Annotated in this window: 43 protein-coding genes (1 of these 43 cut by a window edge); 28 read left to right on the forward strand and 15 right to left on the reverse strand. The window is 73.7% G+C overall.

Translation table 11 applies throughout. From position 1 onward, the window contains the following. A protein-coding gene (locus tag Voc01_RS10540) for an AfsR/SARP family transcriptional regulator (protein ID WP_203927144.1) crosses the window boundary here: on the reverse strand, positions 1 to 2,630 show its 5' portion. The gene continues 289 nt to the left of window position 1, outside the view; 2,630 of the gene's 2,919 nt are visible here — the first part of the coding sequence; its start codon is at positions 2,628 to 2,630; its stop codon lies beyond the left edge, outside the window. 157 nt (positions 2,631 to 2,787) lie between these two features. Between Voc01_RS10540 and Voc01_RS10545 the strand changes: the two genes are divergently transcribed. After that, positions 2,788 to 3,621: a hypothetical protein gene (locus Voc01_RS10545; protein ID WP_203927145.1), complete on the forward strand. Its 834-nt coding sequence runs from the start codon at positions 2,788 to 2,790 to the stop codon at positions 3,619 to 3,621. After that, complete coding sequence (locus tag Voc01_RS10550; RefSeq protein WP_203927146.1) at positions 3,516 to 4,475, forward strand: tetratricopeptide repeat protein; 960 nt, start codon at positions 3,516 to 3,518, stop codon at positions 4,473 to 4,475. Before Voc01_RS10545 ends, Voc01_RS10550 begins: the two co-directional genes overlap by 106 nt. Here the strand turns inward: Voc01_RS10550 and Voc01_RS10555 are convergent. Next, complete coding sequence (locus tag Voc01_RS10555; protein WP_203927147.1) at positions 4,439 to 5,485, reverse strand: helix-turn-helix domain-containing protein; 1,047 nt, start codon at positions 5,483 to 5,485, stop codon at positions 4,439 to 4,441. The genes Voc01_RS10550 and Voc01_RS10555 overlap by 37 nt on opposite strands. 6 nt (positions 5,486 to 5,491) lie before the next feature. Continuing rightward, positions 5,492 to 8,548 carry a BTAD domain-containing putative transcriptional regulator gene (locus Voc01_RS10560; RefSeq protein WP_203927148.1) on the reverse strand — a complete coding sequence of 1,019 codons (3,057 nt, stop codon included), beginning with the start codon at positions 8,546 to 8,548 and terminating at the stop codon, positions 5,492 to 5,494. 180 nt (positions 8,549 to 8,728) lie between these two features. Here Voc01_RS10560 and Voc01_RS10565 point away from each other — a divergent pair, with 180 nt between their 5' ends. Next, complete coding sequence (locus Voc01_RS10565) at positions 8,729 to 9,466, forward strand: ThuA domain-containing protein (protein WP_203927149.1); 738 nt, start codon at positions 8,729 to 8,731, stop codon at positions 9,464 to 9,466. Then, positions 9,463 to 10,515, forward strand: a complete 1,053-nt coding sequence (locus Voc01_RS10570) for a Gfo/Idh/MocA family protein (RefSeq protein ID WP_203927150.1) — start codon at positions 9,463 to 9,465, stop codon at positions 10,513 to 10,515. The genes Voc01_RS10565 and Voc01_RS10570 overlap by 4 nt, the downstream gene beginning before the upstream one ends. Here the strand turns inward: Voc01_RS10570 and Voc01_RS10575 are convergent. Next, positions 10,456 to 10,965, reverse strand: a complete 510-nt coding sequence (locus Voc01_RS10575) for a MarR family winged helix-turn-helix transcriptional regulator (RefSeq protein WP_203927151.1) — start codon at positions 10,963 to 10,965, stop codon at positions 10,456 to 10,458. The two genes, Voc01_RS10570 and Voc01_RS10575, sit on opposite strands and share 60 nt — an antisense overlap. A gap of 72 nt (positions 10,966 to 11,037) precedes the next feature. On the opposite strand from Voc01_RS10575, the gene Voc01_RS10580 reads away from it, so the two are divergent. Continuing rightward, positions 11,038 to 11,454 carry an ester cyclase gene (locus Voc01_RS10580; protein WP_203927152.1) on the forward strand — a complete coding sequence of 139 codons (417 nt, stop codon included), beginning with the start codon at positions 11,038 to 11,040 and terminating at the stop codon, positions 11,452 to 11,454. Positions 11,455 to 11,467: 13 nt separating this feature from the next. Here the strand turns inward: Voc01_RS10580 and crcB are convergent, their stop codons facing one another. Next, positions 11,468 to 11,818, reverse strand: coding sequence for a fluoride efflux transporter CrcB (crcB, locus tag Voc01_RS10585; protein WP_203927153.1), 351 nt, complete (start codon positions 11,816 to 11,818; stop codon positions 11,468 to 11,470). Further along, the gene (locus Voc01_RS10590) at positions 11,815 to 12,150 is read right to left on the reverse strand and encodes a fluoride efflux transporter FluC (protein WP_239160099.1); all 336 of its coding nucleotides are present in this window, start codon (positions 12,148 to 12,150) and stop codon (positions 11,815 to 11,817) included. The genes crcB and Voc01_RS10590 overlap by 4 nt, the downstream gene beginning before the upstream one ends. An 87-nt stretch (positions 12,151 to 12,237) precedes the next feature. Between Voc01_RS10590 and Voc01_RS10595 the strand changes: the two genes are divergently transcribed. The 6 genes from Voc01_RS10595 (at position 12,238) to Voc01_RS10620 (ending at position 17,711) form a co-directional block, all read left to right on the forward strand. Continuing rightward, a complete protein-coding gene (locus tag Voc01_RS10595) occupies positions 12,238 to 13,122 on the forward strand; it encodes a hypothetical protein (RefSeq protein WP_203927155.1) in 885 nt (294 codons plus the stop codon). Further along, positions 13,115 to 14,284, forward strand: coding sequence for a sensor histidine kinase (locus Voc01_RS10600; RefSeq protein ID WP_239160100.1), 1,170 nt, complete (start codon positions 13,115 to 13,117; stop codon positions 14,282 to 14,284). The genes Voc01_RS10595 and Voc01_RS10600 overlap by 8 nt, the downstream gene beginning before the upstream one ends. Continuing rightward, the gene (locus Voc01_RS10605) at positions 14,281 to 14,916 is read left to right on the forward strand and encodes a response regulator (protein WP_203927156.1); all 636 of its coding nucleotides are present in this window, start codon (positions 14,281 to 14,283) and stop codon (positions 14,914 to 14,916) included. Before Voc01_RS10600 ends, Voc01_RS10605 begins: the two co-directional genes overlap by 4 nt. Positions 14,917 to 14,986: 70 nt before the next feature. Next, positions 14,987 to 16,180 carry a tryptophan synthase subunit beta gene (gene trpB / locus Voc01_RS10610; RefSeq protein WP_203927157.1) on the forward strand — a complete coding sequence of 398 codons (1,194 nt, stop codon included), beginning with the start codon at positions 14,987 to 14,989 and terminating at the stop codon, positions 16,178 to 16,180. Beyond that, the gene (trpA, locus tag Voc01_RS10615) at positions 16,177 to 16,938 is read left to right on the forward strand and encodes a tryptophan synthase subunit alpha (protein WP_203927158.1); all 762 of its coding nucleotides are present in this window, start codon (positions 16,177 to 16,179) and stop codon (positions 16,936 to 16,938) included. Before trpB ends, trpA begins: the two co-directional genes overlap by 4 nt. Then, positions 16,935 to 17,711: a GntR family transcriptional regulator gene (locus Voc01_RS10620; protein WP_239160101.1), complete on the forward strand. Its 777-nt coding sequence runs from the start codon at positions 16,935 to 16,937 to the stop codon at positions 17,709 to 17,711. Before trpA ends, Voc01_RS10620 begins: the two co-directional genes overlap by 4 nt. Before the next feature lie 3 nt (positions 17,712 to 17,714). Here the strand turns inward: Voc01_RS10620 and Voc01_RS10625 are convergent, their stop codons facing one another. Further along, positions 17,715 to 18,212 (reverse strand): DUF1707 SHOCT-like domain-containing protein, encoded by a 498-nt coding sequence (locus tag Voc01_RS10625; RefSeq protein ID WP_203927159.1) that lies wholly within the window; start codon positions 18,210 to 18,212, stop codon positions 17,715 to 17,717. 43 nt (positions 18,213 to 18,255) lie between these two features. After that, positions 18,256 to 18,930, reverse strand: coding sequence for a response regulator transcription factor (locus tag Voc01_RS10630; RefSeq protein WP_203927160.1), 675 nt, complete (start codon positions 18,928 to 18,930; stop codon positions 18,256 to 18,258). 60 nt (positions 18,931 to 18,990) lie between these two features. On the opposite strand from Voc01_RS10630, the gene Voc01_RS10635 reads away from it, so the two are divergent. Beyond that, on the forward strand, positions 18,991 to 20,349 hold the full coding sequence (locus tag Voc01_RS10635) for a sensor histidine kinase (protein WP_203927161.1): 1,359 nt from the start codon (positions 18,991 to 18,993) through the stop codon (positions 20,347 to 20,349). A 64-nt stretch (positions 20,350 to 20,413) separates the two neighbouring features. Further along, complete coding sequence (locus tag Voc01_RS10640; protein WP_203927162.1) at positions 20,414 to 21,598, forward strand: acyl-CoA dehydrogenase family protein; 1,185 nt, start codon at positions 20,414 to 20,416, stop codon at positions 21,596 to 21,598. Here Voc01_RS10640 and Voc01_RS10645 read toward each other — a convergent pair. Beyond that, positions 21,595 to 22,605: a LacI family DNA-binding transcriptional regulator gene (locus Voc01_RS10645; protein ID WP_203927163.1), complete on the reverse strand. Its 1,011-nt coding sequence runs from the start codon at positions 22,603 to 22,605 to the stop codon at positions 21,595 to 21,597. The two genes, Voc01_RS10640 and Voc01_RS10645, sit on opposite strands and share 4 nt — an antisense overlap. Before the next feature lie 112 nt (positions 22,606 to 22,717). Here Voc01_RS10645 and arfA point away from each other — a divergent pair, with 112 nt between their 5' ends. From arfA to Voc01_RS10675, 6 genes are all read left to right on the forward strand, one after another. Next, positions 22,718 to 24,214 carry an arabinosylfuranosidase ArfA gene (gene arfA / locus Voc01_RS10650; RefSeq protein WP_203927164.1) on the forward strand — a complete coding sequence of 499 codons (1,497 nt, stop codon included), beginning with the start codon at positions 22,718 to 22,720 and terminating at the stop codon, positions 24,212 to 24,214. A 42-nt stretch (positions 24,215 to 24,256) separates the two neighbouring features. Further along, positions 24,257 to 25,546: an ABC transporter substrate-binding protein gene (locus tag Voc01_RS10655; protein ID WP_239160102.1), complete on the forward strand. Its 1,290-nt coding sequence runs from the start codon at positions 24,257 to 24,259 to the stop codon at positions 25,544 to 25,546. A gap of 6 nt (positions 25,547 to 25,552) precedes the next feature. Then, entirely contained in the window at positions 25,553 to 26,521 is a 969-nt protein-coding gene (locus Voc01_RS10660) for a carbohydrate ABC transporter permease (RefSeq protein ID WP_203927166.1), read from the forward strand. Then, positions 26,521 to 27,339, forward strand: coding sequence for a carbohydrate ABC transporter permease (locus Voc01_RS10665; RefSeq protein ID WP_203927167.1), 819 nt, complete (start codon positions 26,521 to 26,523; stop codon positions 27,337 to 27,339). The genes Voc01_RS10660 and Voc01_RS10665 overlap by 1 nt, the downstream gene beginning before the upstream one ends. Positions 27,340 to 27,425: 86 nt before the next feature. Beyond that, a complete protein-coding gene (locus tag Voc01_RS10670) occupies positions 27,426 to 28,346 on the forward strand; it encodes a glycoside hydrolase family 43 protein (protein ID WP_239160103.1) in 921 nt (306 codons plus the stop codon). Further along, positions 28,343 to 30,013, forward strand: a complete 1,671-nt coding sequence (locus tag Voc01_RS10675) for a family 43 glycosylhydrolase (RefSeq protein WP_203927169.1) — start codon at positions 28,343 to 28,345, stop codon at positions 30,011 to 30,013. Before Voc01_RS10670 ends, Voc01_RS10675 begins: the two co-directional genes overlap by 4 nt. Here Voc01_RS10675 and Voc01_RS10680 read toward each other — a convergent pair. Next, positions 30,010 to 30,852: a Rieske (2Fe-2S) protein gene (locus Voc01_RS10680; RefSeq protein ID WP_203927170.1), complete on the reverse strand. Its 843-nt coding sequence runs from the start codon at positions 30,850 to 30,852 to the stop codon at positions 30,010 to 30,012. The two genes, Voc01_RS10675 and Voc01_RS10680, sit on opposite strands and share 4 nt — an antisense overlap. An 83-nt stretch (positions 30,853 to 30,935) precedes the next feature. On the opposite strand from Voc01_RS10680, the gene Voc01_RS10685 reads away from it, so the two are divergent. Genes Voc01_RS10685 through Voc01_RS10695 form a run of 3 tightly spaced genes read left to right on the forward strand, consistent with a single transcriptional unit; the run spans position 30,936 to position 33,147 of the window. After that, positions 30,936 to 31,322 carry a GntR family transcriptional regulator gene (locus tag Voc01_RS10685; protein WP_203927171.1) on the forward strand — a complete coding sequence of 129 codons (387 nt, stop codon included), beginning with the start codon at positions 30,936 to 30,938 and terminating at the stop codon, positions 31,320 to 31,322. Then, positions 31,319 to 32,167: an ABC transporter ATP-binding protein gene (locus tag Voc01_RS10690; protein ID WP_203927172.1), complete on the forward strand. Its 849-nt coding sequence runs from the start codon at positions 31,319 to 31,321 to the stop codon at positions 32,165 to 32,167. Before Voc01_RS10685 ends, Voc01_RS10690 begins: the two co-directional genes overlap by 4 nt. Further along, positions 32,167 to 33,147: an ABC-2 membrane transporter-related protein gene (locus tag Voc01_RS10695; protein ID WP_203927173.1), complete on the forward strand. Its 981-nt coding sequence runs from the start codon at positions 32,167 to 32,169 to the stop codon at positions 33,145 to 33,147. The genes Voc01_RS10690 and Voc01_RS10695 overlap by 1 nt, the downstream gene beginning before the upstream one ends. 4 nt (positions 33,148 to 33,151) lie before the next feature. Here Voc01_RS10695 and Voc01_RS10700 read toward each other — a convergent pair whose 3' ends face one another. Together Voc01_RS10700 and Voc01_RS10705 are read right to left on the reverse strand one after the other, a co-directional pair. Next, on the reverse strand, positions 33,152 to 33,826 hold the full coding sequence (locus Voc01_RS10700) for a response regulator (RefSeq protein ID WP_203927174.1): 675 nt from the start codon (positions 33,824 to 33,826) through the stop codon (positions 33,152 to 33,154). Next, positions 33,819 to 34,967 carry a sensor histidine kinase gene (locus Voc01_RS10705; protein WP_203927175.1) on the reverse strand — a complete coding sequence of 383 codons (1,149 nt, stop codon included), beginning with the start codon at positions 34,965 to 34,967 and terminating at the stop codon, positions 33,819 to 33,821. The genes Voc01_RS10700 and Voc01_RS10705 overlap by 8 nt, the downstream gene beginning before the upstream one ends. Before the next feature lie 112 nt (positions 34,968 to 35,079). On the opposite strand from Voc01_RS10705, the gene Voc01_RS10710 reads away from it, so the two are divergent. After that, on the forward strand, positions 35,080 to 35,583 hold the full coding sequence (locus Voc01_RS10710; protein ID WP_203927176.1) for a hypothetical protein: 504 nt from the start codon (positions 35,080 to 35,082) through the stop codon (positions 35,581 to 35,583). Here Voc01_RS10710 and Voc01_RS10715 read toward each other — a convergent pair. From Voc01_RS10715 to Voc01_RS10725, 3 genes are read right to left on the reverse strand one after another with little or no spacing between them, the layout of a single operon-like run. Next, positions 35,569 to 37,050: an Hsp70 family protein gene (locus Voc01_RS10715; RefSeq protein ID WP_203927177.1), complete on the reverse strand. Its 1,482-nt coding sequence runs from the start codon at positions 37,048 to 37,050 to the stop codon at positions 35,569 to 35,571. The genes Voc01_RS10710 and Voc01_RS10715 overlap by 15 nt on opposite strands. Then, on the reverse strand, positions 37,047 to 37,439 hold the full coding sequence (locus Voc01_RS10720) for a hypothetical protein (protein ID WP_203927178.1): 393 nt from the start codon (positions 37,437 to 37,439) through the stop codon (positions 37,047 to 37,049). The genes Voc01_RS10715 and Voc01_RS10720 overlap by 4 nt, the downstream gene beginning before the upstream one ends. A 2-nt stretch (positions 37,440 to 37,441) precedes the next feature. Then, positions 37,442 to 40,315, reverse strand: a complete 2,874-nt coding sequence (locus Voc01_RS10725) for a hypothetical protein (RefSeq protein WP_203927179.1) — start codon at positions 40,313 to 40,315, stop codon at positions 37,442 to 37,444. 149 nt (positions 40,316 to 40,464) lie between these two features. On the opposite strand from Voc01_RS10725, the gene Voc01_RS10730 reads away from it, so the two are divergent. The 5 genes from Voc01_RS10730 (at position 40,465) to Voc01_RS10750 (ending at position 44,637) form a co-directional block, all read left to right on the forward strand. Next, positions 40,465 to 40,785: a PadR family transcriptional regulator gene (locus tag Voc01_RS10730; protein WP_203927180.1), complete on the forward strand. Its 321-nt coding sequence runs from the start codon at positions 40,465 to 40,467 to the stop codon at positions 40,783 to 40,785. Beyond that, positions 40,782 to 41,810 (forward strand): hypothetical protein, encoded by a 1,029-nt coding sequence (locus Voc01_RS10735; RefSeq protein ID WP_203927181.1) that lies wholly within the window; start codon positions 40,782 to 40,784, stop codon positions 41,808 to 41,810. The genes Voc01_RS10730 and Voc01_RS10735 overlap by 4 nt, the downstream gene beginning before the upstream one ends. A 142-nt stretch (positions 41,811 to 41,952) precedes the next feature. Further along, positions 41,953 to 42,384, forward strand: coding sequence for a hypothetical protein (locus Voc01_RS10740; protein WP_203927182.1), 432 nt, complete (start codon positions 41,953 to 41,955; stop codon positions 42,382 to 42,384). A gap of 106 nt (positions 42,385 to 42,490) precedes the next feature. Then, positions 42,491 to 43,420, forward strand: coding sequence for a hypothetical protein (locus Voc01_RS10745; RefSeq protein WP_203927183.1), 930 nt, complete (start codon positions 42,491 to 42,493; stop codon positions 43,418 to 43,420). Further along, positions 43,420 to 44,637, forward strand: coding sequence for a hypothetical protein (locus Voc01_RS10750; RefSeq protein ID WP_203927184.1), 1,218 nt, complete (start codon positions 43,420 to 43,422; stop codon positions 44,635 to 44,637). The genes Voc01_RS10745 and Voc01_RS10750 overlap by 1 nt, the downstream gene beginning before the upstream one ends. The last annotated feature ends 37 nt before the right edge of the window (positions 44,638 to 44,674 follow it).

Genomic DNA, 44,674 nt, shown 5'->3' on the forward strand with positions numbered 1-44,674 from the left:
TCGGCGTCGTCGACCAGGGCCAGCACCGACCGGAAGTTGTCCTTGGCGGCGGCCGGGTCGGCGGTCTCCAGGTGGGCCCGGCCCAGCCAGTACGCGGTCTGGGCCTGGGGCAGCGGGCGGCCGATGCCGCGGGCGGCCGCCTCGGCCTCGCGGAGCAGGCTCACCGCCCGGTCGGCGCGGCCGAGGTCGAGATGCAGCTGGCCGATGTAGCGCAGCGCCTGCCAGCGACCGACCGCGTCACCGACCGCGGTGTAGCCCTTCAGCGCGACCTGGAACGCGTCGAGGGCCTCGTCGAACCGGCCGGCGTGGCGCAGCGCGTTGCCCAGGGTCCGCTGGGCGATCGCCTCGCCGTGCACGTCGTCGGCCTGGCGGAACAGGCGGGCGGCCCGGTGGAGGTCGTCGATGCCCGACACGCCGGGGCGACGGCCGGTGACCAGCGCCGGCTGGCCCAGCACGGCGAGCAGCGCCGCCTCTCCGCGCACGTTGCCCGCGTCGCGGCAGGCGGCCAGCGCGACCTGGTGGGTGGCGGCCCAGTCGTCGAGGTAGCCGCGGCGGTTGTAGAACTCGTGGCTCGACACGGCCAGGTCCCAGGCGATCTCGGTCAGCCCGAGCTCGCAGCAGTGCTTCACCGCCGCGCGGATGTTCAGCCGCTCGGTCTCGTACCAGGTCATCGGTGAGCGCGTGATGGGTTCGAGGTGGCGGGAGGGCAGGTCGACCAGCGGCGTGGTGCCGTGCACGACCTCGTAGTCACCGCCGTAGATCGCGTGGTGGGCGTGGCGTACCAGGGTCAGCAGCGTCCGGTAGACCCGCTCGACGACGGCGTTGCGCCACGACGCGGCGGCGGAGTCGTCGCGGGCGTACAGGCCGGCCAGTTCGCGGTGCAGGTCGTGGAACCGGTAGCGGCCGCCCTCCCCCGCCGGGTGCAGCAGGTACCGCGCCGCCAGCCGGCGCAGCGGCTCGTACGGGTCGGCGTCGAGCACGGCCGCGGCCGTCCAGGGCGCGATGTCGGGCAGCGGCAGCAGGCCCAGCCCGAGGAACAGCGTGCGGGCCGACCCGTCGAGGCGGTCGATGCCCGCGCCGATCGTGCGGGCCACGCTGCGGTCGCGGAACACCAGCGACGCCAACGGCTGGTCGGCCAGCCGCGCCGCCAGCTCCGGCGCCGACGGGCCGCCGTCCTCGGCCCGCAGCGCCGCGGCCACCCACACCGCCAGCGGCAGGCCCGCGCACAGCTCCACGATCCGGGCCGCGGCCAACCGCTCGGCACCGCCACGCGCGGCCGGCGTCCGCACCCCGGCGTCGCGGACCACCCGCTGGTACAGGTCCAGCGACTCCTCCCGGTCCAGGGGCAGAAGCGCGGGGACGTGGTGCGCGCCGGCCAGCATCGGCTGGCGCTGCCGCGCGGTCACCAGCACGGCGCAGCCCGGGCTGCCCGGGATGAGGTCCTGCACCTGGGCCTCGTCGTGCGCGTCGTCGAGGATCAGCAGCGCCCGCTTGTCGGACAGGACGCTGCGCAGCAGCGCCGCCCGCTCCTCCCGCGACTCGGGGATCCGGGTCAACCCGAACGCGCGCAGCACCTGCGCCAGCACCTCCGCCGTCGGCACCGCCTCCGCGCGGGTGCCGCCCAGCTCCACCACCAGCTGCCCGTCGGGGTAGTTGTCGCGGACCCGGTGCGCCACGTGCACCGCCAGCGCCGTCTTGCCGATGCCACCGGGACCGGTGAGCACCACCACCCGCGGCCCCGACCCGGTACGGGAGAGCAGCCACTGCACCTCCTGCACCACCTCACCGCGTCCCACGAAGTTCGCCGGCGCCGGAGGCAGCTGCCGCGGCGTCACCAGCGGATCGACCGGACGCGGCGCGCGACGCGGCGCGACTCCCCCGCCCCGCGCGGCAACGGCCTCGTCGTCGCCGCGGGCGATCGCGTAGTAGAGGTCGCGCAGCCCCGGGTCGGGGTTGGTGCCGACGGTGCGGTCGAGCGTCTCCACGTGCGCGTCGTAGACCTCCAGCGCCTCCGTGGTGTGCCCGTTGTGGTGCAGCGCCAGCATCAGCTGCTCGGTGAGCCGCTTGTCGGTCGGGTGGTAGCCGACCATCAGCCGCAGGTCGTCGAGCACCTCGGCGTGCCGGCCCCGGGCGAACTCCAGGTCGCACAGCCGCACCAGCGCCCGCTTGCGGCGCGAGATCAGCTCGGCGCCGAGGGTCACCCCCATCGCGCCCGGCACCCCCTCCAGCGGGTGCCGGCCCCGCCACAGCCGCAGCGCCTGGCGCAGCAGCGACGCCTCCAGGTCGCCGGCCTCACCGGCCGCGCGCCCGGCGTCACGGATCAGCCGCTCGAAGGTGAGCATGTCGTGCTCGGACTCCGCCACCCGCAGCTCGTAGCCGAAGCCCTTGTACGTGACCAGGGAGTGCTTGCCCGGCAGGCCGGCCAGGAACGAGCGGACGTAGGACGCCTGCTTGTCCAGCTGGGTCGGGCGCACCTCCGCGGCGCCCCACGCCCAGCGCATCAGTTCCGCCCGCGACACGCGGCGGTTCGGGTTGACCAGCAGCACGGCGAGCACGGTCAGCTGGTGACCCGTCGGCAGGGCCACCCGACCGTCGCCGACGGCGAGCTGACCCAGGACGCGGAAGATCATCGGCACGTCTCCATCCCGTCTCCCCGTGCCGGTGCCTGTTCACACTCGCCCTGACGGACGACGGTACGTGCGACCGTGGCGGTGCCGCTACCCACAGCGTGCCCGGCATCACCCATGCGGAAGGTCCGCGGAAGCTGGACCTGCATCAATGACCCGCATGACCGAACCTCCGGTCCGGTACCTGCCGGGTCGGCCCGCCGTGGGTCTGGCGGCGACCACGGTGGTCACGGCGGGTCTGGTCGCGCTGCTGGCGCTCGGCGCCACCCTCCTCAGCGTCCGCGACCTCGACCCGCTCGGCCTGCTCGCGGTCGCCGTCCTGGGCGGCAGCGCACAGACCGCACGGCGCGCCTGGGTGCGGCTGCGCACCGCGCGGAGGGTGCGTGACCAGGTGCCGGCGCGGCTGCTGCGCCAGCGCTGGCACGGCGACCCCACCGCCGCCGGCGCCGACGAGTACCGCGCCCTGCGCCCGATCGGCATGGCCCGCTCCGACGTCGTGCGGCGCACCGAGGACCTGCTGCGCCCGTTGACCGACATCCCCAGCGTCCGGATCTTCCGCGGCGTCCAGGTCGGCGGCGCCACGCGGCCGGCCGGCGCGGGCGACGGCGCCGGGCGGCCGCGGATCCTCGCCGCCTTCGCGGTGACCGCCGGGCGGCTGGTGCTCGTCGTCGAACCGGTCGCCTGGCCGCCCGGCCGGTACCTGATGGACGCGACCGGCCAGCTCCGCTGCGACGGCCGGTTCATCGGGCAGAGCGCCGGCCCGCTCGTCTCGGGGGTGGCCGCACTGCGTGACCGGCTTCCGCGCACCCACCGCGTGCGGGCGCTCGTCGTCGTCCACCCCATCGCCGACGGCGCCGTCAGCCTTCCCGTCCCCACGAAGGAAGTGGCATGGACCCTCGCTCGCGATCTACCTACCACGATGCGTACCGAACTGGCCCGCCACCCGCGAACCGTCAGCCGGCACACCGTCGCCACGCTCGCCGTCGACGGCTGATCGGCGGCGACGGGCTCGTCGACCGCGCGGCCCCGCTGGGCCACCGGCGCGGCGCCGCCCGACCGCCGCACCGCGACCGCGTCGAGGTCGCGGACCCGGAGGACAGCCTCGACCCGGTCGCGGCGGCCCGCCGGGCGGTGCTGCTCGCCCCCGACCGGGCGGAGTGCCACGTGCGGCTGGCCGACGCGTTCGACGACCTGGGCAACTGGCGGGAGGCGCTGCGCTGGTACCGCACCGCGCGCCGGCTCGAGCCGGGCTGGGCGGTGCCGCAGCTCGGCGCCGCGGCCGTGCACCTGCGGCTCGGTGCGTCCGGCGCCGCCCTGGAGATCCTGGAGCAGCTCTACCGGCGCACCGACGGCGCCGAGCCGGTCGGCGACCACTGGGCCGCCGCGCTCGCCGCGGTCGCCGAGCAGGTGCCGGTCGTCCGCGAGGACGACGTGTACTTCATCACCCGGCGGGCGGAGATCCGCGGGATGCTGCCGCCGCTGGCCCGGGCCCTCGCCGTCGCCACCGACCCCGACCTGGTCGACCGGCTCACCCGCATCCGCCGCTACGTGCGCCGGTGCCGGCGCCGCGAGCTCACCGTGCACTGGCTGCGCCACCCCGGCAACCCGTGGCCGGCCCGCGCGCTCGCCGGTCTGTGCGGCGGCGCGCTGCTCGCCGCCGCGTACCTGACGACGGGCACCCGGTCGCTGCTGGTGCTCGCGGGCGCGCTGGGCGCGCTGGGCGCCTACGCCGCGGCCCGGTCGGTGCTGATCCCGCGGTGGCGGCTCAACGGGTGGGCCTACGAGCGGCAGGCCGAGGGGCGCGCCGTCGCTCAACCGGCCAGCGTTCCGGACGGCTCGGTGGCGTAGGCGCGCAGCAGCGCCGGCAGCGCCGACCCCGACCGCAGCTCGGCGGCCAGCCGGGACAGCGGCTGGTCGGGCCGTGCCGCCGCGTACGTGGCCACCACCGCGAGCGCGATCGGCAGGCCGCGACAGTGGTCGGCGAGGTCACGCACGGCCCGCGGCTCGGCGGCGGCCCGCGCCGCGCCGGTCCGGGCCGTCAGGAGGGCGCGCGCGTCGCGTGGCGGCAGGGGCTCCACCGGGACCGGCACAGCGACGGCCGACACCACGAGCCCGACCAGCGCGGACCGGCTCGTCACCAGACCCAGGCAACCGGACGCGGTCGGCAGCAGCGGCCGCACCTGTGCCGCGTCGCGCGCGTCGTCGAGCAGCACGATCAGGCGCCGGTCGGCGAGCAGGCTGCGGTACAGGCCGGTCCGCGCGTCGGTGCCGGGTGGGATGCGGTCGGCGCGGACCCCGAGCGCGCACAGCAGGTCGTGGAGCACCTCCGCCGGCCGCGCCGGCACGGCCGCCGACCCGCGCAGGTCGGCGTACAGCTGCCCACCGGGGAACCGCGCGGCGACCCGGTGCGCGAAGCGCACGGCGAGCGCGGTCTTGCCGACCCCGGGCACCCCGGTGAGCGCGGCGACCGCGGCCCGGCGGCGGTGCAGCAGGTCGTCCAGGGTCGCGAGGTGCGCCGTGCGCCCGGTGAACCCGGCGACGTCGGCGGGCAGCTGGGCCGGCACCGGCCAGTCGACCGGCGGGGGCGGGCCGGCGGCCCCGTCCGGGTCGACCTCGGCGACGTCGACGCCGAGCCCGGCGGCGATGAGCCGGATCGTGGCCGGCCGGGGCCGCAGCGTCCGGCCGCTCTCGATGTAGCGGATGGTCCGCGCGCTCAGCCCGGACCGCACCGCAAGCTCCTCCTGGGAGATCCCGGACCGCCGCCGGTACCTCCGAATCCGCTCCCTCAGCACGGGACCGATCGTGTCAACCGCCGATGTCCGCCGGCTTGCCGGGACGGGCGGGGCGTCGTCGGGCATGTTTCCTCACGTTGTCCGGGTGCGGGCGCCGTCGACGGGTGCGGCGGGCGCGCCGTTGTCTGCCGCTTTCTGCCGCCCCGCCGGCCCGCCCGGCGTGCGGGTCAGCTTGCCGCGGACGACCGTCGCGTCGTCGTGGCACAGCTCGTCGAGCAGGTCCAGGGCCGCCGACCACGCCGCCCGGGCCGCGTCGACGTCGCCGGCGGCCCGGTGGGCGTCGCCGAGCCAGTGGTAGGCGTCGGCCTCGGAGTACCGGTCGCCGATCTCCCGGTGCAGGGCGGCGGCGCGGGTGAAGTGCCCGGCGGCGGTGCGTGGCCCGCCCCGGCGCAGGTGGGCGCGGCCGAGCTGGTCGAGCGTGTCGGCGCGGCCGTACGGGTCGACGAGGTCCTGGTGCAGGTCCCACGCCCGGCCGAGGACGTCGAGCGCGTGCCCGGGGTCACCGAGGTCGACGAGGTGCCGGCCGGCGCTGGCGAGCGCGTGGACGACGCCCCGCCGGTCGCCGAGCTCCTCGAACATGGCCAGGGCGCGCTCCGCGTGCCCCAGCGCCTCCCGGTGGTCGCCGCGGAGCCCGGTGATCCAGCTGCGGCTGAGCGTCAGCCGGGCGAGGCCGGCGGGGTCGGCCAGGACCTCGTGCTGTGCCACGGCCCGGTCGAGGTGGCCGAGGGCGTCGTCGTACCGGTTCAGCCGTGCGTACGCGAAGGCGTAGCCGCGGTGGGTCAGCTCGAGCGCGAGGGGGTCACCGAGCCGGCGCGCCGACGCCAGGGCCAGCTCCTGCGTCGCGCACCACTCGGAGAGCCGGCCGCGGAACTCGAAGTACCGCCACAGCCCCCAGGCGAACTGCCACACGTGCGCGTCGAGCCCGGCCCGGGCCGCCTGCGCGATCACGGCCAGCAGCACCGGAAGCTCGGTGTCGAGCCAGTCCTGCCCCCGGTCGTGGCCGGTGAACGTCACGGTGGTGACCCCTGGCCCGGCCGGCACCGCCGGCAGCCGCCGGGCCTGCGGCGACTCCAGGTGGTCGATCCCGGTGACCGCCCGCAGGTAGTGGTCGGCGACCCGGCGAACGGCGGCCGTGCTCCCGGCCGGGTCACCGGCGGCGAGGGTGGCGGCGTAGGCGCGCAGCAGGTCGTGGAACGAGTACCGGCCGGGCACGTGTTCGGTGACCAGGTGGGCCTCGGCGAGCCCGTGCAGCGCGGAGCGGGCGTCGCCCACCGGGGCGCCGAGCAGGCTGGCCGCCGCCGCCACGTCGAGGTCGGGCCCCGGGTGCACGGCGAGCAGCCGGAACAGCCGGGCCTGCGCGGGCGGCAGCCCCCGGTAGGACCACGACAGCACCGTGCGCACCTCGTCGCCCGACGGTCCGGTCGCCAGGTCGCGGGCGATCGCCGTGAGCGGGAACGCCGGCCGGCCCGCTGCGTACGCCGCGACGACCGCGAGCGCGAGGGGCAGCCCGGCGCACCGGTCGACGATCTCGTCGGCCGCGCCGGGGTCGGCGTCGACCCGGGCCCGGCCGAGCCGGCGCACCAGCAGGTCGCACGCCTCCACCGGCGGCAGCAGGTCGAGGGGCACCGGCCGCGCGCCGGCGGTCGCGATGAGGCCGCCGAGCCGGTCGCGGCTGGTCACGACGGTCACGCTGGTCGGTGCGCCGGCGAGCAGGGGACGCACGTGCGCGGCGTCGCGGGCGTTGTCGAGCAGCACGAGGATCCGGCGCCCGTGCAGCAGGCTGCGGTACAGGCCGACCCGGGCGTCGAGCCCGTCGGGCATCCGCTCGGGGGTGACGCCCAGCGCGTCGAGGAAGCCGCGGGCCGCGTCGGCCGGGTCGAGCGCCGGCCCGTCGGGGTCGTAGCCGCGCAGGTTGACGTACAGCTGGCCGTCCGGGAACCGGTCGCCGACCCGGTGCGCCCACCACACGGCCAGCGAGGTCTTCCCGACGCCGGCCGTCCCCGACACCACGACGACCGGAGCGCCACCGGCCGCGCCGCGGGGCAGGGCCGCGTCGAGCGCGGCCAGCTCGACCGACCGGCCGACGAAGCCGTTGATCGCCGGCGGCAGCTGGGCGGGTACCGGCCGGTCGGTCGCGGAGCCCGCCGCCCGCAGGATCCGCAGGTGGGCGGCCCGCAGGTCGGGGCCGGGCTCGATGCCGAGGTCCTCGCGCAGCCGGGCGCGCACCGCGTCGAAGGTGGCGAGCGCGGCGGCCTGCTCGCCGGCGGCGGCCAGGGTCAGCGTCAGGGCGGCGGCCAGCCCCTCGTGCAGCGGGTCGTCGGCGGCCAGCGACCGCAGCCAGCGCACCGCCTCCGGCCGGTCGGCGGGCCCGGCCAGGCCGGCGTGGGCGATGGCCGCCTCGACGCGCAGCGCGGTCAGCGCGACCGCCGCGGGGTGGTGGCGCAGGTCACCGACGTCGGCCAGCACCGGGCCGCGCCACAGCCGCAGGGCCCGCGCGTAGTGGTCGCGGGCGCCGCGCCGGTCGCCGTCGGTCAGGGCGCGCGCGGCCGTGGTCACCAGGGCGCGGAAGGTGGACGCGTCCAGCCCGGTCCGCAGGCGGTAGCCGTCGGGTGCCCGTTCCACCGGCTCCGGCCCGGGGAGGAGGCGGCGGAGCTGGCCCACCCGCACGTGCACCTGGCCGCGGGCGCTGGGGGGTGGGTGGTCGCCCCACAGGTGGGCGATGACCACGTCGGTCGCGACCGGGCCGGGTGCGTACAACGCGAGCGTCCCCAGGAGGTTGCGAAGCATCGGTGCGCCAGGGCTTTTCCGGTGCCCGTCTCCCCTGATGACGAGCGGCCCGAGGATGCCGACGGTGGTCTCCATCGACGTGGCCGGCGCCACCGGTCCGGGCGGCGCCGCGCCGACGTGGGCCAGCAGTGACGCGCGTTCGGACGGGCACAGGCCCAGCGCCTCCGTCAGGCGCCGCACCGACGCGAGGTGCGGCCGGTTGCTGCGGCCGCTCTCGAGGTCGCGCAGACCGCGGACGCTGAGGCCGGCCCGGCCCGCCAGCTCGGCCTGGGTGAGGCCGCTGCGCATGCGGTAGCCGCGGATCAGCGGGCCCAGTGCCGGCCCGGCCTCGCTGTGGGCCACCACACACCCCCTCACGCGTCCGCGGCGCATCCGTTGCGGGACACCGGCTCAGCCTGCCGCCGCGGCGCGGGTGGAGTGGGAACGCGGACGTTCCCGTACGGGTACCGGGGTGCGGACCGGCGCCTCATGGACAATTCTTGGGTGACGGAGATCCGTTCGCGATCGGGGAGGCGACAGAACGTGCCGGAGCCCATCCGGGTGACGCTGTGGAACGAGTTCGTCCACGAGCGCAAGGACGACAGTGTCCGGTCCATCTATCCAGACGGCATGCACGCGGTGTGGGAACAGGCGCTGCGCACCCATCTCGGCGACGCGGTGAGCGTCCGCACCGCCACGCTCGACCAGCCCGGGCACGGTCTCGGAGACGGCGTGCTGGAGAGCACCGACGTGCTGTTCTGGTGGGGGCACATCGCCCACGGCGACGTCGCCGACGAGGTGGCCGCCGCCGTGGCCGACCGGGTCCGCCGCGGGATGGGCCTGGTGGCACTGCATTCCGCGCACTACTCGAAGGTGTTCAAGCTGCTGCTCGGCACCACGTGCTCGCTGCGCTGGCGCAACCAGAAGGACCGCGAGCTGGTGTGGACGGTCGACCCGACGCACCCGGTGGCGCGCGGGGTCCCGTCGCCGATCGTGATCCCCGAGCAGGAGATGTACGGCGAGTTCTTCGACGTGCCGCCACCCGACGACCTGGTGTTCATCAGCAGCTTCACCGGCGGCGAGGTGTTCCGCGGCGGCTGCGGCTGGAAGCGGGGCTTCGGCCGGGTCTTCTACTTCAGCCCGGGCGACCAGGAGTACCCGGTGTACCACCACCCCGACGTGCAGCGGGTGCTGGCGAACGCCGCCCTGTGGGTCGCTCCGTCCGACATCCGCGGGAAGGCGTACACGGCCGACTTCAGCCCGACCGGGTGGTTCGAGTGACGGGGCCGCTGCGGGTCGGCGTCGTCGGCCTGGGATGGGCCGGACGCACGCACGCCGAGAGCTTCCAGGCGCACCCCGACGCCGAGGTGGTCGCGATCGCCGGCAAGGAGGGCGAGCTGGCCGCCGAGGTGGCGGCACGCCTCGGCATCCCGAACACCTACCCCGACTGGGCCGACATGATCGACGCCGGCGGGCTCGACGTGGTCAGCATCGCCACGCCGAACGCGCTGCACCTGCCGATCGCGGTCGCCGCGATGAAGTCGGGCCTGCACGTGCTGTGCGAGAAGCCGCTGGCCGCCGACGCCGAGCAGGCGGCGGCGATGGTCGCCTGCGCCGAGGAGACCGACCGCGTCCTGGAGACGGTGTTCAACCACCGCAACCGTGGCGACATGGCGCTGCTGCGCCGCATCGTCGACGAGGGCCGGCTCGGCGACATCTACTACGCCAAGGCCGCGTGGATGCGGCGGCGCAACTACGAGGTCCGCGGCTGGTTCGCCAACCGTGAGGCCGCCGGCGGCGGTCCGCTCATCGACCTCGGTGTGCACATGCTCGACATGCTGCTCACCGTGATGGGCGAGCCCGAGGTCACCCGGGTCACCGGCTCGACCTACGCGACGCTGGCCCCGCGCTGGCTCGAGGCGCAGGGCCGCGACCCCGCGGCCTGGCAGGTCGAGGACCTCGCCACCGGCATGCTGCACACGGCTGACGGCGCGACCCTCCTGCTGGAGGCCAGCTGGGCCGTGCACGGCCCCTACGCCGACGACGACATGAGCATCCACCTGCACGGGGCCCGGGGTGGTGCGAGCGTGCGGGTGCAGGACTACGTCGTCGGCCCGGTGCGCGTCTACCACGACGTGGCCGGCCAGCCGACGGAGTCGGTGGTGACCCCGGGCGCGAGCACCGGCCACCTCACGGTGGTGCGCGACTTCGTCGAGGTGGTCCGCGGTGGTGACTGGGACCGGCACCGCGGCCAGGCGGGGCTGAAGCGGTCACGGATCATCAGCGCGCTGTACGAGTCCGCCGCCACGGGCGCCGAGGTCCGCCTGTAGAGGTCTGGGCCAGGCCTGCCGGGTCACGTCGACGATCTCGCGCAGCGTCGCGTGGAAGTCGGCGTAGCGCTCCTCGCCGACGGCCCGCGCCCAGCGTTCACCGATGGTGCGGCTGAGGCCGCTGCCGGTGTCGAACAGGCGCCAGCCCCGCTCGGTGTAGCGGATGATGCGGGCCCGGCCGTCGGTCGGGTCGCGGTCGAGGCGGAGGTAGCCGAGGCGCTCGAGGTCGCGGAGCAGGTCGTTGGTGGCCTGCTTGCTCAGGTTCAGGCGCCCGGCCAGGTCGGTCGGGCGCAGGCCGTCGATCGGCGGGTATCTCAGTACAGGGCGGTGGACCTCGCGCAGGTCGTCGAAGCCGGCGGCGCGGAGCTCGGCGTAGAGCTCGGCCTGCAGCGCCTCCCACGCGATCCGCAGCAGCGCGCCCACCTGCGGTTCATACTCCCGGGGTTCCATGGTGCTTGACAGTGTAGTACGCCCAGCCGTACTTTTTTAGTACTGCGAACCGTACTATCTGGGAGACCCGCGATGACGTCACACGCCGAGATGGACCGCCTCATCGATCAGCACATCGCCGCGGAGATGGCGTCCGACTCCGCCGGCGCGGTGGCGGTCTACACCGACGACGTCGAGCACGACGTGGTCGGGTGGCCGACCGGCCCGGTCACCGGACCGGCGGCCGCGAAGAACTTCTACGACCAGCTCCTCGCCGCGTTCATCAACGAGGAGATGACCCCGGTGCGCACGGTCTACGGCGACGACCACTGCGTGGTCGAGCACCGCACCCGGGGACGCTTCCCGCACGGGTTCCTCGGCGCGCCGCCGAGCGACCGGCAGGTGGAGTTCCGCATGCTGCACGTGTTCGAGTTCCGCGGCGGCGCGATCAGCCGGGAGAACGTCTGGCTCGACGGCGGCGCGATCGTCGCCCAGCTCACGGCCGCGTGAGACACAGCGCGGCTCAGGGACGCGTGACCTGAGCCAGGGCGGCGCCCGCGGCGGCCGCCGCCACGCCGAGGGCGACACTGGCCAGCACGTACGTGAGCGCCCGCGCCCGCGGGAGACGCAGGGTCTCGTAGCTGAACGTCGAGTACGTCGTCAGGGCGCCGCAGAAGCCGGTGCCCAGCAGCGCCGCCGCCGACCGGTCCGCCGGCAGCGACACCAGGAAACCGAGCAGGAACGACCCGGCGACGTTCACCAGCAGCGTCCCCCACGGGAAGCCGGCGCCGACCCGGACCCGCAGCCAGCGGTCGACGAGGTACCGGGTCGGCGCGCCCACCGCCGCGCCCAGGGCGACCAGCAGCACCGTCACCGGGCCAGACGCCCCGTCACGGCCCTGCCGACCCACACCGCGGCCACGGCGGCGACGACCGTTCCGCCGAGGTATAGCAGCGGCGCGCCCCGCTGGACGTCGACCGCGTACGCCGAGAACGTGGTGAACCCGCCCAGCACGCCGGGCCCGACGAACGGCTGCAGGAGCGGCCGCTCGGCCACCAGCGGCATCAGCGCGCCGATCAGGAGACACCCGGCGACGTTGATGGCCCACGTGGTCCACAGCGACGGGAACGCCGACTGCAGCCCGTACCGGCCGAGGGCGCCGACCACCCCGCCGGCCGCGACCGCCACCACCGGAGCCCACCGCACCGACCCAGTATCGGCTCCTCCCGTGGGAGGAGGCGGTCGGACCCGCGGGCGGGTGTCCGCCGCCCGCCGGTTCACGACCGTGAAGGCATGCATCGTCCACTTGTCACCCTCGCCGGCGTGATGGCCGGCCTCGCCGTGTTCTCGCTCGTCGGCACCGTCGTCGACGACCGCACCGTGCTCGGCGTCAACACGTGGCTCAAGCCGCTGAAGTTCGGCGTCTCGTTCGCCCTCTACGCCGTGACCATGGCCTGGCTCATCGGGCGGCTCACGAGGGCGCGGCGGACGGCCTGGTGGGCCGGCACCGTGATCGCCGTCTTCGGGTTCCTCGAGGTGGCCCTCATCGCGTTCCAGGCCGCCCGGGCCCGGATGAGCCACTTCAACGCGACCACCGACCTCGACGACCGGGTCTTCACCGCGATGGGTGTCACGATCGCCTTCTTCTACGCGGCGACCCTGGTGGTCGTCGTGCTCCTGATGATCCAGCGTCCGGGCGACCGCGCGCTCACCTGGGCGCTCCGCCTCGGCCTGGTGATCGCCGTGGTCGGCATGGCGCTCGGTTTCCTCATGCTCGTTCCCACCGAGGCGCAGGTCGCGGCCGACACGGGGGTGATCGGCGCGCACAGCGTCGGTGTCGAGGACGGCGGGCCCGGGCTGCCGGTCACCGGGTGGAGCACCACCGGCGGCGACCTGCGCATCCCGCACTTCGTCGGCATGCACGCGCTGCAGGTCCTGCCGCTTCTCCTGCTGGCCCTGAAGCGGTTCGACGAGGTGACGAGGCTGCGCCTGGTGGTCGTCGCGGCGGCGGGCTATGTGGCCGTGCTGGCGCTGGTCACGTGGCAGGCGCTGCGCGGCCAGCCGCTCGTGCACCCGGATGCCGCGACGCTCGTCGTGGCCGGGCTGGTCGCGGCCGGCACCGCCGTCGGGGTCCTGGTTGCCGTCGGGGGACCGCGTGAGCACAGCCTTCGTGCCTAGGCTGAACGACGTGGTGACGCGCTGGGTGCCCCGGATGTTCGACGACCGGTTCGCGCGCGGGCGGATGGTCGTGCTGGGACTGGGCGGCGTCGCGTTCCTGGTGCTCCAGCGCGACGACCGGTACGAGCCGGTCGACTGGTTCTTCGCCGCGGTCGCGATCGCGCTGTGCCCGGTGGCGTGGCGCTGGCCGTTCGTCGCGTCGCTGGCGGGCTCGCTGACGTACGGGGTCGCCGCGAACGTCGGGGTGGCCGAGCCGATGGTGCCCGAGGTCGGTGCCACGTTCATGCTGCTGGAGGTGGCGCTGCGCGAGCCCGGCCGGCGCATCGGGATCGCCGCCGGTGGCATGGTGGCGGCGCACGTCGCCGACATCTTCCCGCATCTGCCGGGCGCGCTCGGCCACCTGGCCTTCGACCTGGTGGTCACCGTGGGGCTGCCGCTCCTGGTCGGCGCGAACATCCGGGGCAGCCGGCGGCTCGCCCGGCAGGCCGAGCACCGGGCGACCGCCGAGGCGCAGGCCGCCCGGGTCGGCGAGCGCGCCGCGATCGCGCGGGAGCTGCACGACCTCGTCGCGCACCATGTCGCGTCGATGGTGCTGCGGGTCGGGGTGGCGCGGCACGTGCTGCCGGTCGCCGACCCGCGCGTCACCGAGGTGTTCGACGACCTGCACGCCACCGGCACCACGGCCCTGGCCGACCTGCGCCGGCTCGTCGCGTTGCTGCGTGACCCGACGGCGGACGCGTCGGCGTACGCGCCGATCGACCCGGGTGCCCTGCCCGACGCGCTGGCCACCACCGTCGAGCGGGCGACCCGTGCCGGCCTCACCGTCGAGGCGACGATCGACCCCGCGGTGGCGACGCTCGACGCGGTGCGCGGGCTGGCCGTGCTCCGCCTCACGCAGGAGGGGCTGACGAACGTGGCCCGCCACGCGGGCGCGTCCGCGACGGCGACGCTCACGGTGCGGGTGCGCGCTGACGCGGTCCACTGGGAACTCACCGACGACGGCGGCCGCGGCGACGTTCTCGCGGTGCCCAACGGCGGGCCCGGGCACGGCCTGGTGGGGATGCGCGAACGCGTCGAGGTGCTGGGCGGGTCGCTGACCGCGGGGCCGAGCGGTGCCGGGTGGCGCCTGGCGACCGTGCTGCCGGCCGGGGTGGGCGCGTGATCCGGGTGCTGCTGGTCGACGACCAGCGGCTGGTGCGGGCCGGGCTGCGGATGCTGTGCGAGTCGGCGCCCGACCTGGAGGTGGTCGGCGAGGCCGAGAACGGTCAGCAGGCGATCCGGCTGGCCGAGCAGGTGGCGCCCGACGTGGTGCTCATGGACCTGCGCATGCCCCTGGTCGACGGCACCACCGCCACGACGCGGATCCGCGCCGCCCGCCCGTCGGTGCGCGTCGTCGTCCTGACCACGTTCGACGACGACGACCACCTGTTCCCGGCCCTGGCCGCCGGCGCCTGCGGGTTCCTCGTGAAGGACGCGGCGCCGTCGGAGCTGCTGGCGGCGGTGCGCACGGCCGCCGCGGGCGAGAGCCCGTTCAGCCCGTCGGTGCTGCGCCGCCTGGTCGACCGGGCGGTGCGGTCGCGGGAGCCGGCGCCGAGCACGCTGCCGGCGTCGGTGACCGCCCGGGAACGGGAGGTGCTCGCGCTGGTGGGCGCCGGCCTGTCGAACAAGGAGATCGGCGACCGGCTCCACCTGGGCGTCACGACGGTGAAGACCCACGTGACGAGCCTGCTGGCGAAGACCGGCGCGTCCAACCGCATCCGCCTCGCGCTGCTCGCGGTCGAGGCGGATCTCTGACACCGCCAGGTTGACAACCTCGCACTGTTCTAGAACTCTTAGCTGAAATCTAGAACAGTGAGGTGTGAGCATGAGCGACCTCCAGGTGCGGCCGCGCCCCGCGTCGATGGGCGAGCCCGCGGCGCGCGGCCGGTTCGGTGAGTTCGGTGGCGGGTACGTGCCCGAGTCGCTCGTGCCGACCTGCCACGAGGTCGAGGACGCGTTCCGGGACGCCTGGCGCGACCCGGGTTTCCGGAGCGCCCTCGACACGTTGCTGGCCGCCCACGCCGGTCGCCCCACGCCGTTGACCCCGGCGTGGCGGCTGTCCGCCGAGCTCGGCGTCACGCTGCTGCTCAAGCGCGAGGATCTGACCCACACCGGATCCCACAAGATCAACAACGTGCTCGGGCAGGCGCTGCTGGCCCGGCGGATGGGTCGCCCGCGGCTCATCGCCGAGACCGGTGCCGGGCAGCACGGCGTGGCCACCGCGACCGCCGCCGCGCTGCTCGGGTTGCGGGCGACCGTGTTCATGGGCGAGCGCGACGTGGAACGCCAGGCGCTCAACGTGTTCCGGATGCGGGTGCTGGGCGCCGAGGTCGTTCCGGTGCGCACCGGCAGCCGCACCCTCAAGGACGCCACGAGCGAGGCGATGCGGCACTGGGTCGGTGCGACCGCCGACGCGTACTACTGCGTCGGGTCGGTGGTGGGCCCGCACCCGTACCCGTGGATGGTGCGGGAGTTCCAACGCGTCATCGGCGACGAGGCGCGCCGGCAGTGCGCCGCCGAGCTCGGCAGCGGGGTGCCGGACCTCGTGGTCGCGTGCGTCGGCGGCGGGTCCAACGCCGCCGGCACGTTCGCCGGGTTCGTCGACACGTCGGCGCGCCTGGTCGGTGTGGAGGCCGACGGCGGCGCGAGCGTGAGCCGGGGACGCGTCGGCGTGCTGCACGGCGCCCGCTCGCTGTTCCTGCAGGACGACGACGGGCAGATCAGCGAGGCGCACTCCGTCGCGCCGGGGCTGGACTACCCCGGGGTCGGCCCCGAGCACGCGTACCTGCGCGACCTCGGCCGGGCGCGGTACCACACGGTCAGCGACGCCGAAGCGGTCGGCGCCGCGCTGCGGCTGGCCCGCACCGAGGGCATCATCCCGGCGCTGGAGTCGGCGCACGCGGTCGCCTGGGTGATCCGCGCGGCGGAGGCCGGCGAGCTGGAGCCGGGGTCGACGGTGCTCCTCACGCTGTCCGGGCGCGGCGACAAGGACCTCACCGCGCTGATGGAGCTGATGTGAACCGCAAACTCCTGATGCCGTACCTCACCGGCGGCCTCACCCCGGACTGGGCCGACCATCTGCGCGCGTTCGCCGACGCCGGCGCCGACCTCGTCGAGGTCGGGCTGCCGTTCTCGGACCCGACGCTCGACGGCGCCACCGTCCAGGAGGCCAACGCGGCGGCGCTGGCACGCGGCGCCACCGCCCGCGGCATCCTCGACGGGCTCACCCGGCTCGCGGCCGGCCTGCCGCCGCTGGTCGTGAGCACCTACAGCAACCTGGCGCTGCGCGACGGCTTCACCGCGGCGCTGGGCGCGGCGGGCGTCACCGGTCTGCTCGTGCCGGACCTTCCGCTCGACGAGGCCGACGCCCTCTCGGCCGCCGCCGCCGGCGCGGGTGTCGACCTCGCGCTGCTCGCGGCGCCGTCGACCCCACCGGAGCGGCTCGCGGAGATCGGACGCCGCAGCCGCGGCTTCGTCTACGCCGTGTCACTCATGGGAACCACCGGCGAGCGCGCGGAACTGTCCGGCTCGGCGGCGACGCTCGTCGGGCGGATCCGGGCCGCCACCGACCTTCCGGTGCTCCTCGGGTTCGGGGTCTCCACGCCCGCACACGCGGCCGCCGCCGCCCGCTGCGCCGACGGCGTCATCGTCGGCGCGGCCGTCGTGCGGCGCGTCCTCGACGGAGCGGGGCCGTCCGACACCGCGGCGTTCCTCGCTACGATGCGGCGAGCACTCGACGAGCTCCACGAGTTCCACGAGGAGGAGGGCCCGCCGTGACGCCGACGCCCGTGCCCTCGTCCGCGCCCTCACCTGCGCCCGGCGCGAGGTACCGGAGCATCGCCGCCGACCTCGCCGCGAAGATCCGGGCCGGGGTGTACACCGCGGGCGAGGCGCTGCCGCCCCAACGCGAGCTGAGCGCCGCGTACGGGGTCACGCTGATGACGCTGCGGCAGGCCCTGCGTCAGCTCAGCGACGACGGTCTGATCGTGCAGCGGCCGGGCCGGGGCACGTTCGTCGCCCCGCCGCACCTGGCCTACCAGCTGGGCGCGTTGCAGAGCCTCGCCGACGACCTGAAGAAGCAGGGACACGACGTGCGGACCACCGTGCTGTCGCGCGCGGTGCGACGAGCGCCCGCCGGCATCGCCACCCAACTGCGGGTTCCGGCCGGCGACACGGCGTTGCGGCTCGAGCGCCTGCGCGAGTTCGGCGGGCGGCCCGCGATCCACCAGGTCTCCTGGGTCCGCCAGCCGCACGCCGACCGGATCCGGGAGCACGACCTCGACGCCGTGCCGTTGTACGGCGCGCTCGCCGACGCCGGGGTGGCCGTGGCCCGCGCCACCGAGTCGATCCGGCCGGACACGCTCACCGCTGCCGTCGCGCGGCACCTGCGCGAGCCGGAGGGAAGCCCGGTCTTCGTCAGCGACCGGGTCACCTACACGCTCGACGGCGCGGCGGTCGTGGCCGACCGGGCCACGATCCTGGGCAGCATGATGGAGATCCGCACCGAACGGGCGGCCACCGGTCTGTCCCTGAACTGGGGCGCCGCCTAGGGATCAGTCGTCGTCGGCGCCTTCGCTGTCGCCGCCACCGTCAGTGTCGCCGCCACCGTCAGTGTCGCCGGCACCGTCACTGTCGCCGGCACCGTCACTGTCGCCGGCACCGTCACTGTCGCCGGCACCGTCACTGTCGTCGGCGCCCTCGAAGAGGTCCAGGCCCTCCAGTCCCGCGGCGCCGGCCAGCGCGAGCACCGCCAGCCCGGCGACGACCGCGAGCATCAGCCGGCGCCGCCGCCAGCCCGCGCCGTGCCGGCCCACCAGCAGCATCAGCCGCGTCCACGGTGCGCCCGGAAGCACCCGGCGGGCCCGGGGCAGGTCGAGCACCAGCGCGTCGAGCTCGTGCCCGTAGCGCGCCGCGTACGCGCGGGTGAGGCGCTCGTCGAGCTCGTCCATCGTCAGGTAGCCCTCGGCGGCCGCGGTGCGCAGGCGCTCGGAGGTCCGCTCGCGGTCGGCATCGGAGCACCGGACGCCCCCGGTCATCTGCACGTCTGTCATGCCCGCATGGTGCCTGATGGCAGCTGAAAGCACGCTTAAAGCGTCAGCCGCCGTCGGGGTCGAGGAGGTAGCCGGCGCCGCGGACGGTGCGGATCGCGGTGCGGCCGATCTTCCTGCGCACGTAGTTGACGTACACCTCGACGATGTTCGGGTCACCGTCGAATCCCGCGTCCCAGACGTTCTCCAGGATCTGCGTCTTGCTGACGGCCACGCCGGCGTTGCGCATCAGGAACTCGAGCATCGCGAACTCCCGCGGCGTCACCGCCACCGGGGTGCCGGCCCGGCTCACGCGGCGGGCGGCCGGGTCGACCTCGAGGTCGCCGGCGGTCAGCACCACGGGCCGCTGCGGCGCGCCGCGCCGGACCAGTGCCCGCAGCCGGGCGAGGAGAACGGGGAACGAGAACGGTTTCGTGAGGTAGTCGTCGGCGCCGAGGTCGAGCGCGTCGACCTGGTCGTACTCGCCGTCCTTGGCGGTGAGCACGAGCACCGGCGTCCACACCTCACGCGCGCGCAGCTGCCGGCACACCTCGTAGCCGTTGAGCCCGGGCAGCATGAGGTCGAGCACGATCACGTCGTAGGCGCCGTGCGGCGTCTCGGTCGCGGCCCACAGCCCGTCGACGCCGTCGGCCGCCACGTCGGTGGTGAACCCCTCCGCGGCCAGTCCGTCGCGGACCGTCGCGGCGAGGTTCTCCTCGTCTTCGACCAGCAGCACCCGCATGAGCCGACGGTAGCGGGATTTCAGCGCTCCTTCAGGTCGTAGCCCGTACAGTGCCGCACCATGCGGTCTCTGCGTCCCCGGTCCGGTGTCCGGTTGCGGTCCGCGCTGGCCGCGGCCGCCGTCGTGGCGGCGGCCACGGTGGTGACCGGGGTCGCGCTGGTCGTCACCGCCCGGCTGCTGCTGGCGGACCGGGTCGACAGCGCCACCGCCGAGCGGGCCGCCCGGGTCTCCGCGATGGTGGGCGGTGCGACGGACGCCGACCTCGCCGCCGCGGTGCGCTCGACGCCCGGCGACGACATCGTCGTCCAGGTGCTCGACCCGTCCGGTGCGGTGCTCGCGGCGTCGGCGTCGGTCGCCGGCGCGGGACCGGTGTCCCCGCTGCGCCCGGCGGCCGGTCGCATGGCCCGGGAGGGCCGGGACGTCGACGAGGACGAGTTCCGCGTCGTGGCCGTGGGCGTCGGCCGGCCCGACGGCACCTACGTGGTGCTGGCCGCCGGCTCGATGGACGAGGTCGACGACGGCACCGAGGTCGCCGGCACGGCCCTGCTCGTCGGCCTGCCGCTGCTGACGCTCGTCGTGGGCGCGGCGACGTTCGTGTTCGTGGGGCGCGGGCTGCGTCCGGTCGAGGCGATGCGCCGGGAGGCCGCCGCGATCAGCGCGACCAACCTGCACCGGCGGTTGCCGGTCCCCGACTCCACCGACGAGATCGCCGCGCTCGCGACCACGATGAACACGATGCTCGACCGCATCGAGACCGCGACCGCCGCGCAGCGCCGGTTCGTCGCCGACGCCAGCCACGAGCTGCGCAGTCCACTGTCGACGATCCACGCCGGTCTCGACATCCTGTCGGCGGCGCCGCTGCCCGACCACGCCGCCGCGCAGGTGACCCGCATGCACCGCGAGAGCGGCCGGATGGCCCGGCTGATCGACGACCTGCTGCTGCTCGCCCGCGTCGACGAGTCGGGGCTGAACGTACGCCGCGACGACGTCGACCTCGACGACCTCGTGCACGCCGAACGCGACCGGATCACCGCGTCCCGCGCCGATCTGCGGGTCGACGTGCGCGCCGCGCCGGTGCGCGTCACCGGCGATCCGCACCACCTGCAGCGGATCCTGCGCAACCTCGCCGACAACGCGGCCCGGCACGCTCAAACCACGGTGACCATCACGCTCGCGGAGACCGCCGGCGCCGCCACCATCGTCGTCGCCGACGACGGACCGGGCATCCCCGAGGCCGACCGGGAGCGGGTCTTCGACCGGTTCGTCCGCCTCGACGAGGACCGCTCGCGGCAGCGTGGCGGCGCCGGGCTGGGCCTCGCAATCGCGCGGGAACTGGCCGCCGCGCACGGCGGAACGGTGAGCGTCGCACCGGCGTCCGGCGGCGGCGCCGAGTTCCAGATCACCCTGCCGAAGCCGTGATCGACCGGCCGGGTCCCGCGATACTGGTCGGGCCCGCCAGCCCCACCGAGCACGGAGCCACCGGATGAACGACCTGGTCCACCGCACGCGGCGGTTCGTCCGCGATGTCGTCCTTCCCAGCGAGCCCCGGCCCGGTGGGTACCTGTCCGACGCGGAGCGCGGCCGGCTGCAGGAGGCCGCGAAGGAGCACGGGGTGTTCGCCCCGCACGTGCCGAAGGAGTACGGCGGCGCCGGGCTCACCATCGCCGACTGGTCGCCGGTGTTCCAGGAGGCGGGGTACTCCCCCATCGGACCGGCGGCGCTGAACTGCATGGCGCCCGACGAGGGGAACATGTACCTCCTCGAGAACGTGGCCACCGACGCGCAGAAGGAGCGCTTCCTGCGTCCCCTCGCCGAGGGCCGGGTCCGGTCGTGCTTCGCGATGACCGAGCCGCACCCCGGCGCCGGCTCCGACCCCGACGCGCTCACCACCACGGCCACGCGCGTCGACGGTGGCTGGCGGATCGACGGCACCAAGCGGTTCATCAGCGGCGCCGAGGGTGCCGCGTTCGCGATCGTCATGGCCCGCACCGACGACACCGGCGCGACGATGCTCCTCGTCGACACCGCCAACCCCGGCTTCCGCGTCGGCGGGCAGGTGCACGCGATCGACCGCGCCATCGCGGGCGGCCACCCGTACGTCCACTTCGACGGCTGCGTCGTCGCCGACGACGCGGTGCTCGGCGCCGTCGGCGAGGGCTTCCGCTACGCGCAGGTGCGGCTGGGCCCGGCCCGGCTCACGCACTGCATGCGGTGGCTCGGGCTGGCCCGGCGCGCGCTCGACATCGCGCTCGACCGCGTCGAGCACCGCCGCATCTTCGGCTCGGCGATGAAGGACCTCGGGCTCGCGCAGGACCTCGTCGCCCGCAGCGTCATCGACATCGAGACCTCCGACGCGATCATCACGAAGACCGCCAACGCGCTGGCGACCGATCCCCGCGCCGGGTCGGCGCTGTCGTCGGTGGCCAAGGTGCACTGTTCCGAGGCCGTGTTCGCGGTGATCGACCGGGCCATGCAGCTGTGCGGCGGCGACGGCCTGTCCGACGCGCTGCCCCTGGCCTCGTTCATGAACGAGGTGCGGCCGTTCCGCGTCTACGACGGGTCCACCGAGACCCACAAGTGGGCGATCGCGCGACGCGCGAGCCGGGCCCGGGCGAAGGCCGTCGCGTCGGGTACCGAGCGCCGCCAGGACGAGGTTGTCGAGCCCTAGCGTCCGGTGCTCTCCCGCACGATGAGGCGGTGCGGCACGGTCTCCTCGCGGGGTGGCACCGGCTCGTCGCCGCCCGCGATCCGCGCCGCCAGCAGGTCGACCGCCACCCGCGCCAGGTCGGCCTTGTCGGGGGCGACGGTGGTCAGCGTCGGGATGAAGTAGCGACCGTCCTCGATGTCGTCGAAGCCGGCGACCGCCACGTCGGCCGGCACGCGTAGGCCGGCGTCGTGCAGGGCGCGGATCGCCCCGAGCGCGAGCGTGTCGTTGAAGCAGAGCACGGCGTCGGGGCGGGTGCCGCGGGCGAGAAGGTCGCGCACGGCCGCGGCGCCGTCGGCCCGGTGCCACGACGGCGCGGGCGCGACCAGGGCGGGGTCGGGGTCCAGGCCGGCGTCGGTGAGCGCGGCCGACCAGCCGGCCAGGCGTAGGCGCGCGGTGGCGGCCTCGGCGGTGTGCTGGGCGCCCACCGCGGCGATGCGCCGGCGTCCGAGCGCGATCAGGTGGGCGGTCGCGTCGCGGGCGGCGGCCACGTTGTCGATGGCGACGTGGTCGGCGGGGCCGTGGTCGACGCGCTCGCCGAGCAGCACCATCGGGGTGCCCTGGGAGCCGGCGTTCAGGTCGGCACCGGTGAGCGCCAGCGGGCTGAAGATCAGCCCGTCGATGAGGTGGTCGCGGATGCCGCCGGCCACCAGGCGCTCCTGCTCGCGGTCACCGCTGGTCTGGTCGATGAGGACGGTCCAGTCGTGCCGGGCGGCGGCGGTGACCACGTGCCGGGCCAGCTCGGCGAAGTACGGCAGGTCGAGCTCGGGCACGGCCAGCGCGATGATCCCGGTGCGGCCCCGGCGCAGGTTGCGGGCGCTGATGTTGGGCCGGTAGTCGAGCTCGGAGATGGCCTCCAGCACGCGGGCCCGGGTGTCCGGCCGCACGTGGACGTAGCCGTTCACCACGTTCGACACGGTCTTCACGGACACGCCCGCGCGCTCGGCGACGTCCTTCAACCTGTGCCGCACCCCCCGCACCTCTCTCTCGATCAGCTGGCACTTTACCGTGCGCATGCCTCTTTACAACGTTGAATACAACGTTGTAAAAAGTAGCCACACATCGAAGGCGAGGTGACTGCCGATGACGACGGCGCGCGTGACGGTCGATCCGTCGTTCCGGGTGGGCCCGGCCCACCGGCGGCTGTTCGGGTCGTTCGTCGAGCACATGGGCCGCTGCGTGTACGGCGGGGTGTTCGAGCCCGGCCACGCGAGCGCCGACGCGCTCGGCCTGCGCCGCGACGTGCTCGACCTGACCCGTGAGCTGGGCGTCTCGGTGGTTCGCTACCCCGGCGGCAACTTCGTCTCGTCCTACCGTTGGGAAGACGGCGTGGGCCCGGTCGGCGACCGGCCGCGCCGCCTCGACCTCGCGTGGCGCTCGATCGAGACGAACGCGTTCGGCCTCGACGAGTTCATGCGCTGGACCGCGGAGGCCGGTGTCGAGCCGATGCTCGCGGTCAACCTCGGCACCCGCGGCGTGCAGGAGGCGTGCGACCTGCTCGAGTACGCCAACCACCCGGGCGGCACCCACTTCTCCGACCTGCGCCGCAAGCACGGGGTCGACGAGCCGTACGGCGTGCAGCTGTGGTGCCTGGGCAACGAGCTCGACGGGCCGTGGCAGGTGGGTCACAAGACCGCCGACGAGTACGGCCGGCTCGCCGCCGAGACGGCCCGGGCGATGAAGCTCATCGACCCCTCGGTGAGCCTCGTCGCGTGCGGAAGCTCCAACCGCGGCATGCCGACGTTCGCCGGCTGGGAGGCGACCGTCCTCGAGCACACCTACGAACACGTCGACTACATCTCCGCACACACCTACTACGACCCGTCCGACGGCGACCGGGCCAGCATCCTGGCGTCGGCCGTCGACATGGACGCGTTCATCCGCGAGGTGGTCGCGACGGCCGACCACGTCGCGGCGAAGCAGCGGCACAGGAAGAAGCTGCAGATCTCCTTCGACGAGTGGAACGTCTGGTACCAGTCGCGGCTGCGCACCGACATGGACCGCGGCTGGGTCGAGGCGCCCGCGCTGATCGAGGACACCTACACCGCCACCGACGCCGTCGTCGTCGGCGACCTGCTCGTGACGCTGCTGCGGCACGCCGACCGGGTGGGCGTGGCGTGCCAGGCGCAGCTGGCCAACGTCATCGCGCCGATCCGCACGATCACGGGTGGCGCCGCCTGGCGGCAGACCATCTTCCACCCGTTCGCGCTGACGGCCCGGTACGCCCGCGGCGCGGTCCTGCTGACCGAGCCCACCGGACCGACCCACGACACCACGAGGTACGGCGAGGTGTCCTCGGTGGACACCGTCGCCACCCACGACGAGGAGACCGGCGCGCTGGCCGTCTTCGCGGTCAACCGCGGCGACACCGACCTGACCCTCGACCTCGACCTCCGCGCCTTCGCCGCGCCACGCGGCGAGGAGCACATCGCCATCGACGCCGGCGACGACGTCAACGACCCGGCCGCGCCCGACCGGGTCACGCCCGTCACCCTCGGAGCTCCGACCGTCGACAGTGGACGGTCGTCGGTGCGGCTGCGCGCCGCCTCCTGGAACCTGATCCGCTTCACCGCCTCGTAGAAGGATCCCGCCATGAACCTTTCCCGCCGCCACCTCTTAGGAATGGGCGCCGGCATCGGCGCCGCCGCGCTGGGCCTCTCCGCCTGCGGGAACGACGACGACAACGCCGGCGCCGGCTCGAACACCGGCGGCAAGGAGTACACCGGGCCCAAGGTCTCGCTGAACCTGTGGAACGGGTTCACCGGCGGCGACGGCGACATCTTCAAGAAGCTCGTCGACCAGTTCAACACCGAGCACGCCAACATCGCGATCACGGTCGCCACGTACCGCTGGGAGGACTACTACGCCAAGCTGCCCGGCGCGGTCTCCAGCGGCAACGGTCCCGACATCGCCGTGATGCACATGGACCAGCTCGCGACGTTCGCCGCCCGCAAGGTGATCGCGCCGGTGGACGACGTCGCCAAGGCGCTCGAGCTGACGGAGGCCGACTTCGCGCCCACCGTCTGGAAGGGCGGGCTGTACCAGGACAAGCGTTACGGCATCCCGCTGGACATGCACCCGGTCGGCTTCTACTACAACAAGGCGCTGCTGCAGCAGGCCGGGCTCGACCCGAACAAGCCGCCGACGAACCGGTCGGAGCTGGAGCAGGCCCTCTCGGCGTTGAAGGGCAAGGGGATCCAGGGCTTCTGGATGAGCCCGTTCCAGTTCACCGGAGGCATGACCGGCTACTCGCTCGTCTACCAGTTCGGCGGCTCGCTCTACAACGACGACGCCACCAGGGCGACGTTCAACTCGCCCGAGGCCGTGGAGGCCGTGAGCTGGTGCGCCAAGCTGGTCGCCGACGGCCACTCCCCCGCCAACGTCGGCCAGGACGCCGACTACCTGGCGTTGAAGAGCAACAAGAACGCGTTCAACGTCAACGGAATCTGGCAGGTCAACGACCTCAAGAAGAGCCCGGAGATCCAGTGGGGCGTCGCGCAGATGCCGCAGCTCGGCTCGAAGAAGTCCGTCTGGGCCAACTCGCACAACTTCACGATCGTCCAGCAGCCGCGCGGTGCCGACGGCAACAAGGTCGACGGCGCCAAGGTGTTCATCAACTGGCTCAGCCAGCACTCGCTCGACTGGGCCGCCGGCGGCCAGGTTCCGGCCCGCAAGCAGGTGCTCGAGGACCCGAAGTTCAAGGATCTCACCGAGGTGAACACGCTCGCCGCCGAGCTTCCCGACGCCGCGTTCCCGCCGGCCGCGCCCGGCATCGGCGACGTGACCAACCTCTTCTACACGGCGTTCAACGAGGCGGTCCTCGGCAAGAAGCCGGTGAAGCAGGCGCTCGACGAGGGCGCCGCCAAGGCCGACAAGCTCCTCGAGGACAACCGCAAGAAGTACGGGACCTGATCCCTCATGGCCGCTCCACTGCTCGCCCAGCCGGCGGAGCCGGCCAAGCCAGCTCGGCCCACGGTGACCGGGGCGGCGGACGTCAAGCCGCCGTCCCGTCCGGCCACGAGCCGGCACGGCCGCGCGACGCCGTACCTGTTCCTGCTGCCGTACCTGGTCATCTTCGGCGTGTTCGGGCTGCTGCCGGTGTTCCTCGGCATCTGGCTCAGCCTGCACCAGTGGGACTTCCAGCTGCCGAACAAGCCGTTCGTCGGCATCGACAACTACACGGAGCTGTTCACCTCCGACTCGCTGGTCTTCGAGGACTGGTGGGAGAGCGTGCGCGCCACGGCCATCTTCACCGTGGCGTCGGTGCCCCTGCTCGTGGTGGTGCCGCTGGGAATGGCGCTGCTGCTGAACCGGTCGTTCCCCGGCCGCACGTTCTTCCGGGCGGTGTACTTCGCGCCGTACGTGCTCGGCGTCGCGGTGATCGGTCTCCTGTGGCGGTTCCTGCTCGACGCGAACCTCGGCTTCGTCAACCACCTCCTGGGCACCGACACCCCCTGGGTCACTGCGACGCCGTGGGCGTGGGTGTCGCTCGTCGGGGTCACCGTGTGGTGGACGTGCGGGTTCAACGCGGTCATCTACCTCGCCGGCCTGCAGGACATCCCGCGTGAGCTGTACGAGGCGGCCACGATGGACGGCGCCAACGCCTGGGACCGGTTCCGGAACGTGACCCTGCCGGGCCTGCGGCCGGTGCTGCTGTTCGTCGTCACCACGACGATCCTGGCCTCCGCCAACATGTTCGGCCAGTCCTACCTCATCACCCAGGGCGCTCCGGGCGACGAGACCCGCACCGTCGTGTCGTACATCGTCGAGCGGGGCCTCGGGCAGAACGACGCGGGGCGCGCGGCGGCGATGAGCGTCACGCTCACGCTGATGCTGATCCTGGTGAGCCTGGCCAACTTCCGCATCTTCCGGTACCGGGAGGACTGATGAGACGCACCCTGTTCTACGCGGCGCTCGTCGTGCTCACGGCCGTCTTCGTGCTGCCGCTCGTCCTCATGCTGGTCACGTCGTTCAAGGACTACTCGGACGCGCAGCAGAGCCCGCCGACGTGGCTGCCCGACCCGGTCTCCACGTACGGGTACGGGCAGCTGCTCGAAGCGGGCTCGCAGAACCCGGTGCTGCGCTGGTTCGTCAACAGCATGCTGGCCGCGACGCTGCACGCGGGGCTGGTCCTGGTGACGGCGTCGACCGCCGCGTACGCGTTGGCCCGCATGCGGTTCCGGGGGCGCGGCTTCATGTTCGCGTTGATCGTCGCGACGCTGTTCGTGCCGCCGGCCACACTGATCATCCCGAACTTCCTCGTCGCCGACACGTTCGACTGGCTCGACACGCTGACGGTCGTGGTGGTGCCGGGTGCGGCGAGCGCGTTCGGCGTGTTCTTCCTGCGTCAGTTCTTCCTCTCGCTCCCCAGCGAGCTGGAGGAGGCGGCGGTGCTCGACGGCGCCAACCAGTGGCAGATCTTCGTGCGGGTGGTGCTGCCGCTGTCGAAGCCGGCGCTGGCGACGCTCACCGTGTTGTCGTTCCTCAGCAACTGGAACGACTTCCTGTGGCCGATCTACGTGCTGTTCAGCGCCGACCGGCTGACCCTTCCGGCCGGGCTCGGCCTGCTGCAGGGCGCGTACGTCTCCGACTACCCGGTCATCATGGCGGGTGCGGTGCTGGCGAGTGTGCCGGCGCTGATCCTGTTCGTGCTCGCGCAGCGCTACATCATCGAAGGCGTGTCACGGAGCGGGCTGAAAGGGTGAGACGTGCGCTCGTCCTGCTACTGGCTTTCCTCACGGTGGGTGGATGCGGGGGATCCCCGTCCTCACAAGGGAACGGGGATCCCCCGGTGACAACGTTCACCAACCCGGTGTACACGGGCGACGCGCCCGACCCGCAGGCGTTCCGGGCCGGCGACGCCTGGTACCTCGTGCACACCAACGCCGGCGGCCGCAACGTGCCGGTGCTCACCTCGCCCGACCTCGTCACGTGGACGCCGAGGGGCGACGCGCTGCCGACGCTGCCCGACTGGGCCGACGGCGGAAAGACGTGGGCGCCGGAGGTCATCGCGCTCGCGCCGGACCGGTTCGTGATGTACGTGACCGTCGCCGACCGCGCGTCGGGGCGGCAGTGCGTCGCGGTCGCGGTGGCGGCACAGCCGGCCGGACCGTACACGGCGGCCGGCACCGGTCCGCTGATCTGCCAGGCCGACCTGGGTGGTTCGATCGACGCCGGCCCGTTCCGTGATACGGACGGCACCCTGTACCTGCTGTGGAAGAACGACGGCAACGCGATCGGCGTCGACACGTGGATCTACGCGCAGAGGCTGTCGCCCGACGGGCTGACACTCGTCGGTGCGCCGGCGAAACTGCTGAAGCAGACCGAGCCGTGGGAGGGTCGGGTCGTGGAGGGCCCGTTCCTCTGGCGCAACGCCGGAAAGCTCTACCTGTTCTACGCCGCCAACGCCTACGACAGGGCCGAGTACGCCGAGGGCTACGCCGTCTGCGACACGCCGTTCGGCCCGTGCGTCAAGGCGCCGGAGAACCCGGTGCTCGCTTCGCGTGACAAGGCCTCCGGGCCGGGTCACGCGTCGATGGTCGAGCACGCGGGACGCACCTGGCTGCTGTACCACGCCTGGCCGAAGGGCGCCGAGGGCGCCGTGTCCCCCGGCCGCCAGCTCTGGCTCGACGAGGTCACCTGGTCCGACGGACGCCCCGTCGTCCACGGACCGACCTCGGCTCCCCAACCGCTTCCCGAGGAGCGCCGATGAGAAGACCCCTTGCCCTGACCCTGGTCGCCGCCACCCTGTTCATCCCGGGCCGAGCGGCCGCGGCCACCCCGCGGTACGAAAATCCCGTCTCCGCGCCCGCCGCCGACACGTTCGCCGATCCGGCTGTCATCAAAGGGAAGGACGGTGTCTGGTACGCGTTCGGCACCAGTGATCCGCTGAAGGCCGGCGAGACGACCCCGCACGTGTTCCCGATCCTCACGTCGAGGGACCTCGCGAACTGGACGTACGCGGGCGACGCGTTCTCCGCCGCGAACCGGCCGGCCTGGGCGACCCCGACCGCGGGGCTGTGGGCGCCCGACATCCGGTACACCAACGGCACGTACGTCCTCTACTACACGGTCACCGACACCACGCTCAACGCCGGAGAGGACTCGGCGATCGGGGTCGCCACCGCGCCGTCGCCGCTCGGCCCGTGGACCGACAGCGGCGCACCCCTGGTCGCGCCGCGTCCCGCCGCGGGTGGCGGTTTCCTGTGGACGTTCGACCCGGCGCAACTGGTCGACGCGGGCGGGAACCTCTGGCTGTACTACGGCTCGTACTTCGGCGGCATCCACGTCGTGCCGCTGAGCCGCGACGGCCGCACGGTCACCGGCGCGCCGACCCAGGTGACCATCGACAACCGCTACGAGGGCGCGTACGTCGTCCGGCGCGACGGCTGGTACTACCTGTTCGGGTCGGCGGCCAACTGCTGCGCCGGTCCGACCACCGGGTACAGCGTGTTCGCCGGCCGGTCCCGCACGCCCACCGGCCCGTTCGTCGACCGCGACGGCGCCTCGCTGCTGACGAGCCGCGTCGGCGGCACCCCGGTGATCCAGCCGAACGGCAACCGCTGGATCGGCACCGGTCACAACGCGGTCGTCACCGACGAGAGGGGCCGCGACTGGTTCGTGTACCACGCGATCGACCGGAACCAGCCGTACCTCAACGGGACCGACGGGATCAACCGGCGCCCCATGCTGATCGACCCGCTCACGTGGACCGGCGGCTGGCCGTCCGTCCGCGATGGACAGTGGGCCTCCGACGGCCGGAACCCGGGTACGGGCCGCGAGCCCCGCGCCGGCCGGGTGCTGCTCCGGGACGACTTCGACCGCCCCCCGGGCCCGGGCTGGACGTGGATCCGCCAGGACCCGCGGGCCACAGTGGACGGTGGCGCGCTGCGCTGGCCGACCCAGGCCGCCGACCTCGTGGGTCCCGACAACACCGCCGCGGTCCTCGTGCGCGACGCGCCGCGCGGCGACTACGTCGTCGAGACGAAGGTGACCATCGACCTCGGCGTCGACACCGTGCGCAACTACCAGCAGGCCGGGCTCGTCGTGTACGCCGGCGACGACGACTTCGCGCGGCTGAGCCACGTCGCGATCTGGAACACGCGCCAGATCGAGTTCGGGCGCGAGCTCCCGTACGCCGGAAGGCTGTCCTACGGCGGCATGGTCGAGGGACCGCCCGCCGACACGACGTGGCTGCGCGTCGCGCACACGGTGGTCGGCGGCGAGCACCGCTACCGCGCGGGCTGGAGCACCGACGGGCGCCACTGGTCGTGGGGCGGGGTGTGGGTGCTCCCCACCGCCGCGCGGATCGGCCTGATCTCACACGGCGGCGAGGGTGCCGTCGCGAGCTTCGACTACGTGAAGGTCTACCGCGCCTAGGGTTTACGCACCTCGAGCCGGTCGCGCACCACCCGGGCCTCCAGGAGAGGCTGGTTGGTCGCGGCCGGCCCGTGCACCACGCGGCCGTCGGCGAGCCGGAACGTGCTGCCGTGCCACGGGCACACCACGCACGGCTCGCCGTCGACCTCGACCTGCTCGCCCGCGCCGAGCGGACCGGTCTGGTGGCCGCACCGCTCCATCATCACGGTGTAGTCCTCGCCGCGCCGGTACACGAGCACCGGCACGTCGCCGATCCGCCGCACCACGGGCGTCCCGTTGGGATACTCCGACCGCGGACCGAGGTCCTGCCACTCTTCGGGAACCCGCATGAGGTCGGCGACGGCCTGGTTGACGTTCGCACCCTGCTTGTAGGCGAGGTGGCCGCCCAGGTACGCGCCCGCCCCCATCGCGCCGAGCCCGAGGAAGCCGAGCAGCCTGCCCCGCGCGTGCCTTCCCTTGAGCCGGGCCACGAGCGATCCGCCGTACAGCGCCACCGCCGCCACGTTGCAGGCCGCGTGCGCCAGGCCGGTGCGCCGCTGCTCGCTGTCGAGGGCGGCCCAGTCGTTCCAGCCCGCGGCCGCGGTCGGCACCGCGCCGGCCACGCCGGTCGCGACCAGGGTCGTGGCCGCCTTCTCCTGGCCGGGCATGAGATCGAGGATGGACGCCGAGATCCACGCGCCGATCGGGGCGTGCATCAGCGCCGGGTGCAGGGGGTGGCCGAGCCACACCCCGTGCAGGAAGTCGCGCAGCCGCCGGGGCGCCCTGTCGACGGTCCTCTGGATCCTGTCGCTGACCGGATCGAGTCGTTCGGCCTGTTCAATCGCGTCCACCAGCACCATGGCCCTTCGGCTACCCACCGCGGGTGGCACGAAACCGACCACTGTGTACTATCGCACTAGTACAAGCACACGGGAGGTCGCGCGTGTTCGCGTTCCGGCTCGATCCACGCTCCGGCGTGCCGACGTATCTGCAACTGGTCGACCAGGTGCGGCGCGCCGTGCTGCTCGGCTACCTCCGCGAGGGCGACCGGCTGCCGACGGTGCGGGAGGTGGCCGCCGCGGTCGTGGTCAACCCGAACACCGTCGCCAAGGCCTACCGCGAGCTGGAGCGGGCCGGCCTGGTGACCCCGCGCGCCGGGCAGGGCACCTACGTCAGCGGGCAGGTCGGCGAGGTCCCGGCCGCCGCGTACGCCCGGCTGTCGCACGGCCTGCGCGACTGGCTGCGCGCGGCCCGCGCCGCCGGTCTCGACCGGGAGCAGATCGGCGCGCTGGTCACCGCGACCCTCGACGACGAGAGCCGCGCGGCATGACCACGGCTCTGCGCTTCGACGGCCTCGGGAAGCGGTACCGCCGGCGGTGGGCGCTGCGCGACTGCACCCTCGACCTGCCCACCGGCGCCATCGTCGGTCTCGTCGGCAACAACGGCGCCGGCAAGACGACGCTGCTGCACCTGGCGATCGGGCTGCTGCGGCCCACCGCCGGCGCGGTGTGGGTGTTCGGCGAACCGCTGCGGATGGACCGCCCGGCCGGGCTGGCCGAGGTCGGCTTCATGGCACAGGACCACTTGCTGTACCGCGGCTTCACCGTCGCCGACATGCTCCACTATGGACGGTCGTTGAACCCGCGGTTCGACACCGCCTCGGCCACGGCACGGCTGACCGCGCTCGACATCCCGCTCGACCGCCGGGTGAACCGGCTGTCGGGCGGCCAGCAGGCCCAGGTCGCGCTCAGCCTCGCACTGGCCAAGCGGCCGCGGCTGCTGGTGCTCGACGAACCGGTGGCGAGCCTGGACCCGTTGGCCCGCCGGGAGTTCATGCGGTCCCTCATCGACGCCGTCGCCGGCAGCGACCTCACCGTGCTCCTGTCCTCGCACGTCGTCGCCGAACTCGAACGGGTCTGCGACCATCTGGTGCTGCTGCACGAGGGCCGCGTGGTGCTGGCCGGTGACATCGACGACCTGCTCGCCAACCACCGGCTGCTCAGCGGTCCGCGGTGCGACGACGCGGTCGACGGCGTCGTGGAGGCGACCCACGGCGAACGGCACAGCACCCTGCTGGTGCGCCAGCACGTCGACGTGCCGACCCACCCGCGCTGGCAGGCGCGGCCGGTCGGGCTGGAGGAAGTCGTGCTCGCCTACCTCGGTGGAGGCGCGTGATGCTGTGGGTCACCTGGCGGCAGCACCGCTCCGAGCTGCTCGTCGCGGCGCTGCTCCTCGCCGCGGTCGCCGTTCCGGTGCTCGTCACCGGCGTCGACATGCACCACCGCTACGTCGCCGACGGCGTCTCCGCATGCGCGCACGCCGCGACCCCGGCCGACCGCTGCGAAGCGGTCGTCTCGGCCTTCCTGAACCGGTACACCGAGTGGGGCAACCGGTTCGCGTGGGTCGCGTTGCTGCCCGGGCTGGCCGGGGTGTTCGTCGGCGCGCCGATGCTGGGCCGGGAGTTCGAGACCGGCACCTGGCGGCTCGCGTTCACCCAGAGCGTCACCCGGCTGCGCTGGCTGGCGGGGCGGCTCGCTGTCGTGGCCGTCGGGGTCGCGGCCGTCAGCCTCGCGTTCGCGCTGCTGTTCACGTGGTGGCGGGCGCCGCTCGACGAGCTCGGCGGCCGCCTGCGGACTGCGTCGTTCGTAGTGAGCGCGCCGAGCCTCGTCGCGGCGTCGCTGTTCGCGCTCGCGCTGGGTGCCTTCGCCGGCGCCGTTCTCCGCCGGGTGGTCGTGGCGATGGCGGTGACGCTCGGCGGGTTCTTCGCGGTGCGCATCACCATGGAGGAGCAGGCCCGGCCGGGCTACCTGACGCCGCGGGTGCGCGTCACCGACCCGATGACCGACCCGGGGACGGCCGGGCTGACCGACACCGACTGGTCCGTGGGCGCCGGGTGGATCGACGCGGCCGGCCACCGGGTGTCGTCGGCCGAAGAGGCGGCGATCATCGACCGGGTCTTCGGCGACTCGGCCGGCGCGGTGCACGGCGCGGGCAGCCCGCTCGAGAAGTACCTGGCCGAGAACGGGCTGCGCCACTACACCGAGTACCACCCCGACAGCAGTTTCTGGGCGATGCAGGCGGTCGACTCGGCCTGGTTCCTCGGTTTCGCCGCGGTTCTGGTCGTAGCGACCGGGTTGGTGGTGCGGCTGCGCTGAACGGTCAGCCGCCGGGCACCACGAGCCCGCTCTCGTAGGCACACACGACGAGCTGGGCCCGGTCGCGCGCCGACAGCTTCTGCAGCAGCCGGCCGACGTGCGTCTTGACCGTGTTCAGGCTGACGACGAAGTGGTCGGCGATCTCCGCGTTCGACCGGCCGGCCGCGACCTGCACCAGCACCTCGCGTTCCCGCTCGGTCAGGTCGTCGAGGCCCACGGGCGTCCCGGTGGACACGCGGCCGGTGGTGCGCCGCACGAACTCCGCCACCAGCCGGGTCGTCACGCGCGGGGTCAGCAGCGCCTCCCCGCCCGCGACGACCGAGATGGCGCTCAGCAGGTCCTCCGGTGGGGTGTCCTTGAGGATGAAGCCGCTGGCGCCGGCCCGCAGCGCGGCGAACACGTGCTCGTCCTCGCCGAACGTCGTGACGATCAGGACCCGGGCGTCGACGCGGTCGTCCCCCGCGATGTGGCGGGTCGCCTCGAGTCCGTCCATCACGGGCATGCGGATGTCCATGAGGACCACGTCGGGCCGCAACGTGCGACACTGGCGCACGGCCGCGGCGCCGTCGGCGGCCTCGCCGACCACCGTGCAGTCGGACGAGGTCTCGAGGAGCACCCGGAACCCGGCGCGCACCAGCGCCTCGTCGTCGGCGACGAGAACCCGCACGGGGTCACGCACCGCGGTCCCCTTCCGCTTGTCGCAACGGAAAGTGGACCCGGAGCGCGAACCCGCCGTCGGCGAGCGGGCCGGCCTCCACCGTCCCGTCGTGCAGGGCGACGCGGTCGCGCATCCCGGTGAGGCCGAGCCCCGAACCCGGTCCGGCACCGGTGGAACCGGGTCCGTTCGTCACCGCGACGGTCAGCCCGTCCGCGTCGCGCGACACCTCGACCGAGGCCGGCACGCGGCCCGCGTGGCGCACCACGTTCGTCAGCGCCTCCTGGACGATCCGGTACGCCGACTCCGCCACGAGCGGCGGCGCGGTCGCGTCGGCCGGCAGCACGAGGGTCACCGGGTATCCGTCGCCGCGCATCCGGTCCACCAACGAACGGACGTCGGAGAGCGCCGGGCGCTCGACGGCCGGGCCGCCGACCGGCGGGGCCTCACGCAACGAGGACAGCACCGCGCGGAGGTCGTTCAGCGCGCTCCGGCTCGCGGTCTCGATCGACGACAACGCCTCGCGCGCCTCGTCGGGACGTTTGTCGAGCACCATCCGCGCCACGCCCGACCGTACCGCGATCATGCTCAACGTGTGCGACACGATGTCGTGGACGTCGGCCGACACCCGCAGCCGTTCCTCGGCGCGGATCCGGCGCTCGGACTCCTTCGCGCGCAGGTCCTCCTCGACGCGCAGGCGGGCCTCGGCCCGCCGCCGGCTGCCGAGCGCATACCCGACGAGCCACGCGGGAACGGCGAGCATCAGCTGGATCGCGTTCTGTTCGGTCTCCCGCGGCAGCGTCATCGCGACGACCTCCGCGGCCGTGAGCAGCCCGACGCACGCCCCGCAGACCCGCAGCGACGCACCGCGCGGAAGCCGCTCGGCCACGGTGAGAACGGCAATCCCCAGTGCCGGCCCCGCGTTGCTGACGAACGGCGTGAACCGCACGTCGGCGAAGACCGCGACGACGAGCGCGAGCGTCACGGCGACGAGCACCGCCACCGGCGCGGTCCGTCGGGCCAGCAACGGAACCGACACCGCGGCGCCGAGCACCGCGACCGCCGCCACCGGACCGTGCCCGGTGCCGCGGATCAGCACCGGCAACGTGAACACCCCGAACGTCCCCACGGCGAGGACGACGTCGACAGGCGTGGGACGGCGCATGCCGGTCACGCTAGCGGCGCGCCGGGGTGACCGCGTCACGCCCGGGAATGACGCGACGGATCATTCCGGGGCGTGACGCCCGTAGGGTGCGGTCCGGACGAGTGTGGAGGCCATGACGAACCTGTCCCGTCCCGCGGTCGCCGTCGCGGCCGTCGCCCTGCTCCTCGGACTCGCCAGCGGCGTCGTCTGGTACGTCAACCGCGACCCCGTCGTGGAGCGGCACACGCCCGGCACCGAGGCGTGGGTCCCGCACCTGGTCGTGCTCGCCGTCGTGTCGGTCTGGTTCCTGGTGGTTTCCAACCGCAGCCCCGCTGGCTGGCAGGTGATCCTCGCGCCGCTCGGCCGTCCGACGGCGGCCCGGATCGGCGCGGCGTTCCGCACGCGGAACCCGTTGCGCTGGTTGGCGGTGGGGTTCCTGGTGTTCCTGGAGGTCTACGTGGTGTGGCGCGTCGGCGAGCAGGTCGTCGCCGGGCTCGACCCGAACTTCACCCACAACGCGTGGGGCGGGCCGTCGTACCTCGGCGCGATGGCGTGCCACTACCTCGACGCCGCGCTGCTGCTCGCGGTCTGCCACGCTCTGCTGACGGTCGCCACGCCGCCGTCACACCCACGATGAGACCTGGCGCCGGAGGTCGTCGAGCTCCGCGGAGTCGCGGCCGGCGCCCGGTGCCAGCTGCTCGTCGACGAACGCCTGTCCCGTCGCGAGGTCCCGGACCACCACGTGCAGGATCCCGTCGACGTCGTACTCGTACGTGATCTCCACCGCCGAGTCGGCCAGGGGCCGCTTCTCCGGCAACGGGATCAGCCAGTCGGCGAGCAGCACGTTGTCCTCGTGGTCCAACGGCTTGTCCGGGTGGCCCTCCACCACGAGGACCGCGATCTCCTCCTGGAAGTCCTGCACCGGCGTGTAGACCTGCGTCGTGCGGGCCGGGTACTTGGTGTTGCGCCCGATCAGCACGGAGAACCGGCTCTCGCCGGTCACGTCGTCGCGGGCCACGGTGCCCAGCGCGTGCTCCGCGCCGACGTGGAAGTCGACGTCCGTCACGGTCCCCTGCAGCACGCCCGCCGCGATCGCCGCGCCTTCCGCGATCGCGGTCATCGGGTCGATCTCGGTGTTCGGGTCGACGCCGACGATCCCGGCCACGAACCGCTGCACGGCCGGCATCCGCGAGCTGCCGCCGACCATCACCAGGTGGTCGATGCGGCCGGGGCTCTCGCGCAGGCACACCTCCAGGGGTTCGCGGGCGCGCTCGAGCAGCGGCGCGATCGCATTCTCCAGGAAGTTGCGGGCCACGTTGAGCGCCACCTTGCCGTCGGGGAGCAGCACGTCGACCGCCTTCTCCGTCGACAGCTGGATCTTCCCCAGCTCCAGGTTGAGCCGGAACAGGTCGCGCTCCTCCGGCGACCAGCCGGCCGCCGCGGGAACGTACGGCTCGACGGCGGCGAGCAACGCGGCGTCGAGGTCCAACCCGCCGAGCCGCTGGATCCCCATCGACGACCGCTCGATGAACGACCCTTCGACGGCCTGCAGCACGGTGACGTCGAGCGTCCCGCCGCCCCAGTCGAACACCAGCACCCGCTGGTCGGCGGCGATCGCCCTGGCGTGCGCGAGCGCCGCCGCGGTGGGTTCGTTGATGAGTGCGAGTACCTCGATGCCGGCCAGGTCGGCGGCGAGCTTCGTGCGGGCGCGGGCCAGCCCGCGGCTGTTCGCCGGGATCGTGACGACCGCGCGCGTCAGCGGTTCCCCGCCCAGCTGGTCGACCCGCCGGCGCACCTGACGCAGCAGCAGCGCGCCGGCCACCTCGACCGGCACGGTGACGCCGTCGGCCTCGACGACGTCGTCGGTCGCGAGGAGACGCTTGACCGCCTCGACCCGGCGGCCGGTGCGGGTCTTGGCCGGCCAGCCGAACACCGGGGCGCCGTTGTCCACGGTGAACGCCGAGGGCAGCACCCGGTCGAAGCCGAGGTCGGCCCAGGCGGCCGGGATCTCGTCGACCAGCGGCAGGGTCTCCACCCGACCGTCGGTCACGCGGGCGAGCACGCTGTTCGTGGTCCCGAAGTCGATTCCGTACGCGGAGGTCATGGCGCCGGCGGTCCCAACCGTTGGCCGCGGGCCCGGACGACGAGCCGCAGGTACTCGAAGGCCGCCGCGCGGCGGAGGTCACCCACGTCGGGCGTCTGCGTGAGCGTCTCCGGTTCGGGCGCGAACACGCCCGGTCCGAAGACGCCGTCCGCGGTCAGCTCGGCCGTGCGCGGGTCGGCCGGGATGCGGTACGGCGCCATCCGCGCGGCCGGATCCGGCGGCGCGGTCTCGAGCTCGTGCAGCGCTCCGGTGAGGTCGGTGTGCCGGGCCCGGCTCTCCGGCCCGAGCCGGCGCAGGAACTTGGTGCGCCGGGCGAACGCCCGCACGGCCTCGTCCCGGGAGGCGCCGAAGGGCAGCCCGAGCACCAGGTAGGGGTTGCGCCGTTCCACCGCTACACCGCCCTCAGTGACCGGCGTACCCGGGAGCTGATACCCGTCCACCCGTCGATCGCGTCGCGCACCTGCCTGACGAACCCTTCGTTGACCGGCAACCCGTCCATCGCCTTGAGGTACGCGCGGCAGCGCCGGACGTGTCCGTCGAAGCGGTCGAGCACGTACATCCGCTGGGCCACGACCCGTCGGCCGTCGGCGTAGTCCTGCACGGGCTCCATCTCCAGCTGCCGGAACCGGCGGACGAGCTGGCGGTTTCGCGTCACGGTCACCGTGACGATCGCGCCCGTCGCGGCCTCGAGCCCGGCGGCGAGCGCCGCCTCGACGCTCTTCCGGTCCTGTTCGTCGAGCTCCGCGCGCCGCATCCGGTAGGTACGCACGGGGTCGAGCACCAGTTTGCGTTCGGTTTCGGAGGGCAGCGACCGGCCCCGCCGCTCCGCCGCCCGGGCGAGGTGGGCACCGGCCCGCACGCTGAGGATCAGCGACGGCGCGAGGTCGAGCACCTCGGTGCCGAGCAGCGTCTCGACGGCGGGCACCGGGTTCGTCGCCGAGTCGAACGGCGCCTCCAGCAGCCGCTCGAACACGTCGGTGAGCCAGGCCAGCTCGGCGGTGGCCCAGGCCGGACGCGGGTGCAGCCGCCACACGCCGACCAGCGCCACGGTCACCGCGCGCAGCGTCACCTTCGACGGTCTGGTCTCGTACGCGGCGCGCCGCTGCACGTACCGGGTCGTGCGCTCCTGGAGAGCACCGCTCACGGTGACCGACGCCGATGCCAGCCACGCGCGGTCGTTCCGGAACGACAGTGTGAGCAGCGTCCGGTGCAGCTCGTCGTCGTCCTGCGGCACCGCGAGCCCACCCCGCACCATCGCGGCGAGCGCCGGTGGATAACCCGGCCCGCACATCCCCGCCGTCCACAGGTCGATCGCCCGGGTCAACGCCCCGGCCCGCACCGTCGGTGACGCGGTCAGCCCCATTACCCGGGCCAGGTAGGGCAGCACGGCCGCCCCGTCCGCGACGAGAGCGGCGTTCACCGCCACCCCTTCGGTGGGGTGCACGGCGAGCGCCTCGTCGAGGCGGCGCAGGGCGTCGTCGGTGCGGCCGAGCTGCCAGCAGGCGTAGGCGGCGAGGTTGAGCGCCTCGGCCCGCAGCGTGAGGATCCCGCTCACCGAGGCCACCGCGTCGGCAGCCGCGGCGGCTCCCGCCCAGTGGCCATCGGCCAGCGACCTGTGGACGGCGCCGAGGTCGAGCCAGCACCCGAACTCGGGGTGCTCCGCGCGGAGGTCGTCCTCGACGAGCAGCCCGCTTCGGGCGCCGCTTCGCACCCCTGCGACACCTGCTGCGTCGACGCCCGCAGGCTCTCCGTCGGCGCCCGCAGGCTCTCCGTCGGCGCCCGCACGCTCGACGCCCGCACGCGCTTCCTCGGCGCCGGCCCGCGAGCCCCCGACCGCCGCTGGTGATCCCTCGACGGCGACCCGCGGTCCCTCGATCGCCGCTCGCCACAGCGCCGGCCACGCCGACGGGTCCGCCGCGACCTCGGCGCCCGCGACGGATCCGTCGAGCTGCGCGACCACAGAGCGCGCGACCGGACGGAGATCAGTGCTCTCGAACGGTTCACCCGCCCGGTACGAGAGCAGCGCCCGGTAATGCCGTTCCGCCTCATGGTCCCCGGACAGCGCCGCCGCGTCGCCGGCCAGGTACGCGCGCCGCGCCCGCTCGGCGACGAAGCCCACCGTCGCCAGGTCCTCGTCGGTGGCCCCGCCCGGGTCCTCGCGGCAGCGCGCCAGCGCGGACGCGTGGCGGCGCAGGTCAGCCAGCGCCGGAGCGTTCGTCCCGGGTGCGTCCGGCAGCGGCCCCCCGTCGACGATCGCGCGGGCGAGAGCGACCTCCCCCTCGGTCCCGGCCGTCCGGACGTACTCGCCCAGAAGCTCCTCAACGTCCTGTTGAGGTGACGCGCTGAGCACCGCCACCAGCGCACGCGCGTCGGCCGAGGAGGTGGTGAACGGCTCGACGAGCTCCGAAGCCGTCCCGCGGAGCCGGGGGTCGGCACAGAGTTCGGTGAGCCAGGGCATCAGCAGGCGCACCCGGTCGGGGTAGCCGCCGGCGGGCAGCTCTGCGAGCAGTCGCAGCAGCGCGGCCGGGTCGCCGGGTCGGCCCGGTGGCGGGTACGCCACGCCGCGGGCCTGGTACCACGCGGTCTCGAAGCGGCTGAGGCCCAGCTCCGGGCGGGGCGCCAGCCCCAGCGTCACCAGGTCGAGCGCGGCGGACCGCCGGGTGCCGAGGCTGATCGTCGCGGCGTCGACCGCCGCCGAGTCGACCGCGGCGTCCGACCAACGCGCCCGGAACGCGCCGGCCGCCCGTGCCCGGATGGCCGCCCAGAGCCGGCCGGCGGCACTGGTGACGGCCGGCACCGGCAGGGTGACCTCGGGCAGCCGGTCGAACCGCTCGACCGCTATGGGGACGGGCGTGTCGCTCCGATCGAGGACGAGCACCTCGATGCCCTGGTCGCCACCGTGCCCAGCCTGGCGCCCGACGTGCTGCCTGGCGTCCCGCTCCGCCGGGTGGTCCGCTTCGTGCGAAAGATGCTGCTCCGCTTGCTGTCCCGCTGCCGGCCCCGCGCCCTGACCGACCCCGACCACCCGCTCGGCCACCGCGACCGCGTGCCGCGGGAGCAGCCGGTTGCCGACCAGCACGATCCGGCCGATCCGCTCCGGCCCGGGCTCCGGCGGGTCGAGCGGCGTGCCGCACGGGCCACAGCTCTCGCCCTGTGCCTGGTGGAGGCGTCCCCTGGGAACGGCTCCGCACGCGCGGCACCACCGCGTATGCGGTGGTTCGGCCGCGCTCGGCTCGGACCTCGCGCGCAGGGTCAAGGGCTCCATTCGGACGGTGGCACACACGCCACGGGACGATGGATGCAAGTTTCCCAGTTGCCACCCGCGTCGTCACATCGACGAAGTGGGTGAACCGCGTCCCCTGATCAGAAGCCACCTGTCTTCCATAATATTCTGGTGGGCGATATATTCGCGCCATGAGTTCCGCTACGGAGCCCGCGTTCTTCGTCCTCACGGCGCTGGTCGGCGCCTCCCGCCACGGGTACGGCATCGTGGAGGAGGTCGCCCGGCTGTCCGGTGGGCGCACGCGGCTGAAGGTCGGCACCCTCTACGGCGTGCTCGACCGCCTGGTCAAGGAAGGCCTCGTCGAGCTCGACCGCGAAGAGGTCTGGCAGGGCCGGCTGCGTCGCTACTTCACGCTCACCGACGACGGGCGCCGGTATCTCGCCGCCGAGGCCGCCCGGATGGCGGAGAACGCCCGGCTCGCCGTCGGCCTTCTCCAGGGTGGAACAGCGTGAGCACCGCTCTCGAAGAGCGCTACCGCTCTCTCCTACGAATCCTTCCGGCGGACTACCGCGCCGAGTGGGAGGAGGAGATGGTCGCGACGTTCCTCGTCTCCTCCGCACCGGACGACCCCGAGGACGCCGAGTACCACGCCGAGTTCGGCCGGCCGCCGCTCTCCGAGGTGGCCAGCGTGGTGGGACTGGCGATCCGCCTGCGACTGCCCGGCTCGTCCACCGACGCCCGCCGCCCCCGGTTCCTGGGCGACGCCGTGCGGCTCGTCGCCCTGATCGGTCTACTGGTGAGCGCGTCCGCGGGCGTGGTCGGCACCGCCGCGCACCTGTGGGTGATCGGCAAGCTGCCCGGGTTCTCCGCACCGAACCTCCCCGGCGACCCCGTCACCGGGGTGCTGCCGATGACGCAGGCCCTGCTGGTGGCCACCGCGCTGCCGGCGTACCTCGCGCTGGTTCTCGGGTACCGGTCCGCCGCCCGGCTGCTCGCCTCGATCTCCGTCGGCGCGGTGCTGCTCACGGCGACCGTCGACCTGGTCGCCGGCCACCCGCCGCTGGCCGGGCGGTGGATGTCGCTGCTGCTCGACCTGCTGGTCTTCGCCGCCCTGTGGGCCCACCACGACGACGCTCCGCCGGTCCCGCGAAAGCCGTGGCTCCTGGCGCTACCGGCCGTGACCGCGGTGACCACCGCGGTGTTCGTCGCGACGGCGTCGTTCCGGATGGCCGGATGGCTGGTGGACTGGCCGGCGATCGCGTGCGCGCTCATCACGGTGGCGCTCGCCGTTCACCTGGTGGTCGGTGGACGGCCGGAGTGGTCGCTCGCCATGGCAATGCTGGGCGGGATCGTGCTCGTCCAGCGCCTGGTGACCCTGCCCGAGATCGTCGCCGGCGCGACGGCAGACCACCGTGGCGCGGCCGTGGCCGCCGGGCTGATCGAGATCAGTGCTCTCGTTCTGGTGGGGCTGCCCGTGGCGCTGCGGGCCCGACGCGCCTGGCGGGAGCTGCCGGCCGAACCCGCTCCAACGATTTAGCGGACCCGGCGCGTCTTGTGGACAGAACCCGCCCCGACGACCAGCGGACCCGGCACGAACCACCGGCCGACCCGCACCGACGACCCGGCGGAGCCGGCGTGACCCGCCGGCCCGGCCAGTACCGACGACCCAGGGGGCCCTCATGAGGGAATGGCGTGTCGAGGCCGACCCGGAGTGGCTGGCGACCCACAGCTCCGACACGTTCCAACGGCTGCGCCGCCGCACCCGTCTCATCGCGGGGCTCGCCGACGGCATGTCCAACGCCGAGCTGGGACCGTTCGGCGGGGCGCCCCGCAACCCGACGCTGAAGGTCGGGCGCAAGGAGTACTCGGTCGTCCGGTACGCCGACCACCACCTGTCGTACACGGTGATCCAGGTCGACCCGGTGGTGTGCCGCCGGTGCGGCGCGGCGGTGGCCGAACGGCACCTCATCGCGCGGCTGAGCGAGGGGCTGCGCACCCCGGTCGGCGCGGTGCGCATGTGCCGCAACTGCCAGGCCGAGGCGTGGTTGTTCCATTCGCACATGCCCGCCACGCGACGGGCCCGGGAATGGGGCCGCAAGGTCGTCCTGTAGCTTTCATCGATTTCTCATCGATCTGCCACACATTTCCCATCATTGACGCTTGTCGACCTGCGCTTTTACCGTCCTCACCGGGCGGACGCATCGACGAGGAGCAATGATGGACATTCCACGGGGGTTCACGTCACGACGATCGCTGCTCACGGCCGGACTCACGGCCGGGGGCCTGATCGTCGTTCCGCCGGCCGCGGCGTACGCGACCCGGATCGAGGACCCGCCGGTCGACCCGGGTGACCCGACCGAGCCGCACCACGACGTCACACAGGTGACGCCGGAGGACCTCGTTCCGCCGGACGGGCTCGACCCGGGAGCATGCGGGTCGACGATCTGGCAGCACAACGAGATCCTCGGCTTCGTCACCCCGTACGAACCCGACGGCGACGGCGCGACGAACACCTTCTACTACAACGCCGCGTTCTACAACCGCATCGAGACGTGGTTCCAGTTCTTCCGGGCGAACACCCCGATCGCGTGGGGGCCGCCGTTCCAGATCCGCACCTACGGCGTGTACGTCAACCGGGGCGACGGGTGCTCCTCGTACCACAACTTCGGGCGGGCCTTCGACCTGAGCCGCATCTACGCGACCGACCCGGCCACCAGGACGCTTCACCAGGTCTTCAACGCGCGGTACGACCAGTGGAGGAGCCAGACCGGCAGCACGCTCACCACCACGCGCAAGCGGTACTGGGCCACGGCCGCCAGCGTCCACTACCACTTCCGCAGCACGCTCACGTACCTCTACAACACCGCGCACCACAACCACATCCACTTCGACAACGGCGTGTCCGGCAGCGGCAACACGGCGTTCTCGAGCGGATCGTCGGCGCAGGTCGAGCACGTACAGGCCTGCCTGGTGTACGTATGGGGCCAGTCCCTGGCGATCGACGGCATCTGGGGTCCGCAGTCGTCCGCGGCGGCGGGTCGGGTGCTCACCCGCATCGGCCGCAGCGGTTCGCTGGGCACGCAGTCGAACTGGCTGGAGTTCAACCGGGCGACGCTCCGGTTCGGTAGCGGAACGCAGACCTACTGATGAGGGTCGTCACGGTCGCGGGCGTCGTGCTGGCGTCGTGTGCCGCGGCGTTCGTGCCGGCCGCACCGGCGGCCGCGGCGGCGGCGCCGGCCGCGATCAACGCGCGCCAGTTCTTCGTGACCACCGACACCAGCGGCCTCGCCGCCAACGTCGCGGCGCTGGACAGCGCGCTCGGTACCGGTCGCAAGCGCACCGTCGGACAGGTCATGACCGCGGCGAACCGCGAACGCACCGGCCTGTGCAACGCGGCGTCGTACGCGCAGCTGTCGGCACGGTCCACAGTGGAGGGATTCTGCTGGAACGACGGTGACGACGCGGTCGACTACTGGTACCCGCAGGGGATCACGACGTCCCGTGACGCGGTGTCCTCCGGTCACGTCGACAGCCACCAGATCGTGCTGACGAGCTGGTACCACATCCCCGAGAACGAGAGCGCCTCGGCGCCGGACAAGGGGTTCCGACTGTCCTTCGTGGACTGGGACGCCGACTGGCCGAACACCTACCGGCACGTGATCGCGGTGGAGCCGACGGCCGGCGGCAACTTCAAGGCGGTACCCGTCCACGCCGGCGGCATCATGTGGTACGGCAACCTGTTGTACGTCGCCGACACGTCGCGCGGGTTCCGGGTGTTCGACATGAACCGCATCTACTCGGTGAACACCGGTGACGGCAACAGGATCGGTCGCCAGTCCGACGGCACGTTCCACGCCTTCGACTACGCCAACGTCATCGTGCAGGTGGGCTGGGTGCGGTCGGCCGGCGCGGCGTTCCGCCACTCGTTCGTCGCGCTCGACCAGGCCTCGTCACCGCCGAGCCTCGTCGTCGGCGAGTACTCCCCCGACGCCGACGGCAACGGCGTTCCCGACGAGAACGCGCGCGTCATCCGCTACCCGCTGAACGCGTCGTCGAAGTGGCCCGCCACCGAGGCGGACGGGCGGACCTACGCGTCGGAGGCGTACGACACGCACATCCCGCAACTGCAGGGCGCGACGGCCCGCAACGGCCGGTTCTGGTTCTCGTCGAGCAACGGCCAGTCGCCGGGCTACCTGCGGGTGTGGGACCGCGGTACGACGGCGGTGCGCAGCTACCGCTGGCTGGTGGGTGCGGAGGACCTGTCCTACTACCCGCACCCGGACCAGGCGGACATGCTGTGGTCGCTGGCCGAGTACCCGAACAAGCGGGTCGTCGTCGCCGTCCCCCAGGCCGACTGGGACTGACCGCCCCGAGACGCGACGGCCGGCCGCAGCCCCCCGC

Origin of the sequence: Virgisporangium ochraceum (assembly GCF_016863655.1) — a bacterium.
In the GTDB taxonomy this organism is placed as follows: Bacteria; Actinomycetota; Actinomycetes; order Mycobacteriales; family Micromonosporaceae; genus Virgisporangium; species Virgisporangium ochraceum.

What these genes read in the sequence shown, in the direction of transcription:
- Voc01_RS10545 (WP_203927145.1), top strand. Translation starts at nt 2,788, where the DNA reads ATGACCGAACCTCCGGTCCGGTACCTGCCGGGTCGGCCCGCCGTGGGT.
- Voc01_RS10555 (WP_203927147.1), bottom strand. Translation starts at nt 5,485, where the DNA reads ATGCCCGACGACGCCCCGCCCGTCCCGGCAAGCCGGCGGACATCGGCG.
- Voc01_RS10665 (WP_203927167.1), top strand. Translation starts at nt 26,521, where the DNA reads ATGAGACGCACCCTGTTCTACGCGGCGCTCGTCGTGCTCACGGCCGTC.
- Voc01_RS10750 (WP_203927184.1), top strand. Translation starts at nt 43,420, where the DNA reads ATGAGGGTCGTCACGGTCGCGGGCGTCGTGCTGGCGTCGTGTGCCGCG.
- Voc01_RS10730 (WP_203927180.1), top strand. Translation starts at nt 40,465, where the DNA reads ATGAGTTCCGCTACGGAGCCCGCGTTCTTCGTCCTCACGGCGCTGGTC.
- Voc01_RS10630 (WP_203927160.1), bottom strand. Translation starts at nt 18,930, where the DNA reads ATGCGGGTGCTGCTGGTCGAAGACGAGGAGAACCTCGCCGCGACGGTC.
- Voc01_RS10715 (WP_203927177.1), bottom strand. Translation starts at nt 37,050, where the DNA reads ATGACCTCCGCGTACGGAATCGACTTCGGGACCACGAACAGCGTGCTC.
- Voc01_RS10595 (WP_203927155.1), top strand. Translation starts at nt 12,238, where the DNA reads ATGCATCGTCCACTTGTCACCCTCGCCGGCGTGATGGCCGGCCTCGCC.
- Voc01_RS10575 (WP_203927151.1), bottom strand. Translation starts at nt 10,965, where the DNA reads ATGGAACCCCGGGAGTATGAACCGCAGGTGGGCGCGCTGCTGCGGATC.
- Voc01_RS10550 (WP_203927146.1), top strand. Translation starts at nt 3,516, where the DNA reads ATGGACCCTCGCTCGCGATCTACCTACCACGATGCGTACCGAACTGGC.
- Voc01_RS10695 (WP_203927173.1), top strand. Translation starts at nt 32,167, where the DNA reads ATGCTGTGGGTCACCTGGCGGCAGCACCGCTCCGAGCTGCTCGTCGCG.
- Voc01_RS10705 (WP_203927175.1), bottom strand. Translation starts at nt 34,967, where the DNA reads ATGCGCCGTCCCACGCCTGTCGACGTCGTCCTCGCCGTGGGGACGTTC.
- Voc01_RS10745 (WP_203927183.1), top strand. Translation starts at nt 42,491, where the DNA reads ATGGACATTCCACGGGGGTTCACGTCACGACGATCGCTGCTCACGGCC.
- Voc01_RS10710 (WP_203927176.1), top strand. Translation starts at nt 35,080, where the DNA reads ATGACGAACCTGTCCCGTCCCGCGGTCGCCGTCGCGGCCGTCGCCCTG.
- Voc01_RS10580 (WP_203927152.1), top strand. Translation starts at nt 11,038, where the DNA reads ATGACGTCACACGCCGAGATGGACCGCCTCATCGATCAGCACATCGCC.
- Voc01_RS10725 (WP_203927179.1), bottom strand. Translation starts at nt 40,315, where the DNA reads ATGGAGCCCTTGACCCTGCGCGCGAGGTCCGAGCCGAGCGCGGCCGAA.
- Voc01_RS10640 (WP_203927162.1), top strand. Translation starts at nt 20,414, where the DNA reads ATGAACGACCTGGTCCACCGCACGCGGCGGTTCGTCCGCGATGTCGTC.
- Voc01_RS10690 (WP_203927172.1), top strand. Translation starts at nt 31,319, where the DNA reads ATGACCACGGCTCTGCGCTTCGACGGCCTCGGGAAGCGGTACCGCCGG.
- Voc01_RS10635 (WP_203927161.1), top strand. Translation starts at nt 18,991, where the DNA reads ATGCGGTCTCTGCGTCCCCGGTCCGGTGTCCGGTTGCGGTCCGCGCTG.
- Voc01_RS10655 (WP_239160102.1), top strand. Translation starts at nt 24,257, where the DNA reads ATGGGCGCCGGCATCGGCGCCGCCGCGCTGGGCCTCTCCGCCTGCGGG.
- Voc01_RS10740 (WP_203927182.1), top strand. Translation starts at nt 41,953, where the DNA reads ATGAGGGAATGGCGTGTCGAGGCCGACCCGGAGTGGCTGGCGACCCAC.
- Voc01_RS10680 (WP_203927170.1), bottom strand. Translation starts at nt 30,852, where the DNA reads ATGGTGCTGGTGGACGCGATTGAACAGGCCGAACGACTCGATCCGGTC.
- Voc01_RS10675 (WP_203927169.1), top strand. Translation starts at nt 28,343, where the DNA reads ATGAGAAGACCCCTTGCCCTGACCCTGGTCGCCGCCACCCTGTTCATC.
- trpB (WP_203927157.1), top strand. Translation starts at nt 14,987, where the DNA reads ATGAGCGACCTCCAGGTGCGGCCGCGCCCCGCGTCGATGGGCGAGCCC.
- Voc01_RS10660 (WP_203927166.1), top strand. Translation starts at nt 25,553, where the DNA reads ATGGCCGCTCCACTGCTCGCCCAGCCGGCGGAGCCGGCCAAGCCAGCT.
- arfA (WP_203927164.1), top strand. Translation starts at nt 22,718, where the DNA reads ATGACGACGGCGCGCGTGACGGTCGATCCGTCGTTCCGGGTGGGCCCG.
- Voc01_RS10625 (WP_203927159.1), bottom strand. Translation starts at nt 18,212, where the DNA reads ATGACAGACGTGCAGATGACCGGGGGCGTCCGGTGCTCCGATGCCGAC.